This window comes from Campylobacter concisus (assembly GCF_902460595.1).
Lineage (GTDB): Bacteria > Campylobacterota > Campylobacteria > Campylobacterales > Campylobacteraceae > Campylobacter_A > Campylobacter_A concisus_BL.
The window spans coordinates 498332-545201 of the sequence record NZ_CABPVA010000001.1 but is presented as its reverse complement, the minus strand read 5'-3'; the positions used below and the strand labels follow the sequence as shown (position 1 = coordinate 545201).

The 46870-nt window shown below is 39.7% G+C and carries 44 protein-coding genes and 6 tRNA genes; 39 read left to right on the top strand and 11 right to left on the bottom strand.

Annotated elements, in window-relative coordinates; genetic code table 11:
* Nucleotides 1–248: 248 nt before the first annotated feature.
* The 31 genes from F3G86_RS02635 to F3G86_RS02485 all read left to right on the top strand — a co-directional run bounded on the left by F3G86_RS02635 (nucleotide 249) and on the right by F3G86_RS02485 (nucleotide 29291).
* Nucleotides 249–324 (top strand) — tRNA-Thr (locus F3G86_RS02635).
* Between the two features lie 52 nt (nucleotides 325–376).
* Nucleotides 377–461 (top strand) — tRNA-Tyr (locus F3G86_RS02630).
* 7 nt (nucleotides 462–468) lie between these two features.
* A tRNA-Gly gene (locus F3G86_RS02625) sits at nucleotides 469–545 on the top strand.
* A 123-nt stretch (nucleotides 546–668) separates the two neighbouring features.
* A tRNA-Thr gene (locus F3G86_RS02620) sits at nucleotides 669–743 on the top strand.
* A 72-nt stretch (nucleotides 744–815) separates the two neighbouring features.
* A complete protein-coding gene (gene tuf, locus F3G86_RS02615) occupies nucleotides 816–2015 on the top strand; it encodes an elongation factor Tu (protein ID WP_002941132.1) in 1200 nt (399 codons plus the stop codon).
* A gap of 53 nt (nucleotides 2016–2068) precedes the next feature.
* Entirely contained in the window at nucleotides 2069–2227 is a 159-nt protein-coding gene (rpmG, locus tag F3G86_RS02610) for a 50S ribosomal protein L33 (RefSeq protein ID WP_002941157.1), read from the top strand.
* Nucleotides 2228–2246: 19 nt separating this feature from the next.
* A tRNA-Trp gene (locus F3G86_RS02605) sits at nucleotides 2247–2322 on the top strand.
* 17 nt (nucleotides 2323–2339) lie between these two features.
* Nucleotides 2340–2519 carry a preprotein translocase subunit SecE gene (gene secE / locus F3G86_RS02600; protein ID WP_002941070.1) on the top strand — a complete coding sequence of 60 codons (180 nt, stop codon included), beginning with the start codon at nucleotides 2340–2342 and terminating at the stop codon, nucleotides 2517–2519.
* A gap of 12 nt (nucleotides 2520–2531) precedes the next feature.
* Nucleotides 2532–3065, top strand: coding sequence for a transcription termination/antitermination protein NusG (nusG, locus tag F3G86_RS02595; protein WP_188116424.1), 534 nt, complete (start codon nucleotides 2532–2534; stop codon nucleotides 3063–3065).
* Between the two features lie 10 nt (nucleotides 3066–3075).
* A complete protein-coding gene (rplK, locus tag F3G86_RS02590; protein WP_021092996.1) occupies nucleotides 3076–3501 on the top strand; it encodes a 50S ribosomal protein L11 in 426 nt (141 codons plus the stop codon).
* 59 nt (nucleotides 3502–3560) lie between these two features.
* Nucleotides 3561–4262: a 50S ribosomal protein L1 gene (rplA, locus tag F3G86_RS02585; protein ID WP_002941167.1), complete on the top strand. Its 702-nt coding sequence runs from the start codon at nucleotides 3561–3563 to the stop codon at nucleotides 4260–4262.
* A 103-nt stretch (nucleotides 4263–4365) separates the two neighbouring features.
* Nucleotides 4366–4851 carry a 50S ribosomal protein L10 gene (gene rplJ / locus F3G86_RS02580; RefSeq protein WP_009294520.1) on the top strand — a complete coding sequence of 162 codons (486 nt, stop codon included), beginning with the start codon at nucleotides 4366–4368 and terminating at the stop codon, nucleotides 4849–4851.
* A 29-nt stretch (nucleotides 4852–4880) separates the two neighbouring features.
* The gene (gene rplL / locus F3G86_RS02575; RefSeq protein WP_012001504.1) at nucleotides 4881–5258 is read left to right on the top strand and encodes a 50S ribosomal protein L7/L12; all 378 of its coding nucleotides are present in this window, start codon (nucleotides 4881–4883) and stop codon (nucleotides 5256–5258) included.
* 117 nt (nucleotides 5259–5375) lie between these two features.
* A complete protein-coding gene (gene rpoB / locus F3G86_RS02570) occupies nucleotides 5376–9521 on the top strand; it encodes a DNA-directed RNA polymerase subunit beta (protein ID WP_103576216.1) in 4146 nt (1381 codons plus the stop codon).
* The gene (gene rpoC / locus F3G86_RS02565) at nucleotides 9508–14022 is read left to right on the top strand and encodes a DNA-directed RNA polymerase subunit beta' (RefSeq protein WP_149722896.1); all 4515 of its coding nucleotides are present in this window, start codon (nucleotides 9508–9510) and stop codon (nucleotides 14020–14022) included. The genes rpoB and rpoC overlap by 14 nt, the downstream gene beginning before the upstream one ends.
* Before the next feature lie 132 nt (nucleotides 14023–14154).
* Nucleotides 14155–14544, top strand: a complete 390-nt coding sequence (locus F3G86_RS02560) for a DoxX family protein (protein ID WP_103608432.1) — start codon at nucleotides 14155–14157, stop codon at nucleotides 14542–14544.
* 135 nt (nucleotides 14545–14679) lie between these two features.
* The gene (nhaC, locus tag F3G86_RS02555; RefSeq protein ID WP_103599177.1) at nucleotides 14680–16092 is read left to right on the top strand and encodes a Na+/H+ antiporter NhaC; all 1413 of its coding nucleotides are present in this window, start codon (nucleotides 14680–14682) and stop codon (nucleotides 16090–16092) included.
* Nucleotides 16089–17222, top strand: coding sequence for a beta-aspartyl-peptidase (gene iadA / locus F3G86_RS02550; protein ID WP_149722895.1), 1134 nt, complete (start codon nucleotides 16089–16091; stop codon nucleotides 17220–17222). Before nhaC ends, iadA begins: the two co-directional genes overlap by 4 nt.
* Before the next feature lie 80 nt (nucleotides 17223–17302).
* Nucleotides 17303–17698, top strand: a complete 396-nt coding sequence (gene rpsL, locus F3G86_RS02545; RefSeq protein WP_002941121.1) for a 30S ribosomal protein S12 — start codon at nucleotides 17303–17305, stop codon at nucleotides 17696–17698.
* 78 nt (nucleotides 17699–17776) lie between these two features.
* Nucleotides 17777–18247 (top strand): 30S ribosomal protein S7, encoded by a 471-nt coding sequence (gene rpsG, locus F3G86_RS02540; RefSeq protein WP_002941142.1) that lies wholly within the window; start codon nucleotides 17777–17779, stop codon nucleotides 18245–18247.
* 12 nt (nucleotides 18248–18259) lie between these two features.
* Nucleotides 18260–20338, top strand: a complete 2079-nt coding sequence (gene fusA, locus F3G86_RS02535; RefSeq protein ID WP_021090006.1) for an elongation factor G — start codon at nucleotides 18260–18262, stop codon at nucleotides 20336–20338.
* A gap of 77 nt (nucleotides 20339–20415) precedes the next feature.
* Nucleotides 20416–20492: transfer RNA gene (locus tag F3G86_RS02530), tRNA-Arg, on the top strand.
* Between the two features lie 229 nt (nucleotides 20493–20721).
* Nucleotides 20722–21099 carry a rhodanese-like domain-containing protein gene (locus F3G86_RS02525; protein WP_149722894.1) on the top strand — a complete coding sequence of 126 codons (378 nt, stop codon included), beginning with the start codon at nucleotides 20722–20724 and terminating at the stop codon, nucleotides 21097–21099.
* Between the two features lie 152 nt (nucleotides 21100–21251).
* Nucleotides 21252–21686 (top strand): Dps family protein, encoded by a 435-nt coding sequence (locus F3G86_RS02520; protein ID WP_103558376.1) that lies wholly within the window; start codon nucleotides 21252–21254, stop codon nucleotides 21684–21686.
* Nucleotides 21687–21769: 83 nt separating this feature from the next.
* Entirely contained in the window at nucleotides 21770–22357 is a 588-nt protein-coding gene (locus tag F3G86_RS02515) for a hydrogenase-4 component G (RefSeq protein WP_149722893.1), read from the top strand.
* A gap of 122 nt (nucleotides 22358–22479) precedes the next feature.
* Nucleotides 22480–22917 (top strand): hypothetical protein, encoded by a 438-nt coding sequence (locus F3G86_RS02510; protein WP_149722892.1) that lies wholly within the window; start codon nucleotides 22480–22482, stop codon nucleotides 22915–22917.
* 270 nt (nucleotides 22918–23187) lie between these two features.
* Entirely contained in the window at nucleotides 23188–24429 is a 1242-nt protein-coding gene (locus tag F3G86_RS02505) for a major outer membrane protein (protein WP_149722891.1), read from the top strand.
* A 92-nt stretch (nucleotides 24430–24521) separates the two neighbouring features.
* On the top strand, nucleotides 24522–25079 hold the full coding sequence (locus F3G86_RS02500; protein WP_002941036.1) for a c-type cytochrome: 558 nt from the start codon (nucleotides 24522–24524) through the stop codon (nucleotides 25077–25079).
* Nucleotides 25080–25124: 45 nt separating this feature from the next.
* The gene (locus tag F3G86_RS02495; protein ID WP_149722890.1) at nucleotides 25125–28220 is read left to right on the top strand and encodes a cytochrome c biogenesis protein CcsA; all 3096 of its coding nucleotides are present in this window, start codon (nucleotides 25125–25127) and stop codon (nucleotides 28218–28220) included.
* Nucleotides 28221–28655, top strand: a complete 435-nt coding sequence (locus tag F3G86_RS02490; RefSeq protein ID WP_103570836.1) for a fatty-acid--CoA ligase — start codon at nucleotides 28221–28223, stop codon at nucleotides 28653–28655.
* Nucleotides 28656–28736: 81 nt separating this feature from the next.
* Nucleotides 28737–29291 (top strand): hypothetical protein, encoded by a 555-nt coding sequence (locus F3G86_RS02485; RefSeq protein WP_149722889.1) that lies wholly within the window; start codon nucleotides 28737–28739, stop codon nucleotides 29289–29291.
* 68 nt (nucleotides 29292–29359) lie between these two features.
* Here F3G86_RS02485 and F3G86_RS02480 read toward each other — a convergent pair whose 3' ends face one another.
* From F3G86_RS02480 to F3G86_RS02465, 4 genes are read right to left on the bottom strand one after another with little or no spacing between them, the layout of a single operon-like run.
* Nucleotides 29360–29827, bottom strand: a complete 468-nt coding sequence (locus F3G86_RS02480; RefSeq protein ID WP_012001515.1) for a phosphatidylglycerophosphatase A family protein — start codon at nucleotides 29825–29827, stop codon at nucleotides 29360–29362.
* A gap of 8 nt (nucleotides 29828–29835) precedes the next feature.
* Complete coding sequence (locus F3G86_RS02475; RefSeq protein WP_149722888.1) at nucleotides 29836–31017, bottom strand: sulfate adenylyltransferase; 1182 nt, start codon at nucleotides 31015–31017, stop codon at nucleotides 29836–29838.
* Nucleotides 30995–31885 (bottom strand): response regulator, encoded by an 891-nt coding sequence (locus tag F3G86_RS02470; protein WP_107965641.1) that lies wholly within the window; start codon nucleotides 31883–31885, stop codon nucleotides 30995–30997. The genes F3G86_RS02475 and F3G86_RS02470 overlap by 23 nt, the downstream gene beginning before the upstream one ends.
* Nucleotides 31882–33000 (bottom strand): bifunctional 2-C-methyl-D-erythritol 4-phosphate cytidylyltransferase/2-C-methyl-D-erythritol 2,4-cyclodiphosphate synthase, encoded by a 1119-nt coding sequence (locus F3G86_RS02465; protein ID WP_149722887.1) that lies wholly within the window; start codon nucleotides 32998–33000, stop codon nucleotides 31882–31884. The genes F3G86_RS02470 and F3G86_RS02465 overlap by 4 nt, the downstream gene beginning before the upstream one ends.
* A 149-nt stretch (nucleotides 33001–33149) precedes the next feature.
* Between F3G86_RS02465 and thiC the strand changes: the two genes are divergently transcribed.
* The 8 genes from thiC (at nucleotide 33150) to F3G86_RS02425 (ending at nucleotide 40616) form a co-directional block, all read left to right on the top strand.
* Nucleotides 33150–34448, top strand: a complete 1299-nt coding sequence (gene thiC / locus F3G86_RS02460; RefSeq protein WP_149722886.1) for a phosphomethylpyrimidine synthase ThiC — start codon at nucleotides 33150–33152, stop codon at nucleotides 34446–34448.
* On the top strand, nucleotides 34442–35542 hold the full coding sequence (locus tag F3G86_RS02455) for an Mrp/NBP35 family ATP-binding protein (protein ID WP_149722885.1): 1101 nt from the start codon (nucleotides 34442–34444) through the stop codon (nucleotides 35540–35542). Before thiC ends, F3G86_RS02455 begins: the two co-directional genes overlap by 7 nt.
* 135 nt (nucleotides 35543–35677) lie before the next feature.
* Nucleotides 35678–35944, top strand: a complete 267-nt coding sequence (locus F3G86_RS02450) for an ACT domain-containing protein (protein WP_002939508.1) — start codon at nucleotides 35678–35680, stop codon at nucleotides 35942–35944.
* Nucleotides 35945–35953: 9 nt separating this feature from the next.
* Nucleotides 35954–37291 carry a PFL family protein gene (locus tag F3G86_RS02445; protein ID WP_149722884.1) on the top strand — a complete coding sequence of 446 codons (1338 nt, stop codon included), beginning with the start codon at nucleotides 35954–35956 and terminating at the stop codon, nucleotides 37289–37291.
* Nucleotides 37292–37392: 101 nt separating this feature from the next.
* Nucleotides 37393–38082 (top strand): hypothetical protein, encoded by a 690-nt coding sequence (locus F3G86_RS02440; protein ID WP_021084217.1) that lies wholly within the window; start codon nucleotides 37393–37395, stop codon nucleotides 38080–38082.
* A gap of 156 nt (nucleotides 38083–38238) precedes the next feature.
* Nucleotides 38239–38691 (top strand): hypothetical protein, encoded by a 453-nt coding sequence (locus F3G86_RS02435; protein WP_149722883.1) that lies wholly within the window; start codon nucleotides 38239–38241, stop codon nucleotides 38689–38691.
* A gap of 219 nt (nucleotides 38692–38910) precedes the next feature.
* Nucleotides 38911–40110, top strand: a complete 1200-nt coding sequence (locus tag F3G86_RS02430) for a tetrahydrodipicolinate N-succinyltransferase N-terminal domain-containing protein (protein ID WP_103575157.1) — start codon at nucleotides 38911–38913, stop codon at nucleotides 40108–40110.
* Between the two features lie 11 nt (nucleotides 40111–40121).
* Nucleotides 40122–40616, top strand: coding sequence for a type 1 glutamine amidotransferase family protein (locus tag F3G86_RS02425; RefSeq protein ID WP_021085907.1), 495 nt, complete (start codon nucleotides 40122–40124; stop codon nucleotides 40614–40616).
* 78 nt (nucleotides 40617–40694) lie between these two features.
* On the opposite strand, the gene F3G86_RS02420 is transcribed toward F3G86_RS02425, so the two are convergent.
* From F3G86_RS02420 to F3G86_RS02395, 7 genes are all read right to left on the bottom strand, one after another.
* Nucleotides 40695–40961 carry a Fic family protein gene (locus F3G86_RS02420; protein ID WP_149722882.1) on the bottom strand — a complete coding sequence of 89 codons (267 nt, stop codon included), beginning with the start codon at nucleotides 40959–40961 and terminating at the stop codon, nucleotides 40695–40697.
* Nucleotides 40962–40983: 22 nt separating this feature from the next.
* On the bottom strand, nucleotides 40984–41115 hold the full coding sequence (locus F3G86_RS10920; protein ID WP_262974874.1) for a hypothetical protein: 132 nt from the start codon (nucleotides 41113–41115) through the stop codon (nucleotides 40984–40986).
* Complete coding sequence (locus F3G86_RS11145; protein WP_223228548.1) at nucleotides 41079–41372, bottom strand: DUF4172 domain-containing protein; 294 nt, start codon at nucleotides 41370–41372, stop codon at nucleotides 41079–41081. The genes F3G86_RS10920 and F3G86_RS11145 overlap by 37 nt, the downstream gene beginning before the upstream one ends.
* Before the next feature lie 156 nt (nucleotides 41373–41528).
* Nucleotides 41529–41954: a gamma-glutamyl phosphate reductase gene (locus F3G86_RS02410; RefSeq protein ID WP_087583718.1), complete on the bottom strand. Its 426-nt coding sequence runs from the start codon at nucleotides 41952–41954 to the stop codon at nucleotides 41529–41531.
* 1 nt (nucleotide 41955) lies between these two features.
* Nucleotides 41956–42750 carry a CsgG/HfaB family protein gene (locus tag F3G86_RS02405; protein WP_012001529.1) on the bottom strand — a complete coding sequence of 265 codons (795 nt, stop codon included), beginning with the start codon at nucleotides 42748–42750 and terminating at the stop codon, nucleotides 41956–41958.
* Between the two features lie 128 nt (nucleotides 42751–42878).
* Entirely contained in the window at nucleotides 42879–44690 is a 1812-nt protein-coding gene (gene glmS, locus F3G86_RS02400; RefSeq protein ID WP_149722881.1) for a glutamine--fructose-6-phosphate transaminase (isomerizing), read from the bottom strand.
* Between the two features lie 3 nt (nucleotides 44691–44693).
* A partial coding sequence (locus F3G86_RS02395) for an HD domain-containing protein (protein WP_149723153.1) occupies nucleotides 44694–46870 on the bottom strand: 2177 nt, incomplete at its 5' end.

Sequence of the window (46870 nt, the reverse complement as noted above, 5' to 3'; positions counted from 1 at the left end):
TTATAATTTTTTCGTAATTATAGAAATTTTAGCTTTTAAAAAAAATAAAACTATGAAAATATGAAATTTTATATATGTAAAATTTTCTTTGATTTTTGGTAAAAGTGGCTTAGATTAGTGGGCTATTTTTGAAATTTCCTATAAAATTTATAGATTTTTGATTGCAAAAAAATTAGATAAAATATTTTTCAAAATCTCCTTGACTTTTATTTTATTTTGGGCTATAATTGCCACTTCACAAAACAGGTGCTGGTGTAGCTCAGTTGGTAGAGCTACTGCCTTGTAAGCAGTGGGTCGGCGGTTCAAGTCCGTTCACCAGCTCCATTTTGTAACAGTGTTTGACCAGAAAATACCAAAATAACTTATTAATGTTTAAGGTGAGATACTCAAGCGGCCAACGAGGGCAGACTGTAAATCTGCTGACTATGTCTTCCGTGGTTCGAATCCACGTCTCACCACCATTGTTATGCGGGAGTAGCTCAGTTGGCTAGAGCATCAGCCTTCCAAGCTGAGGGTCGCGGGTTCGAGCCCCGTTTCCCGCTCCAAAATTTGGGAAAGTAAACTGGGAGCTGTATCTAGATTTTACTAAACACAGTTATTCCATCTTTATTTTCATGAATTTTAGTTGTTTGTATGTTGATTAAAATCATCTCAGCCAAGCGTTTTTCGCTCATATGGCTCAGAGGTAGAGCACTTCCTTGGTAAGGAAGAGGTCGCGGGTTCAAGTCCCGCTATGAGCTCCACTGGTTTATATGATTTTATATTACTATACGAATTCGAATTAGATAAAGACACATATCATAACGGAGGAAAAGATGGCTAAAGAAAAATTTTCACGCAACAAGCCACACGTAAACATAGGCACTATCGGTCACGTTGACCATGGTAAAACTACTTTAACAGCTGCAATATCTGCTGTTCTTTCACGCAAAGGTCTTGCTGAGCTAAAAGATTATGATAATATTGATAATGCTCCAGAAGAGAAAGAGCGTGGTATTACAATTGCTACTTCGCACATTGAGTATGAGACAGAGAAACGTCACTATGCTCACGTTGACTGCCCAGGTCACGCCGACTATGTAAAAAATATGATTACAGGTGCTGCTCAAATGGACGGCGCTATTCTTGTTGTTTCTGCAGCAGACGGCCCAATGCCACAAACTAGAGAGCACATCTTGCTATCTCGCCAAGTTGGTGTTCCTTACATTGTTGTTTTCATGAACAAAGCAGATATGGTTGATGACGCTGAGTTACTTGAACTAGTTGAAATGGAAATTCGCGAACTACTTAACGAGTATAACTTCCCAGGTGATGATACTCCGATAGTTTCTGGTTCAGCACTTAAAGCTCTTGAAGAGGCAAAAGCTGGACAAGATGGTGAATGGTCAGCAAAAATTATGGAACTAATGGATGCAGTTGATAGCTATATCCCAACTCCAGTTCGTGCTACAGATAAAGATCTTCTTATGCCAATCGAAGACGTTTTCTCAATCTCAGGTCGTGGTACAGTTGTAACAGGTAGAATCGAGAAAGGTGTTGTTAAAGTTGGTGACACTATAGAAATCGTTGGTATCAAACCTACACAAACAACAACAGTTACTGGTGTTGAGATGTTTAGAAAAGAGATGGATCAAGGTGAAGCTGGCGATAACGTTGGTGTTCTTCTTCGTGGTACTAAAAAAGAAGACGTTGAACGTGGTATGGTTCTTTGCAAACCTAAATCAATTACTCCTCATACAAAATTTGAGGGCGAGGTTTATATCCTAACTAAAGAAGAGGGTGGTCGCCATACTCCTTTCTTTAACAACTATAGACCACAATTCTACGTAAGAACAACTGACGTTACTGGTTCTATTACATTACCAGAAGGCACAGAGATGGTTATGCCAGGTGATAACGTAAGAATTTCTGTTGAGCTTATAGCTCCAGTTGCACTTGAAGAAGGTACTCGTTTTGCTATCCGTGAAGGTGGTAGAACTGTTGGTTCAGGTGTTGTTTCAAAAATACTTGGTTAATTTATAAAATTATGCCAAAGGGGAAACCCTTTGGCTTTCTATAAGGAATATATATGAGAATTAAAATCGGTTTAAAATGCTCTGAGTGTGGTGATATTAATTATACTACTACAAAAAACAGTAAAACCACTACAGATAAGGTTGAGCTCAAAAAATATTGCCCAAGATTAAAAAAACATACTGTTCATAAAGAAGTTAAGCTAAAAAGTTAATTAAGAATAAGTAGCTATTAGGGCAATAGCTCCAACGGTAGAGCGCTGGATTCCAAATCCAATGGTTGGGGGTTCGAATCCCTCTTGCCCTGCCACAATTAAGGTTAAGATTATGGAAAAATTTATAAATTATATAAAGCTATCTAAATTGGAAATAATGAAGGTTATCTTTCCTACTAAAGAACAAATTAGAAATGCTTTTATTGCAGTTTTTATCGTGGTCGCTGTTGTTTCACTTTTTTTAGCTCTTGTTGATGTTATTATGTCCTTTGTTCTTTCTAAAGTTATATAGAATGAGGAAAAAATAATGTCACATAAATGGTATGCTATACAAACTTACGCTGGTAGCGAAATGGCAGTAAAAAGAGGAATTGAAAATTTAGTTAGAGATTACGGTATTGAAGATCAACTAAAAGAAGTTATCGTTCCTACAGAAGACGTAATAGAGATAAAAAACGGTAAGCAAAAAATTAATGAAAGAACTCTTTATCCTGGATATGCTTTTGCATGTTTAGATCTTGATACGGCTCTTTGGCATAAGATTCAGTCTTTGCCAAAGGTTGGGCGTTTTATTGGTGAGGCTAAAAAGCCTACGCCACTGACTGAAAAAGATATAAATACTATCTTGGAGAAAGTTCAAAAAAGAGCGGCACCAAAACCTAAAATATTTTTTGAGGATGGTGAAAGCGTTCGCATAACAGAAGGTCCTTTTGCTAACTTTACAGGTATCGTTGAAGAATATGACATGATACACGGCAAGCTTAGACTCAATGTTTCTATTTTTGGTAGAAGTACCCCTGTTGATATTTTGTATTCACAAGTTGAGAAGATAATTTAAGGAGCAAGAAATGGCTAAAAAAGTTATAGGTGAAATAAAATTACAAATTGCCGCAACAAAAGCAAATCCTAGCCCTCCAGTTGGTCCAGCATTAGGACAAAAGGGCGTTAACATTATGGAATTTTGTAAAGCCTTTAATGAAAAAACAAAAGATATGGTTGGATTTAATATCCCAGTTGTTATTACTGTTTATGCTGATAAAAGTTTTACATTTATCACAAAGCAACCACCTGCTACGGACCTTATTAAAAAGGCTGCAGGTATAACAAAGGGAACAGATAATCCTTTAAAAAATAAAGTAGGTAAATTGACAAAAGCTCAAGTTTTAGAAATTGTTGAGAAAAAACTTGTTGATTTAAATACAAATGATAAAGAGCAAGCAGCTAAGATTATCGCTGGTTCAGCTCGTTCAATGGGTGTCGAAGTAATAGACTAAAACCTTTACCGTCAGGTTGATTTTTAAAAGACGGAAGCAATTTATATGCGGAGAAATTTATGGGAAAAACTAGTAAGAGATTTCAAGAATTGCTCAAAAAAGTAGAGCAAGACAAAATTTATAACCTTAGCGAGGCTATCGATACAGTTAAGACTCTAGCTTCTGCTAAATTTAATGAGACAGTTGAGATTGCGTTAAAATTAAATGTTGATCCAAGACATGCTGATCAAATGGTTCGTGGTTCAGTTGTTTTACCAGCTGGCACAGGTAAAGTTGTAAGAGTTGCTGTTATAGCAAAAGATGCTAAAGCTGATGAGGCAAAAGCTGCTGGTGCTGACATAGTTGGTGCTGATGATCTAGTTGAGGATATCCAAAAAGGTATAATGAACTTTGATGTTCTTATAGCTACTCCAAATTTAATGGGTCTTGTAGGTAAAGTTGGTAGAATTTTAGGACCTAAAGGTTTAATGCCAAATCCAAAAACTGGAACAGTTACAATGGATGTTGCACAAGCTGTTAATAATGCAAAAAGTGGTCAAGTAAATTTCCGTGTTGATAAGCAAGGAAATATACATGCAGGTCTTGGCAAGGTCAATTTTACTAAAGAGCAATTAAATGAAAATATTTCAACATTTATTAAAGCTATTAATAAACATAAACCTGCGACTGCAAAAGGTAGATATGTAAAAAATGCTTCATTGTCTTTAACAATGAGTCCTTCTGTAACTCTTGATACTCAAGAAGTTATGGATTTAAAATAATAATTTAGAGAAATTTATATCTTAGATTGGAGATAGCCGAGGCCATTGGGCTTAATTGATTCGACCCGCTCTGCTTGAAATTACCGGTCGGAAAGGAGAAAAAGTGACACGTAACGAAAAAACTGAAGTTGTTGCAAAATTAGAGAGTGAATTTAAAACTGCTGAAGCTATTGTAGTTTGTGACTATCGTGGTCTTTCAGTTAAAAAACTTGAAGTTTTAAGAAATTCTGCAAAGGAACAAAATGTAAAAGTTCAAGTTATTAAAAATACTCTTGCAAATATTGCTCTTAAAAATTCTGATAAAGTCGGAATGGAACTCAAAGATACAAATATCTATCTTTGGAGCGAAGATCAATTGGCAGTAACTAAAGTAGCCGCAAAATTTGAAGAGTCAAATTCTGATCTTTTCAAAATTAAAACAGCTTATATTGATGGCGAAGTTGCAAGCGTTGATAAAGTTAAAGCTCTATCTAAAATGCCTAGCCGTGATGAGCTTATTGCGATGCTTTTGCAAGTTTGGAATGCGCCAATTCAAAATTTCACAATTGGTTTGAATGCGCTTAAAGAGAAAAAAGAACAATCAGCTTAATTAAATTTAAAAAATAATAAGGATAAAAAATGGCAATTACAAAAGAAGACGTATTAGAGTTTATATCTAATCTTTCTGTACTTGAACTTAGCGAACTTGTAAAAGAGTTTGAAGAGAAATTTGGTGTTAGCGCAGCTCCTGTAATGGTAGCTGGTGGTGCAGTTGCTGCTGGTGGTGCAGCTGCTGCTGAGGAAAAAACAGAATTTAACATCGTTCTTGTTGATTCTGGTGATAAGAAAATCAACGTTATTAAGGTTGTTAGAGCACTTACTGGTCTTGGACTTAAAGAGGCTAAAGACGCAGTTGAAGGAACTCCATCTGTTCTTAAAGAAGGCGTTAGCAAAGACGAAGCTGAAGCAGCTAAAAAAGAGCTTGAAGAGGCTGGTGCTAAGGTTGAACTTAAATAATTTTTTATTATTTAGGCTTAATATTTCAAGAGAGGGCAGAGGCTCTCTCTTTTTTAAATTTTAGATGCCTTGTAAAAGGCTATACTTTTCTTTCAAAATTACCACGAGGTAGATGCAATGTTAAATAGCTTATACTCAGGAAATCGTCTTAGGGTTGACTTCTCTAATGTCGTTAAAGAGATAGATGTTCCGAACCTACTACAACTACAAAAAAAGAGCTTTGATAATTTTTTAAATCTAAATAACAATCAGACAGAAAGCGGTATCGAAAAAGTTTTTAAGTCGATTTTCCCTATACATGATCCGCAAAATCGTTTGACTTTAGAATATGTTAGCTCAGAGATTGGAAAACCAAAATATACAATCAGAGAGTGCATAGAAAGAGGTCTTACATACTCTGTAAATTTAAAAATGAAAATACGCCTTATTGTCCATGAAAAAGATGATAAGACTGGTGATAAAGTTGGCGTTAAAGATATAAAAGAGCAAGAAATTTTTATACGTGAAATTCCGTTGATGACAGATAGAATTTCATTTATTATAAATGGCGTTGAGCGTGTTGTTGTAAACCAACTTCATAGAAGCCCTGGCGTTATCTTTAAACAAGAAGAGAGTGCGACTGTTGCAAATAAACTTATCTATACAGCTCAAATAATCCCAGATCGCGGATCTTGGTTGCACTTTGAATATGATACAAAAGATATTTTATATGTTAGGATAAATAAGCGCAGAAAAGTGCCTGTAACTATCTTGTTTAGGGCATTAGGATATAAAAAACAAGACATTATTAAGCTATTTTATCCGATACAAAATTTGGTTATTAAAAATAATAAATTTTTAACTCTTTTCAATCCAGAGGATTATCTAGGAAGAGTTGAGTATGATATAAAAAATGAAGATGGAGAAGTTCTTCACCAGGCTGGCAAGCGCCTAACAAAGAAAAAAGCTGATAAATTAATCGAAGATGGCGTTAAATTTGTCGAGTATCCGATCGAAGCACTTATAGGTAGATATTTGGCAAACCCTGTGATAAACACAGAAAGCGGCGAAATTTTATATGACACACTATCTGCTCTTGATGAGAATAAACTTGCAAAAATTTTAGCTGAGCATGAAAGTATTGACATTATAAACAACTCTGCAGCTGGTGTTGACGACGCTATAATAAATTCATTTATCGCTGACAATGATATGCTTAAAGTTTTAAAACAAACTGAGGGTGTTGATGATGAAAATGACCTTGCTGCGATTAGAATTTACAAGGTTATGAGACCTGGCGAGCCGGTAGTTAAAGAGGCTGCAAAAAGCTTTGTAAATGATATATTGTTTAACCCTGAAAGATATGACTTAACAAAAGTTGGTCGTATGAAGATGAACCACAAGCTCTCGCTTGATGTGCCAGAGTACGTTACTTTGCTAACTAGCGAAGATATCATCAAAACTGCAAAATATCTTATAAAAGTTAAAAACGGACAGGGCCACATTGACGATCGCGACCACCTTGGCAACCGCCGTATAAGATCGATCGGTGAGCTACTTGCTAGTGAGCTTCACCTTGGTTTTGTTAAGATGCAAAAGGCTATCCGTGATAAATTTACAAGCCTGAGCAACAATACTGACGAGATCATGCCTTATGATCTTATCAATCCAAAAATGATCACAGCAACAATCATGGAATTTTTCACAGGCGGTCAGTTAAGCCAGTTTATGGATCAGACAAACCCACTGAGTGAGGTTACACACAAGCGCCGTCTATCTGCACTGGGCGAGGGTGGCTTGGTAAAAGAGCGTGCTGGATTTGAGGTGCGTGACGTTCACCCGACTCACTACGGTAGAATTTGTCCAGTTGAGACACCGGAAGGTCAAAATATCGGTCTTATAAATACTCTTTCAACTTATGCAAAAGTAAATGACCTTGGCTTTGTTGAGGCGCCTTATAAAAAGGTCGTCGATGGCAAAGTGACTGATGAGATAGTCTATCTAACAGCAACACAAGAAGAGGGTAATGTTATCGCTCCAGCATCAACCAAGCTTGATGAAAATGGACATATTGTTGAGGATTTGATCGAGGTTAGAAAAGAGGGCGAGATGATGCTTGCTCGTAGAGAAGATGTTACCTTGATTGACCTTTGCTCTGGTATGATAGCAGGTGTTGCAGCTTCACTTATCCCTTTCCTAGAGCACGACGACGCTAACCGTGCGCTTATGGGTTCAAACATGCAACGTCAAGCTGTGCCACTACTTCGTTCAACTGCTCCTATCGTTGGAACAGGTATGGAGAGTGTTATCGCAAGAGATGCTTGGGAGAGCGTAAAAGCAAAACGTGGAGGCGTGGTTGAAAAGGTTGATAATAAAAACATCTTTATCCTTGGTGAAGATGAAGCTGGTCCATATATCGATCACTACTCTTTAGAGAAAAATTTAAGAACAAACCAAAATACGACATTTTCACAACACCCTATCGTTAAAAAAGGCGACGAGATCGAGGCTAATCAAATCATAGCTGATGGTCCAAGCATGGAAAAAGGCGAGCTAGCTATCGGTAAAAACGCACTAATTGCGTTTATGCCTTGGAATGGCTACAACTACGAGGATGCGATCGTTATTAGTGAAAAAATGATACGTGAAGACGCCTTTACAAGCGTTCATATCTATGAAAAAGAGATTGAGGCTCGTGAGCTAAAAGACGGTGTTGAAGAGATAACAAAAGATATACCAAATGTCAAAGAAGAGGAGCTTATGCACCTTGATGAAAGTGGTATCGTTAAAATCGGTACAGAGATCAAGCCTGGTATGATCCTTGTTGGTAAAGTATCTCCAAAAGGCGAGGTTAAGCCAACCCCAGAAGAAAGACTTTTGCGTGCGATCTTTGGCGAAAAAGCTGGTCACGTTGTAAATAAATCGCTCTATGCTTCAGCTTCGATGGAAGGCGTGGTTGTTGATGTTAAAATTTTCACCAAAAAAGGCTATGAAAAAGATAGCAGAACAAACAAAGCTTATGAAGAAGAGAAGACACTTTTAGAAAAAGAGCACCACGATAGACTGCTTATGCTAGACCGCGAAGAGATGCTAAAAGTTACAGCACTTCTTTCTAAAAACCCACTAGCGAGTGATCAAGAGGTAAATAAAAAAGAGTATAAAAAAGGCTCAAAGATCAATAAAGCTGACTTTGAGAATATCAATAGATTTACTCTAAATGCTATCGTAAAGAGCTTTTCAAAAGATATCCAAAAGAAATATGATGAGCTAAAAAATTACTTCCAAAATGAGAAGAAAAAGCTCAAAGAAGAGCACGACGCTAAGATAGAAATTTTAGAAAAAGATGACATTTTACCAAGCGGCGTTGTAAAACTTGTAAAAGTTTATATAGCTACAAAACGCAAACTAAAAGTTGGCGATAAAATGGCTGGACGTCACGGCAACAAAGGTATCGTTTCAAATATAGTAAGAGAAGTCGATATGCCTTATCTTCCAAGCGGTCAGATCGTTGATATCGTGCTAAACCCACTAGGCGTTCCAAGCCGTATGAACATCGGTCAAATTTTAGAGAGCCACCTTGGTCTTGTTGGTTACCGTTTAGGCGAGCAGATCAATGAAATTTTTGAGACCAAAAAAGGCGAGTGGATAAAAGAGCTAAGAGCTAAGATGATAGAAATTGCAAGCGTTGCTAAGCTAATGGACGCTAAAAAAGCTCTTGGTAAGATGAGCGATGAGAAGCTTCTTGAGTATGCAAAAGATTGGAGCAATGGCGTAAGATTTGCAACTCCTATTTTTGAAGGCGTTAAAGCTGACGAATTTGCAAAACTATTTGAGATGGCAAAGATAGATAGCGACGGTAAAACTGAGCTATATGACGGACGTACAGGCTCAAAGATAAGAGAACGCGTTAATGTTGGTTGTATGTATATGCTAAAACTTCACCACTTGGTTGATGAAAAAGTTCACGCAAGAAGTACTGGACCATACAGTCTTGTTACGCAACAACCTGTTGGCGGTAAGGCGCTATTTGGTGGTCAAAGGTTTGGTGAGATGGAGGTTTGGGCACTTGAGGCTTATGGTGCTGCTCATACACTAAGAGAGATGCTAACTGTAAAATCAGACGATGTTGAGGGAAGACTTTCTGCTTACAAAGCTTTAACAAGAGGTGAAAACGTTCCTGAGACTGGTATCCCTGAGACGTTCTTTGTTCTAACAAACGAGCTAAAATCACTAGCTCTTGATGTGGAAGTATATGATGAGGATGAGACAAATGAAACTAACTAATTTAAAACCAGTTGAGATAAAAGAAGAGCATAGACCTCGTGATTTTGAAGCTTTTCAACTTCGTTTAGCAAGTCCTGAGAAGATAAAATCTTGGAGTTATGGCGAGGTTAAAAAACCAGAAACTATCAACTACCGCACGCTAAAACCTGAGCGTGACGGTTTGTTTTGTGCCAAAATTTTTGGACCGATCCGCGACTACGAGTGCCTTTGTGGTAAATATAAAAAGATGCGCTACAAAGGTATCAAATGCGAAAAGTGCGGCGTTGAAGTAACAACATCTAAAGTTCGTCGCTCTCGCATGGGTCACATCGAGCTTGTAACTCCAGTGGCTCATATTTGGTATGTAAATTTCTTGCCAAGCCGTATAGGTGCGCTTCTTGGTATCAAGATGAAAGACCTTGAACGCGTACTTTACTATGAGGCATACATTGTTGATAATGCTGGCGAGGCTTATTATGACAATGAAAATTCTAAAAAAGTTGAAAAATATGACGTTTTAAACGAGGAGCAATATCAAAGCCTAGCTTCAAGATATGAAGAGAGTGGCTTTAGTGCTAGAATGGGTGGCGAGGTCATCTATGATATGCTAGCTGAGCTTGATCTAACTCAAATTTTAAATCAGCTACAAGAAGAGATGGAGGCTACAAATTCTGAGGCCAAGAAAAAGACTATCGTAAAACGTCTAAAGGTTATCGAGAGCTTTTTAAATTCAGGCAACCGCCCAGAGTGGATGATGATAACAAATTTACCAGTTCTTCCGCCTGATCTTAGACCACTTGTTAATCTTGATGGCGGTAAATTTGCTGTTTCAGACGTAAATGATCTATATCGCCGTGTAATAAATAGAAATAGCCGTCTAAAACGCCTGCTTGAGCTTGACGCACCTGAGATCATTATAAGAAACGAAAAGAGAATGCTTCAAGAGGCTGTTGATGCGCTATTTGACAATGGCCGTAGAGCAAATGCGGTAAAAGGTGCAAATAAACGCCCACTAAAATCACTAAGTGAGATCATCAAAGGTAAGCAAGGCCGTTTCCGTCAGAATTTGCTAGGTAAGCGTGTTGATTTCTCTGGACGTTCTGTTATCGTCGTTGGTCCAAAGCTAAAGATGGATCAGTGTGGTCTTCCAAAGAAGATGGCTTTAGAGTTATTCAAGCCACATTTGCTTGCTCGCCTTGAAGAAAAAGGCTATGCGACAACTGTTAAGCAAGCTAAAAAGATGATAGAAGATAAGACAAATGAGGTTTGGGAGTGCCTAGAAGAGGTCGTTAAAGACTATCCAGTCATGCTAAACCGTGCTCCGACACTTCACAAGCTCTCTATCCAGGCGTTTCACCCAGTTCTTGTTGAGGGCAAGGCTATCCAGCTTCACCCACTAGTTTGTGCGGCGTTCAACGCTGACTTCGACGGCGACCAAATGGCTGTTCACGTACCACTATCTCAAGAGGCTATCGCTGAGTGTAAAATTTTGATGCTTAGCTCAATGAACATCTTGCTTCCTGCAAGTGGTAAGGCCATCACAGTCCCTTCACAAGATATGGTTTTAGGAATTTATTACCTAAGCCTAGAGAGAAACGATGAAAAAGGTGCAAATAAAATTTTCTCAAGCGTTGATGAAGTAATGATCGCTGAAGAGGCTAACACTCTTGGCCTTCACGCTAAAATCAAAACAATGGTTGATAACAAGATCATCTTTACAACAGCTGGTCGCTTGATCTTAAGAGCGATACTTCCTGATTTTGTCCCTGAAAATATGTGGAATAAGATCATGAAGAAAAAAGACATTGCAAATTTGGTTGATTATGTTTATAGAAATGGCGGCCTTGAAGTAACGGCTGACTTCCTTGATAAGCTTAAAAATTTAGGCTTTAGATATGCTACAAAAGCGGGAATTTCTATCTCTATCGCAGACATCATCGTGCCAGATAGCAAGCAAAAATATATCGATGAAGCTAAGAAAAAAGTTCGTGAAATTCAAAAGCAATATGGCGCTGGTCTTTTAACAGATAGTGAGAGATACAACAAGATCATTGATATTTGGACAGATACAAACAACAGCGTTGCAAGCGAGATGATGAAGCTTATACAAAGCGATAAGGGCGGATTTAACTCAATTTATATGATGGCTGACTCAGGTGCGAGAGGTAGTGCAGCGCAAATTCGCCAGCTAGCTGGTATGCGTGGTCTTATGGCAAAACCAGACGGCTCGATCATCGAAACACCGATCATTTCAAACTTCCGTGAAGGTCTAAACATAATGGAGTACTTCAACTCAACCCACGGAGCTAGAAAGGGTCTTGCAGATACCGCGCTAAAAACTGCCAACGCTGGTTATCTAACAAGAAAGCTAATCGACGTTGCTCAAAACGTTAAAGTTACAATGCACGACTGCGGTACGCACGAGGGTGTTGAGATCACAGATATCACAGAGAGCGGCGAGCTTATAGAAAGCCTTGAAGAGAGAGTATTAGGCCGTGTTTTAGCAGACGATGTGATCGATCCTATAACAAATGAAATTTTATTTAGCGAAGGCACATTGCTTGATGAGGAGAAAGCTAAGGCAATAACAGAAGCTGGCATAAAATCAGTAAGCATTAGAACTCCTATCACGTGCAAGGCACCAAAAGGCGTTTGCGCAAAATGTTATGGCTTAAATTTGGGTGAGGGCAAACTTGTAAAACCAGGCGAGGCTGTCGGTATCATCTCAGCTCAATCAATTGGTGAGCCAGGTACTCAGCTAACGCTAAGAACGTTCCACATCGGTGGTACGGCTTCTACTGAGCAGCAAGACCGCCAAGTCATCGCTCAAAAAGAGGGCTTTATTAGATATTACAACCTTAGCACATACGAGAACAACGGCAAGAAGATCGTTGCAAACAGAAGAAGTGCAGCTGTATTACTTGTTGAGCCAAAGATAAAATCAACAATTGATGGTAAAATCGAGATCGAATATGCCCACGAAGATGTAAATATCGTTATCAAGGGCAAAAAAGAAGAGATCAAATATACCATCAGAAGAAACGACCTTGCTAAGCCAAACGAACTAGCTGGCGTTAGCGGTAAGATCGAAGGCAAGATGTATATCCCTTATACAAATGGCGACAAGGTAAAAGAGAATGAGAGTATCGTTGAGATAATAAAAGAGGGCTGGAACGTTCCAAATCGTATCCCATATGCTAGTGAGCTTAAAATTTCAGACGGCGATCCAGTAACTAGAAAGATCACAGCAGATGCAAATGGTGTGGTTAAATTTTTCATACTAAAAGGTGACTTCCTTGATAGGCTAAAAGATATCAAAAAAGGTCACAAAGTAACTGAAAAAGGCTTCTTTGTTGTCGTTTCTGACAAGGATGGACGTGAGGCAGTTCGCCACTATATCCCAAGAAATTCTATCATCCAAGTATCAGATAATGATGCGGTAGAAAGAGCGACAGTGGTTTCACTACCTGAAAAAGATGACAAACTAATAATCGCTGAGTGGGATCCATACTCAACTCCAACTATCGCAGAAGAGGCTGGTGTGGTTAGCTTTGAAGATGTCGAGCCAGGATATAGTGCGACTGAGCAAGCTGATGAGGCAACTGGTCAAAGACGTCTTGTTATCAACGAATATTTGCCAAGTGGCGTAAAACCAGCGATCATTATCACTACAAAGAGCGGACATTTGATCAAGTACCCACTTGATCCAAAAACTGCGATCTTCGTTTCAAGTGGCGATGAAGTGGCCCAAGCTGACATTTTGGCTAAGACTCCAAAAGCTGTTGCTAAGTCAAAAGATATCACTGGTGGTCTTCCAAGAGTTAGTGAGCTATTTGAGGCAAGACGCCCTAAAAATACAGCTATCGTTGCAGAGATCGACGGCGTTGTTAGATTTGACAAGCCACTTCGCTCAAAAGAGCGCATCATCATCCAAGCAGAAGATGGCACGACAGCTGAGTATTTGATCGAGAAGAGCCGCCAGATCCAAGTAAGAGACGGCGAATTTGTCCATGCTGGTGAGAAACTAACAGACGGACTTATCTCAAGCCATGATATTTTAAGAATTCTAGGTGAAAAGGCGCTTCACTACTATTTGATCAGTGAAATTCAGCAAGTTTATCGCCGCCAGGGTGTTGCGATCGCTGATAAGCATATCGAGATCATCGTCTCTCAAATGCTTCGCCAAGTCAAAATCGTCGATAGTGGAAATACAAATTTCATCGTTGGCGACATGGTTTCAAGAAACAAATTTAAAGAAGAGAACGAGCGCATTATGAAAATGGGTGGCGAGCCAGCTATCGCTGAGCCGATCCTTCTTGGTGTTACAAGAGCGGCTATCGGAAGTGATAGTGTGATATCTGCTGCGTCATTCCAAGAGACAACTAAGGTCTTAACAGAAGCCTCAATCGCTGCTAAATTTGACTATCTTGAAGATCTAAAAGAGAACGTCATCCTTGGACGTATGATCCCAGTTGGTACTGGTTTTTACAAAGACAAAAAGATAAAGATCAAAGAAAACTAATATATTAAGCCCCGCTTTTGGGGCTTAAACCTCTCATAAATTTCCCACTTAAATTTACAAAATTTCAAAATTTACAAGCCATTAATCAATATTAAATAAAATCCCTAACTAAAAATATGTAACGGAGATATTATGAAAAATGTCGATCTTGGACTTTTATTTCTACGCTTAGGCCTTGGAATTTGCCTTTTTATGCACGGCTTTGGCAAAATTTTACATGGAGTTGGCGGCGTAAAGAGCATTTTAGTTGATGCTGGACTACCTAGTTTTCTGGCGTATTTTGCCTATCTTAGCGAGGTTTTAGCCCCTATAATGATCGCTGTTGGCTTTTGCTCAAGGCTTGGCGCGCTCCTAGTGTTTGGCTCTAGTCTTGTCATTTTGTATTCGTATTTTGGCTTATCAAATTTACTTGAGCTAACTAATGTAAATGGCTTTAAAGCAGAGCTTATATATCTTTATATCGCTATGTCACTTTGCATCATCTCGACTGGTAGTGGCAAATACGCTATCAAGCAAGACTGATCTAAATTTAGCACATATCAGATGTGCTAAATTTTCACACGTTTTGTTTAAATTTTAATTTTATTTTATTTTTTTATAACAATTTAAGTTTGTAGCCTTTAAATTCAAAAGTATCTCAAATTTAAAGGACACATGATGAACTCTATAAAAAAAGAGCCTTCGTTTCTGCTAGCCCTTACGCCTATCTTGGTTATGATCGTAGGCCTTGCGCTTGGCGTTGGTTATATGAAGCTAAAGGTTGAGCCGATCATTTTGATAGCAGCCCTAGTGGCTGGTGGCATCGCTTGGAGACTAGGATATAGCTGGAGCGAGCTTCAAGAAGGAGTGATAGAGAAAATTTCAAGCTCACTCCCGGCACTTATGATACTTTGGGCAGTTGGTTTGCTTATTGGCTCATGGGTATTTTCAGGCACTATCCCTATGATCATCTACTACGGCGTGGATCTTATAAGTCCGCAGTATCTAGTCTTAACCGCTTTTGTCATCGCAGCTATCATCTCAACTGTAACTGGCACATCTTGGGGTTCTGCTGGCACAGTCGGTGTCGCCATCATGGGCATAGCTCAAGGTCTTGATGTAAATTTAGCGGCAACTGCTGGCGCGGTAGTTGCAGGAGCATACTTTGGCGACAAGCTCTCTCCGCTTTCAGATACGACAAATCTAGCCCCGATAGCAGCTGGCTCAGAGCTTTATGAGCACATCAGACATATGTTTTATACAACTATCCCAGCAACTATCGTTGCGATAGCGGCTTATCTATTTTTTGGAAGCGAGGCCGCAAGTAGTGGTGCAAATGTTTCAGAGTCGGTTTTGGCGCTTCAAGGTCAGCTTGATAAAATTTTTCACTGGAACATCATCTTACTTTTGCCTGTGCTTTTTGTCTTGGCTGGCTCTGTGCTAAAGTGGCCAACCATCCCAGTAATGATCATTGCATCGCTATTTTCAGTGCTTCTTGGTGTGATCGTTCAAGATTTTAGCTTTAAAAATGGCTTTATCTCAGTGATGACTGGCTTTAACGTCACGATGAGCGGCATTAATATGGAGTTTTCAAAAGATATCACCAAGCTTCTAAATAGAGGTGGCGTGAGCTCGGTAAATTCAACCACCATCCTAGTCATCTGCGCTATGGGCTTTGCTGGTATCATCTCAAAAACTGGCATGCTTACAAAGGTGCTTCACACTATCATGGCAAAGGTCAAATCAACAGCAGGCGTCATTATCTCAACTATCGGCTCATGCTTAACTGTCGCATTTGTCACAGGTAGCTCATATCTTTCTATCCTCATCCCTGGTGAGATGTTTAAAGACTTTTATAAAGAGAAAAATTTAGCAGCCAAAAACCTATCAAGAACACTTGAAGACTCTGGCACCGTTATCGTTCCACTCATCCCTTGGTCAGCAGCAGGCGCATACATGACAGCCACACTTGGCGTGCCAACGGTAGAGTATTTACCTTGGGCGATACTAAACTACATGGGCGTTGTCTTTGCTATCATTTTAGCACTTACTGGCATCGGCATAGCTAAGATAAACAAGGATGCCAAATGATACTTATAAAAAACGCCAAAATTTACTCGCCAAAATTTCTCGGCACAAAAGATATATTTATATGTAATGGTAAGATCGTCTGCATAGCCGAAAATTTAGAGCCAAATTTGCCAAATATAAAGGTGATCGACGCTTCAAATTTAGTAGCCATACCAGGTCTTATTGATAAGCACGTGCATATCACTGGAGGCGGCGGAGAGGGCGGCTTTAAGACTAGGGTGCCTGAGATCATGCTTTCAAATTTAATAGAAGCTGGCATAACGACGGCTGTTGGCCTACTTGGAACTGACAGCACCACAAGAAGCGTTGAAAATTTAGTCGCAAAAGCTCACGCACTAAACGACGAGGGCATCACATGCTACGCTCACACCGGTGCATACAGCTCTAAAACGCCAACTATAACTGGAGAGATCGAAAAAGATATCGTCTTTGTTGGTCCCATAATCGGAACCAAGCTAGCTATAAGCGACCACCGCTCATCAAGCGTGAGTAAAGATGAGCTAGCTCACATAGTCTCGGCTGGCAGAGTCGCTGGTATGATCAGCTCAAAGTCAGGACATACCACGCTTCACATGGGTGATGGCAAGAAGGGTTTAAATTTGATCTACGAAGTGCTAAATGAGTACGACATGCCGATCACGCTATTTCAGCCAACGCACGTAAATAGAAACGAGGAGCTTTTTAAACAAAGCTTTAAATTTATAAAAGACGGCGGCTATATCGACTTTACATGCATGCCAGGTCTTACGCCACTTGAGGCTGTAAAGCGCATCAAAAAAGAAAATTTACCGACAAATAAGATAACCATCAGCTCAGACGGCTTTGGTAGCTACTCTAGCTATGATAGCGACGGAAATTTACTAAAAATAGGTATCGCTAGCGTTAAGAGTCTATATGAAGAGTTTATAAATTTTGTAAAAGATGGCTTTAGTATCGAGGAGGCGTTGCCATATTTCACAACAAACGTGGCAAAAAGCGTGGCCTTGCAAAACAAAAAAGGCGAGATAAAGGAAAATTACGATGCAGATATTTTGCTAATCGATGAGAAATTTGAGATTAAATTTGTCGTTGCAAAGGGTGAAATTTTAAAAGATGACAGTGGTTTTATAAAAAAAGGAACTTATGAATAAGTCTAACTTATTAACCGTTATTTAAGCTTTTTTTAAATAAAATTAGGTCTTTTTAATAAATTTAGTTGAAAGGAATTATTGTGCCAACCATAAATCAATTGGTAAGAAATGAACGCAAGAAAGTGACTGTTAAGTCAAAATCTCCAGCGTTAAAAGAGTGCCCTCAAAGAAGAGGAGTTTGCACTAGGGTTTATACTACAACTCCTAAAAAACCAAACTCAGCTTTGAGGAAAGTTGCCAAAGTTAGGCTTACAAGCGGTTTTGAAGTCATCAGCTATATCGGCGGTGAAGGTCACAACCTACAAGAACACAGTATCGTTTTAGTTCGCGGCGGTAGGGTTAAAGACTTGCCAGGTGTTAAATATCACATCGTTCGTGGCGCACTTGATACTGCTGGTGTTGCAAAAAGAACAGTTTCTCGTTCTAAATATGGTGCAAAACGCCCTAAAGCTGGCGCTGCTGCTCCAAAAAAGTAAAAAATTAGGTTCGCAGACGTTGCTTAAATTTGCAAACGTTTGAGTAAAATTTCATAAAAATTTGAAGGAAAAATCAAAATGAGAAGAAGAAAAGCTCCTGTAAGGGAAGTTTTACCTGATCCGATTTACGGAAATAAAATAATCACTAAATTTATTAATTCTCTTATGTATGATGGCAAAAAAAGCGTCGCTACAGAGATAATGTATGGTGCTATTAAAGCTATCGAAAAGAAAAATGCTGAGGTTAAAGGCATCGACGTTTTTAACGACGCTATCGAAAATGTAAAACCTATTTTAGAAGTTAAATCACGCCGTGTTGGTGGTGCTACTTATCAAGTACCAGTTGAGGTTCGTCCAGCTCGCCAACAAGCTCTTGCTATCCGCTGGCTTATAACTTTTGCTAGAAAAAGAAGCGAAAGAACGATGGTTGATAAACTAGCAAATGAGCTTTTAGATGCGGCAAATTCAAAAGGTGCATCTTTCAAGAAGAAGGAAGATACTTACAAGATGGCAGAGGCTAATAAAGCATTTGCTCACTACCGCTGGTAAGAAAGAATTAGTATGGCAGAGAGAAAAACGCCTTTACATAAGGTAAGAAATATCGGTATTGCGGCTCACATTGATGCTGGAAAAACAACTACCAGCGAGAGAATTTTGTTCTTCACTGGTATGAGCCATAAGATAGGTGAGGTTCATGATGGTGCTGCTACTATGGACTGGATGGAGCAAGAAAAAGAGCGTGGTATTACTATTACATCGGCTGCAACTACAGCGTTTTGGAAGGGCTACCAAGTAAACCTAATCGACACTCCGGGACACGTTGACTTTACTATCGAAGTTGAGCGTTCTATGCGTGTTCTTGACGGTGCTGTTGCGGTATTTTGTTCTGTTGGTGGTGTTCAGCCACAGTCTGAAACTGTTTGGAGACAAGCAAATAAATATCACGTACCAAGAATCGTTTTTGTCAATAAAATGGACAGAATTGGTGCAAATTTCTTTAGAGTTGAAGAGCAGATCAGAGAAAGATTAAAAGCAAATCCAGTGCCTATTCAAATTCCAATCGGTGCGGAGGATAACTTTAAAGGCGTGGTTGATCTTGTAAGAATGAAAGCATACGTTTGGAATGACGAGAAAAAGCCAACTGACTATGTTGAAGAAGAAATTCCGGCTGAAGTTAAAGATAAGGCTGAAGAATACCGTGCAAAACTAATCGAAGCTGTTTCTGAAACAGACGATAGTTTGATGGAGAAATTCTTTGCAGGTGAAGAGCTAACTGAAGAAGAGATCAAAAAAGGTATAAAAGCAGGCTGCTTAAGAATGACTATCACGCCTATGCTTTGCGGAACTGCATTTAAGAACAAAGGCATCCAGCCTCTACTTGATGCTGTTGTTGATTATTTACCAGCTCCAGATGAGATTGCAGCGATAAATGGTGTTTATGAAGATGGCACTGAAGTGACTGTTGAAAGTACAGATGATGGCGAATTTGCCGCTCTTGCGTTTAAGATCATGACTGACCCATTTGTTGGACAGTTAACATTTATCCGTGTTTATAGAGGAAGTCTTGAAAGTGGTAGCTATGCTTATAACACAGTTCAAGACTGCAAAGAGAGAATTGGCCGCTTACTAAAAATGCACTCAAATAAACGTGAAGAGATTACAGAACTTTTCGCTGGCGAAATCGGTGCTGTTGTTGGTCTAAAAAATACTCTAACTGGTGATACTCTTGCAAGTGAAAAAGATAAGGTTATTCTTGAGAGAATGGACTTCCCAGAGCCAGTTATTAGTGTTGCGGTTGAACCAAAAACAAAAGCAGATCAAGAAAAAATGGCGATCGCTCTTCAAAAACTTGCTCAAGAAGATCCAAGCTTTAGAGTTAGTACTGATGAAGAGAGCGGACAAACTATTATTAGCGGTATGGGTGAGCTTCACCTAGAGATCATTGTTGATCGTATGCTTCGTGAATTTAAAGTAGACGCTGAGGTTGGTCAACCACAAGTTGCTTACCGCGAGACTATTCGCAAGGCAGTTGAGCAAGAGTATAAGTACGCTAAACAATCAGGTGGTCGTGGTCAATATGGTCACGTATTCTTACGCATCGAGCCGCTTCCAGCTGCTAGTGGATTTGAATTTGTTAACGACATCAAAGGTGGTGTTGTTCCAAAAGAATATATCCCAGCTGTTGAAAAAGGTTGTAAAGAAGCACTTCAAAGCGGTGTTCTTGCTGGATATCCAGTTGAAGATGTTAAAGTTACACTTTTCGATGGTAGCTACCACGAAGTGGATTCATCTGAGATGGCATTTAAACTTGCTGCTTCAATGGGCTTTAAAGAGGGCGCTAGAAAAGCAGGTGCGGTTATACTTGAACCTATGATGAAAGTTGAAGTTGAGACTCCAGAAGAGTATATGGGTGATGTTATCGGTGACCTTAACAAACGCCGTGGCCAAGTAAATTCAATGGATGATAGAAATGGTGTAAAAATCATTGCAGCTTACTGCCCACTAGCACAAATGTTTGGCTACTCAACAGATCTTCGCTCAATGACTCAAGGTCGTGCGACTTACTCAATGGAATTTGATCACTACGAGGAAGTTCCTAAAAACGTAAGTGAAGAGATTATTAAAAAGAGAAATGGTTAATTAGCCAAATAGGGCAGAGTGATCTGCCCTATAAAATTTAATCACTTGGATAAAAATTTAAACTAACTTGCAAATTTGTCCTCATAGCTCAGCTGGATAGAGCGCAGAATTCCTAATTCTGAGGTCGTGAGTTCGAACCTCGCTGGGGACACCACTCCTATTTTTTAAATACTATGTCGCAACAATCTTTGTGAGAGCGTTTTAACCTTTTATATTAAAAATTTATATTTTTTATAAGTAATTAGCTTTGACATAAAAATAAATTTATTTTTCTTCTTAATTAATTATCTGTATGACTTTATTATTAATAAATTTTATCAACAAAAATTTTATATATTTAATAATCCATGCTAACATTTCAAAAATTTATTTAAGGAGAGTAGATGAAAAAAATTTTACTTTTGGGAGCTGTTTGTTGTATGTTGTCAGCTGATGTTAAAACTGTTAATATAAGCCCAGATGAGATCAAAAAATATGATCAGATTGTCGATATTAGAACTCCATCTGAGTGGCAAGAGACTGGCATCATAGCTGGTGCGAAGACTATCACTTTTGATCCAAGCGACAAGAGTGCATTTTTAGATGAGCTTTCAAAGGCGGTTGATATCAAAAAGCCTATCGCTCTTGTTTGTAGAAGCGGCAGAAGGAGCACAGCAGCAGCTGCTGCGATAGATAGCTCGGATATCAAGATTATAAATTTAGATGGTGGTATGAGTAGTTTGATCGAGCAAGGCTACAAAACTACACCTTATAAAAAATAGACAAATTTCTAAATTCTACATTTGACTACAGGATAAATTTATTTTGTAGTCAAAATTTATACTAAATAATAAATTTTATTATTTGATTAACTACTGATTAACTCTAACTACATATAATTTCATCACATTTAAACAATAAAAAAGGAGACAAAATGTCAAAAGTTATTTTACAGTTAAACACAATTCAGGCTGATGCGAATGCACTTTATATTAAATTTCACGATCTTCACTGGAATGTAAAAGGTATTCAATTTTTTAGCGTCCATGAATACACAGAAAAAGCTTATGAGGATATGAGCGAGATTTTTGATGATGCAGCTGAGAGGGCTCTTATGCTTGGTGGCAGACCTATTGTCAAGGCTGAGGAGCTAGCAAAAGTCGCTCACATCAAGCACGAGCCAAAAGAGAACTACACTCCAACTGAAGTTTTGGATATTGTTTTGGCTGATTACAAGCATCTTTTAGGTGAGTTTAAAAAGCTTGATGAGCTTGCGGAGGGCGACACAACTACTCAGATGTACGCACAAGATCAAATAGCTAAATTTGAAAAAGCCATCTGGATGCTAAACGCAACACTTGGCAAATAATTACAGCGGGAGTTCTCCCGCTTTACTCTAAATAAATTCCATCTTTTGGCGATATAGTTTTTATAAACTTATAGGAGCCAAATATGCAAATCAGTCAAATCGTAAGCTCATACAACACTTCAAGCGCAAAAGAAAATGTAAAATCAGAAATTTCGCTTCATAAAGATGAAAAAGAGGTTTCGAAAAAGCAACCCGAGGTTTCAAATTTAAGTGCGAAAGAGATATCAAATAGCTACTTTTTGCAGTATCAAAAAGATATTACTCAAAATGCTAGTTCAAATTTACTAGCTCAAGGTGGTCTAAGCTTTAGTGTGCCTGAAAATTTATCAGACATTTTAGCTGGACTTGATCTAGCAGGCATCGGCTACAACGGCAAAGCTCTAGGAGAGCTAAGCAGCGATGAGGCGACCGAGCTAGTTAGTGAAAATGGCTTTTTTGGCATCGCAAATACAGCTGATAGGATAGCTGGCTTTGTGCTAAATGGCGCAGGTGATGATGTAGAGAAGCTAAAAGCTGGCAGAGAGGGCGTGGCAAAGGGCTTTGAGGATGCAAAGAAAATTTGGGGCGGAGAGCTACCTGAAATTTCACAAAAGACTATCGAAAAGACCCTTGAGACGCTTGATAAAAAGATCGCTGAGCTTGGCGGTAACGTCTTAAACGTATCAGCCTAAATTTCTTGGGAGCTCTCCCAAGAAATTTATATATTAATGTAAGCACAAACTCAAATTTTAAAACTCACAAATTTTATTTAATCTTAAAAGCTATACTTTGCTCTTTATATTAAGGAGAAAAGATGAAAGCTAAAATTTTACTTCCTCTAGCAGTAGCCACTATGTTTTTGGGATGTTCATTTTTTGATGATAATCCACCAGTCCGCAAGCAACCAAGGCAAGTCACTAAAACCACACCTGCAAAAAGCTCCATTAAAGGCTTCATAAAAGATGTCAGCTATAAAGATTCGAAATACTGCTACGAGATAGTAGCCAGCGATGTGAAAAATCACAAATTAAACAAAGCAAATTTTTGTGCAAACAGATATTATTACGATAAGGGCGATCTTGTCTATGCGACTTTTTACGCAGATAAACTCATAGACATGCTTCTTATAAAAGAGAGCGGCTCTAGAGGCGCATATAATGGCATAAGAAAACCGCAAAATGAAGTAGTCGTAAAAAGAAAAAATATAAAAACGAATATCGAAGTACCAAAAGAGGAGAAAATTTCTTTTTAGATTACCGTTGATTTACTGCTAGCATATATAATTTCATCAGCAATCAAAACTAGAACTCCTTTTAAGGGGCAAAGCAACGGCCCCTTTTTCTTTTTACCCCCCTCCCTTAAAAGTTTCATTTGTAAAAGTTAAATTATCAAAATATACCTCTTTTTGGTCAAAATCGGTAAACGATCGGTAACAAAAGTGCAAAATTTTATGATTTTTTAAGCTTCATCTTAAAATTTATTGATTATAATCGTCGACACAAAAACCTTAAAAGGAGAAAAAATGAAACTAACAAAAATTAGTTTAGCCGCTTTGGTTGCTTTAGGCGCATTCTCAAGTATAGCAAGTGCTACTCCACTTGAAGAAGCTATAAAAAATGTTGATCTTTCTGGTATGGCAAGATACAGATATACTCATGTACATGATTATGACAAAACACAAAAAAATGTTAAAAAATCAAATGAGGCTGGCCATAACTTTAAAATGATCACAAATTTTAAAGCTGCTATCGATGATAACTTCTTTGGCGTTGTTGGTTTAAGATACAATGCTACTGATGGCTCAGGTGATAATGCTGGTGCTGGTACAGATAAAACAGATACAACCACAGGATTTGGTGTTCACCAATTCTATCTTGGTTATAAGATCGGTGGTACTACTATAACAGCTGGTAAACAAACTATTGACTCATACTTTACTGATGACGCAATCGGTACTGGCGTAAGAGTAGTAAATGAAGATATTGAAGGTCTTACTCTAACAGCTTTAGCTTTTGATGCTCTTGAAGGCAATGGCGAGAGCGATGGCAAATTATATGATGCAGCTGTAACTAATAAATTAGATAGATATGATGTTGGTAACTTATATGCAGCTGGTATTGCTGGTTCATATGATCCTATTAACTTCCAACTATGGTATGCAAGCTTAACTAATCTAGCTGATGTTCTTGCAGCTGATGTTTCTGCAAATTTTGCTATCACTAGTGATATTTCTGTAGGTGCAAGACTTAACTATGCAAATAGCACAGCCGATAAAGAAGCAAAAGGACATTTAACATCAGAGAGTGGCGCTAAATACAATGACGGTAACTTCTATGCTGGCGAACTTTCAACTTCACTATTTGGTTTTGATCTAGCTGCTGGTTATATCGGCTGGAAAGCACAAGATAAAGGTGTAACATCTTTTAGCTTTGAAGATCAAGGTGGTCTAATAACTGCTGGTGAAGATGTATTTGACTGGACATACGCAGAGGGTAAAGGTAACTTCTTCTATGCAACAAGTGCATATACATTTGATAAATTCACAGTTGGTTTAGATTATGTTAAAGGTACTCAAAAAACATCAAATGGTGTTGGCAACCCAGATAAAAAAGACAAAGTTGAAGAATTTGTTCCAAGATTTGCTTACCAATACAACAAAAAGCTAACATTTAGCTCATTCTACTCTTTCCAAACTCACAAAAAACCTAATGATGTGAAGGAAAAAGAAGACAAATTTAGATTTGAAGCTAAATACTCATTCTAATTCATAGCTCGTTAATCAACTTATGATATAATCCCGGGTCGGAGCAATCTGATCCGGGATTTTTAAATTTAGAGCAAATTTCAAGGAAACTTATGAAAAATATCAAAATTTCTTTTTTGGCGTGTTTTTTGGTGGCAAATGCCTTTGCAGCTTCTCAGGTTTATTATATAGAAGCTCGTGGTGAGTTTGGTAAAGAGCTTGCCGAGATGGCAAAAAAGCAGGCTAATGACAGAAATGAAAAAGTAAATGTCTATGTCGATGAAGATCCAAGACGCTATAAAGACAATAGAATTTTAAAATTTGGCGTTGATAGAAAAGGTAGATATAGCGTCTCTTTAGGAAAAGAGCTTTATGAGAAACAATGTGCTAGCTGTCATGGCGAAAGCGCGGACAAAAGACCATTTGGTTCAACACCACTTAAAAACATGGATGCTAAAGATATAGAAGATAGCATCATCTCTTATAGAAGCGACTCAAGCTTTGGTGGTAGTGGTAAAAACGTAATGCAAAACCAAGCTAAGATCGTCTCAAACAATGATCTAGGTGCAATACTTGCTTATCTAAAAGGTAAAGACGCACTTGCAGATCAAGATACTAACGAAAATAAACCAGTTTCAACCGAAACAAAGCAGGGCAGTTATTTAAGATAAATTTCACTTCGGTAGCTTTGCCACAATATAAATAAAAGGAAGCAGATGTTAAATCCAAAAACATTATTTTTAAGTATGGGCTCAGCTATCGTTTTGATGATAATCTTTGCCGTAGCTAGTGGAGCCGCCACAATAATAGAGAGCAAAACCAGCACTGAAGCAGCTTGGTACTATGTTTATGGTGCTGGCTGGTTTGCGCTCATTCAACTACTGCTTGGTATAAATTTGGCCTTCAACATCTTTAGATACAATCTAATTGATCCTAAAAAACTCCCATCACTCATCTTTCACTTAGGCTTTATCGTCATCTTAATCGGTGCTGGCATCACAAGATACCTCGGCTTTGAAGCTGATATGCATATACGTGAAAACACCGCTTCAAACGTTGTTAGTACAAAGGTTTCGTATATAAATTTAACAGCGCTTAACGACAAAGGCGAAGAGATCAGCTCGGCTATGCCTTTGGGACTTGCTGATGTGAAGAAGGGCTTTGATCTAAAGCTAAAAACAGCAGATGGTGAGGCTAGTTTAAAATTTAAAGAATTTGTGCCAAATGCAAGTTATAAATTTGTAAATGATGATAGCGGAAAGCCTGTTGTTGAATTTGTAGTATCAAACGAGAGCGAAAGCGAAGAGATATTTTTGCTTGAAGAAGAAGAGGCAAGGGTTGGAAATATCAGCTTTATCTTTAATGCCAAACCAGATGAAAATAAAAAATACGTTCTTTTTAGACTAAATGATGGAAATTACACAGTTACTTCAAATGTCGATCTTTCAAAATTTACTATGGCAGATAGCTCTAAAACTGAGCTAAAAGCTGGTAGCGTGAATGAATTTGGCACAGGCAGCTTATATACTATCTCAAATATAAATTTTGCCCCAAGGCTAGTCTCAGCGCACGCTTCAAGAAAGCTAGTTAGCTCAAAGGATAGCGAGTTTAATGCGTTGATAGCTGAGCTAAACTACAAAGGTGAGAGTAAAGAGATGCATGTATTTTACAACCTAATGGAGCCTTCACGTATCGCCGTGGCTGGACAGAAATTTAACGCCACATGGGGGGCTCAGCAGATAAAACTCCCATTTAGCCTCTACCTAAAGGACTTTGAGTTAAAAAGATATCCTGGCTCAAATTCTCCTATGAGCTACTCAAGTGAGGTTGTGGTAAAAGATGGCACGAATGATCCTGGGTTTGATTATAGAATTTATATGAACCACGTGCTTGATTATGATGGATATAGATTTTTCCAAAGCTCATACGATACTGACGAGAAAGGCACGATCCTCTCTGTCAACAAAGACCCAGGCAAGATCCCGACATATATCGGCTACTTTTTGCTAGGTCTTGGCTTCTTGTTAAATGTCATAAACCCTAACAGCCGCTTTAGAAAGCTAGCAAAACTAATAGATAATGAATCAACAAAAGGCGGTAAAAAAGTTGCTGCGCTCATAGCGGTCTTGCTTTTAGGCTTAAATTTTAGCTCGCTAAAGGCGGAGGACTTCTTGCCGCATATCAGCAAAGAGCATGCAGACAAGCTTGCTAGACTCATCGTGCAAAGTCCAGATGGCAGGATGAAGCCATTTGATACGCTTAGCAAAGAGGTTTTAAACAAAATTCATAGAGGTGAGAGCATAGGTAGCCTAAATTCAAACCAAGCTATGCTTTCTATAATGGTAACGCCTGATTTTTGGCGAAATGAGAAGATCATCGCACTTGGTCAAAGCAAGGAGCTTAAAAAAGAGCTAGGCGTCGATGAGAATGCAAGATACGCAAGCTTTGATGAATTTTTTAAAGCGACAAAAGATGGTGGAAGCGAGTATAAACTAACAAAATTTGCTGAGATAGCAAACCGCAAACACCCAGGCTCACGCAATACTTTTGACAAAGATGTGATAAAGATCGACGAGAGACTAAATGTATTTTATATGATATTTATCGGTGAAATTTTCAAAATTTTCCCAAAACAAGATGATCCGTCAAATTCTTGGTATTCGCCAGCTAGTGCGATGATGTACTTCTCGCCAAAAGAGGCTGAGCTAGTAGTTGGCATGATGAGAGAGTACTTCTCAGCTGTTGATGCAGCCTCAAAGGATAATGACTGGAGTAAGGCGGATGCGGCGCTTGAGAAAATTTCAGCCTATCAGCACAAATACGGCTCTGCCGTCATGCCAAGCGAGAAAAAGATAGACATAGAAATTTTATTTAATAAATTTCAAGTATTTGACCGCTTGACGCCGATATATCTTTTGGCTGGACTTGCTCTTTTGCTATTTGTTTTTGTCAAGATGTTAGCGCCAAAAGTGCAGATAAATGGCATAGTTAAAGCTGTATATATTATAAATTTACTAGCTTTTCTTGCGCACACAGTTGGACTTGGTCTTCGATGGTACATCGCTGAGCACGCCCCTTGGAGTAACGCCTACGAGTCGATGGTCTATATCGCTTGGGCGCTTGGTCTATCTGGCATCATCTTTGCAAAACGCAGTCCGATCGCACTTGCGCTTACATCTATATTGGCTGGTATTACGCTATTTGTCGCACACCTTAGCTGGATGGATCCGCAGATCACGACACTTGTGCCTGTGCTTCAGAGCTACTGGCTAACCATCCACGTCTCTATCATAACTGCAAGTTATGGATTTTTGGGTCTTTGCTCGCTGCTTGGTGGCTTTACTTTGCTGCTTATCATCTTGCAAAATAAGAAAAAGCCAAATGCAGAGATCGCGCGTAATATCACTGAAGCAACGCGTATAAATGAGATGGCAATGATACTTGGTCTTAGCTTGCTCACGCTTGGAAACTTTTTAGGTGGCGTTTGGGCGAATGAGAGCTGGGGTAGATACTGGGGCTGGGATAGCAAGGAGACTTGGGCGCTAGTTTCGATCCTTGTCTATGCAGCAGTACTTCACATGAGATTTATACCAAAGCTTAATAATCAATACGCATTTGCTGTTGCCTCATTTTTTGCTTATTGGTCGATCATAATGACCTATTTTGGGGTAAATTTCTATCTAGCTGGCATGCACTCATACGCAGCTGGAGATCCGCTTCCGGTGCCTGATTTCGTCTGGATAAGCATCGTAGTGATGATAGCGATGAGCGTTCTTGCATTTACAAAACGCTCTCTTTGCACAAGGCTATAGATGTTTGTAAAGGGCTTGATAGTCTTTTTTGTCTTTTTGCTTATAGTGGCCATTTGCGCGCTAATCTATCTTTTGCTAAAAAACAAAGACCATCAAGTCTTAACAAGAGGGCTAGAAGCTGAGGGTGAAGAAGAGATCACGATCGAAAAGCTTGAAGAACTTGCTAGCGATAAAACTCTAAGCAAAAACGAGCTTTTCGAGCTTATACAAATTTTTGGAGAGAAATTTATAATACCAGCGAAAAAAAATCAGGTCGCTCCAAAAGAAGCTAGCAACTACATAAATTTTATAATCCTCATCTGCTCTCACCAAAATGCCGATGCAAAGCTTATTAGCTTTTTAGACAAAGAGGCTAAAAAGAAAAATCCAAGCTATGTTGCAGAGATCGAAGATAGCGAGAGGATAGGCATAGAAAACCGTAAAAATCGCAGGTAAATTTAGCTCTATTTTTTAAATTTAAGAGCACAAAATATCGTTAGCAAAACTCAAATTTACAAAATAAAATAGGAGTGTAGTTTGGACATCAATGATCTCTATGCTAGTTTGGTCTTTGCGCCGATAGTTTTAGCTATTTTGTTGATGATCTTTGCTGGCAGGCGAAATATAAAAGTCTATCTGAGCAAATTTGACCTAGTTGGACTGCATCTGATCTTTCCGCTCGTGATATTTCCCATCTTTGTAGCTATCTTTTGTGCAGTATGTGAGTATTTTGACGTTTCAAACGATGATGGGCTAGCTTATATTTTTTACACTATGCTTTTTATAATAGCCATTTACGCCGTTTTTGGTTTTTACGTTTGCATTAAATATAATCACGGCTTTTTAAACTGCTTTTGGGCGCTTCTTTTAAGATTTAACTTCATGACCCCGCTTGTTTATTTGCTATTTTTAGGTGGCAAAGGACGTGATAAAAATGGCAATGAGATAACCCCTGAAAATGCAAAAAATTTAAGCATTTTTGAAGAGCTTAGGTTTTCACTTTATAATATGATCGTCTTTAGAAAAATTCACGACAAAGATAAATTTGCAGGCAGGGATGAGATAAATTCTAACGATAAAGCTCTCATCTAAAAAGAGGTCTAAAATAAAAAGCATAGAGAGTTAAATTTAAAAAGAGCCAGCAAAACGGCTAGCTCAGCTTACGGCAAAACTACGCCAAATTTCATAGCCACGCCATATATCATCGCGCTAATAATACCAGCGAAAAATCCAGCAACCATATCATCGCCCATTACGCCAAGTCCGCCCTTTACATTGCGGTCGATCCTGCCAATGATCGAAGGTTTTTTGATATCAAGCACTCTAAAAAGCACGAGTGATAGAACTAGCTGTGAGATCGTCGCTCCGCTAATGGCGATAGCGAGCCAAACGCCAGCAACTTCGTCGATCACGATAAAGCTCTCGTCGTGCGAATTTACCTTTTTTTCAAAATCATCAATGACGCTGATGCTCACCAAAAATAGCAAAATGCTAGCTAACAAAAGCGTAGTCGCCGAAAAAAAATATAACACAAAATAAGCCACCACAGCCCCAGCCACCGAGCCCCAAGTGCCAGGCGCCTTTGGTAAAAGTCCAAATCCAAAAAATGTCAAAAATAGTTTTTGCATAAATTTCCTTAAGTGAGTGATGATGTCTGGTAGAGCTTCATGAGCTCCTCGTAAAAGTCGCGATCGGTCTTGTTTTCAAGCAGTCCAGAGTTTACAAAGAGATCGTCGCAGAGCTTTTGTATATCTTTAAAGCGATTTACATAGAGCTTGCTTAAGATGAGCGCTGAAATTTCAGGCCTCACGAGTATAGCTGGTGGCATGATGCCGTTAAATAGCAGCTCTTTGATCACGTCTGGGTGGTATTTGATCTGGTGGTGCTGTCCGTGTGGGCAGCTTTTGGTGCTAACTAGCGTCTTGCACTTGTTGCAATAAACTAGCTCTGGCAGGACGATCACATCTAAATTTAGATCGTTTTTGTAGATGTCAAGTATCGTATGAACTTCGTTGTGGTCAAAAAACATGCCAATGCCAGAGTGATTTTGTCCGATGACTAGCTTGTTTGCGCCAAGCCTTGAAGCCGCGATGCACTCAAGCGTTGGGTTGGCGTGCGAGCTAAAAAGGGTCGTGTTTTTTAGCGCAAAGACAAAGACCTTTTTTGTCGGCAGGTAGTTTTGGTTAAAAAAGTCAAGCACTTGCTTTCTGATCTCATAGTCGATGTGTCTCTCTTCGCGCGTTCTTACCAGAAAAACTACCACAAGATCGGCCTTGTCGATAGTCATCCTAACTAGGCGTTCATGAGCGCGGTTAAATGGATCAGCCGTCAAAAAAACAGCCGTTATCTTTTTGGCGCCACTCTCTTTTATAAACTCATTTAGCGCATCTTTGCTTATTTGCAAGCTCTCATCATATAGCTCGAACTCGCCACTTATGCCGTATTTGCCTAAATTTAGTGACATTTCGCTGTTTGATTCATTTGCTAAAAATATATTTTTAGCTCGCATGCTCTCGTCAAATTTAAAGACCTTTGCCACGTCGATGTGCCCAACGATCTTGCCGTCCATATTTAAATTTACTCTTTGTCCAGCATGCAGCTTGCTAGCGACGCTTTGGTTTTGCTCGCCAAATGGGGCAAAGCCAAAAGAGTAGGGCATCGGCTCGCCGTTAAAGTAGCCCTTTTTTGCCACCTCTTTGATCTGCTCGTCGTCCATCAGGGCGCTAAAATTTGAGAGAATTTTGTTTTTGATAAGCTCTAAGGCGCCATAAACTTCGGTGTTTATAGAAATTTCACTATTTTTTCTTGCTGACGTCATATTTCTTTCTCTTTTCCCAAAGTGATTTTCTAGAAATTCCAAGCTTTTTGCTTAGCTCGGTGTCGGGGAATTTATCTTGATAATTAACGATGATATATTTTATATATTCATCGATCGTGACGATCTCGCCGATATCAAAGTTTTTATCTCGGATGGAGAGTTCAAGCACCTCAAATGGCGCACTTTGCGCAAAATCGCTAGTTTGGATAGCCACTTTTTTCTTTTTGCAAAGCTCTAAAATTTTCTCTTTTTCATCCTCTTTTAGCTCTTCAAGATTTGTGATGTATATTAGCTCGTCGCCACTTTGAGCAAGTGCTTTTTCAAGTTCGCTAAAACAGGCTTTGCCTAAAAACAAAAATGGCAAATTCCCAGCCTTTGCGTAGTTAAAGATAAATTTATCGCTGTAGCCATTTTTGCTTGATTTTAAAAGAAGTGGAAATTTGATCTTTTTGGCTTCAAAACAAGGTATCTCGTAGTCTTTTAGAGCGAAATTTATATAGTTTTCGTAGTTTTTTATCTCGTTTTTAAAGCCTCTAAACTCTTCAAAATGTCTTATCTTTCTAACAAGCTCTTCTATCATAAATGGCTTTTGGATGTAATCCACCGCACCCGCTTGTATCGGCTTTAGCACGGTGTCGCTGTTGATGTAGGCGATGAGTAAGATGATGATAGAGCTTTTAAATTTCTCTATGACTGGGTAGAAGTCCTGCCCTGGGAGTGTGGTAGAAAGTAACACTACGTCAAAATTTTCAAATTTCAAAGCCTCTTTGACGCTCTTTGCGATCTCGCAGTCGTAGCCAAAGTCAGCTAGTTTGCTAGCCATCGAGCCAGCTAGGTAAATTTCGTTTTCTACTATTAAAATTTTCATATTTGTGTCCAGTTGTAAAATTTAAGGCTAGCACTTGCCATGACAGCGATCCCTTCGCATCTGCCGACAAAGCCAAGCCCCTCAGTCGTCGTCGCCTTTACATTTATGCGGCTTTGGCTCAAATTTAGAGCCTGAGCGATGTTTGCCTCCATTTTTGATTTTAGCTTTGAAAGTTTTGGCTTTTGAGCCATTATCGTGATATCAGTGTTTGTTAACACAAAGCCCACGCTTTGCACTCTTTTGTAGGCTTCTTGTAGCAGATAAATGGAGCTAATATCTTTAAATTTAGCGTCCGTATCAGGAAAGAGCTCGCCTATGTCGCCAAGCCCAGCAGCTCCCAAGATGGCGTCAGTTAGCGCATGAAGTGCCACATCGCCGTCGCTGTGCGCCTTTAGCCCAAACTCATAGTCGATCTTTTCGCCACAAAGCACAAGCGGACGGCCCTTTTCAAACTCATGCACGTCAAAGCCGTTACCAACAAAAACCTCGTTTTCTGGTGCTTTTAGGGCTGAAATTTTGGCAAGATCCTCTTTAAAAGTGATCTTTCTAGCCATCTCATCGCCCAAAATGTGCCAAACACTTGCACCTATGGCTCTCATAGCCGAGCTATCATCTGTGTAAATTTCGCCGCTACTAAGAGCCTTTTTAAGAAGTGCTGTGCGCGAGAGCTGCGGTGTTTGGATAAGTTTTACCTTTTTTCTGTCTATTGCATTTTCGCCAAGATAGGCAGTGTCAGCGATCTTTAGCGCAGGCACCACGCAGTCAGCTTGAGCGGCCGCCTCGATGATCTTGTGAAAGAGCTCGCTTGATATGCAAGGACGCGCGATGTCGCTAACTAGGACAAATTCGCTACTTACTAGCTCAAGTGCGTTTTTTAGGCTATCTTGCCTTGTCTCGCCGCCATCAACAAATTTATAATTTGGAGCAAATTTAGACATATATTTGCACTCTTTACTAACGACGATGATCTCTTTAAATGTGTAAAAGTTACTCAAATTTTTAGTGGCAAATAGCCAAAGTGGGTCGCTGCCGATGCGAAGCCATTGTTTCTTTACAGGTAGCTCAAAACGACTGGAATTTCCTGCTCCTAGCATTATAAGTGAGATATCAAGCAAGGTAGCTCCTTTGAAGATTGTTACGGAATTATACATTCTAAAACTTGAAAAAATCTTTTTAAAAAAGAGTAGAAATTTAGATTTATTTAGTTAGTTCAAATATAAAAAGGACTAAAATTAGCTTTTTTATAAATTTAAAAAGGCTACTCATGAGAGAAAAGACGCAGATGTACTATGCTAGGCGTGGTGAGCTCACAAAGCAGATGAGCTATGTGGCAAAGGTCGAGGGGATAGGCGAAAATTTGCTTATAGATGAGGTGGCAAATGGCAGGATCATCATCCCAGCAAATGTAAATCACATAAATTTAAAGCCAATGGGCATAGGCAGAAAGCTAAAGACAAAAATCAATGCAAATATCGGCAACTCAAGCCTAAGTAGTGATATTTGCGCGGAGCTTAGAAAGCTTGAAATTTGCCTAGAATTTGGCGCTGATACGGTTATGGACCTAAGCACGGATGGCGATTTAGACGCCATTAGAAGCGCTATTATAGAGCATTCAAGCGTGCCAGTTGGCACAGTGCCTATGTATGAAATTTTAAAAGAGGCAAAAGAGGTTACAAATATCACAAATGAGCTAATTTTAAGCGTGCTAGAGAAGCAAGCAAGGCAAGGAGTTAGTTACTTTACGATACACGCTGGCTTTTTGCGTGAGTTTTTGCCGCTTGTTAAAAAGCGTAAAATGGGCATAGTTAGCCGCGGTGGCAGCCTGAGCGCTAGCTACATGTCAAAGCTAAATAGGCAAAATCCATTTTATGAAATTTTTGATCAAATTTTAGAAATTTGCGCTAGATACGACGTCTCACTCTCGCTTGGCGACGGACTTCGCCCAGGATGTCTTTTTGATGCAACAGACGAGGCGCAGCTTAGTGAGCTAAAGGTGCTTGGAGAGCTTACACTTCGTGCGTGGCAGAAAGATGTGCAAGTTATGATAGAGGGCCCTGGTCATGTGCCATTAAGTCAAATTGAGTATAATATGAAAATCGAACAAGAGCTCTGTCATGACGCCCCATTTTACGTGCTTGGGCCGCTTGTTAGCGATATCGGCGCGGGGTATGATCATATCACATCAGCGATAGGTGGTACGATGGCGGCATATCACGGCGCTAGCATGCTTTGCTACGTGACGCAAAAAGAGCACCTAGGACTACCAAATGAAAATGACGTAAGAGAGGGCATCGTAGCTCACAAGATAGCAGCTCATGCCGCAGACGTCGCACTTGGTAAGGCTGGAGCTATCGAAAAAGACCATGCGATGAGTGATGCGAGATATGCGTTTGACTGGAATAAGCAGTTTGAGCTTAGCTTTGATCCAAAAAAGGCTAAAGAGCTTCACGATGAGAGCTTGCCAGAAGATGTGTTTAAGAGCGCTCATTTTTGTTCGATGTGCGGACCAAAATTTTGTGCATATAAAATTTCAAAAGATCTAGAAAAAGGAGAAAAATGTTAAATAAAGAAGAGGTCTTAAATAGACTAAAAGGTGTCATATATCCGGGATTTGAGAAGGATATAGTTAGTTTTGGCTTTGTAAAAAACGTAGAAATCGGCGAGAAAATTACAATCGAAGTCGAGATCGTTAGCTCAAGCCCAGAGGTGGCAAATGAGCTAAAAGCGGACATCAAACGTGTCATGGGCTCAAACGAGTACGTGCTAAATTTGATCCAGCCAAAGATGCCTGAGGAGAAAAGTAACACTCAAAGTGGCAAAAATATCGCGCCTCAAGTTAAAAATTTCGTAATGGTAAGCTCTGGCAAAGGCGGGGTTGGCAAATCAACCACAACGCTAAATTTAGCCATTTCAATGGCAAAACTAGGCAAAAAAGTGGGAATTTTAGACGCTGACATCTACGGACCAAATATCCCAAGAATGCTTGGCGAAGTAAATACCCAGCCACAAGTCGTTGGCAACAAGCTAAAACCGATACTTAGCCACGGCGTGGAGATGATGAGTATGGGCGTTTTGATGGAAGAGGGCATGAGCCTTATCTGGCGTGGTTCGATGATCATGAAAGCGATCGAGCAGCTACTAAGAGACGTGCTTTGGAGCGAGCTTGATGTCTTGTTTCTCGATATGCCTCCAGGAACGGGCGACGCGCAACTAACTTTAGCTCAAAGCGTGCCAGTAACGGCAGGTGTATGCGTCACAACGCCACAAGTTGTAGCCCTTGACGATAGCAAACGTGCGCTTGATATGTTTGAGAAGCTTCACATCCCAATCGCTGGCGTCATAGAGAACATGAGTGGCTTTATCTGCCCTGATAATGGCAAAGAGTATGATATCTTTGGCAAAGGCACGACTGAAGAGGTGGCAAAGGCTTACAACACTCAAATTTTAGCCGAAATTCCTATCGAGCCAGCGGTTCGTGTGGGCGGCGATAGCGGCAAGCCGGTTAGCTTTTACGAGCCAAACTCAGTCACTGCAAAACGCTACGAGAGCGCAGCTACAAGACTTTGGGAGATAATAGAAAATATAAATAACGGCGGCGGGGCTGATAACTCAGCGATCCAACCAGTAAATGACGGCAAGAGTGCTTGCTCGAAGTAAATTTGCAAAAGATAAATTTTAGAGCAAATTTTAATTAAATTTGGCTACCAAAATTTAGCTTTGCTTGATGCAGGGTTTAAATTTTGGAGCCAAAATGCACTTCAAATCAAAAATTTAAATTTAACAGGAGAAAAGATGAAAGCGATCGTAACCGTAGTGGGAAAAGATAGAGTTGGCATCGTTGCTGGCGTCTCAGCAAAGCTTAGCGAGTTAGGGCTAAATATAGACGACATAAGTCAGACTATTTTAAGCGACTTTTTCACGATGATGGCGGTGGTTTCAAGCGATGAAAATAAGGACTTTACAGCCTTAAGAGCGGAGCTAGATAAGCTTGGAGAGAGCCTAAAAGTAAAGATAAATATCCAAAGCTCAGCCATTTTTGATGCGATGCACAAAATTTAAGGACAAAATATGGATATCAAAAACGTAACCGAAACTATCTCGATGATCGAGGAGCAAAATTTTGACATCAGAACGATCACGATGGGCATTAGTTTGCTTGACTGCATCGACCCTGACATGGGCAAAGCCTGCGACAAAATTTACGCAAAAATCACCACTAAAGCCAAAGACCTAGTTAGAGTGGGTAACGAAATTTCTGCTGAGCTAGGCATACCAATCGTCAATAAAAGAGTGAGCGTGACGCCTATCTCGATAATCGGCGCCGCAACCAACGCGAGTGACTACGTAATGATCGCAAAGACGCTTGATAGGGCGGCTATTGAAGTTGGTATTGATTTTATAGGTGGTTTTTCGGCTCTAGTGCAAAAGGGCTATCAAAAGGGTGATGAAATTTTGATAAATTCTATCCCGCAAGCACTCGCTCAAACCGCAAAAGTGTGCTCAAGCGTCAATGTCGGCTCAACAAAAAGTGGCATAAATATGAGCGCGGTGCGTGACATGGGGCGCATCATAAAAGAGACGGCGGCGGCATCAGAGATGGGCTGTGCGAAGCTTGTAGTTTTTGCAAACGCAGTCGAGGACAATCCTTTTATGGCTGGTGCATTTCACGGCGTGGGCGAGGCTGATGTGGTGATAAATGTCGGCGTTTCAGGCCCAGGCGTCGTCAAAAGAGCCCTTGAAAAGGTGCGTGGCGAGAGCTTTGATGTGGTGGCTGAGACCGTTAAAAAAACGGCATTTAAGATCACTCGTATCGGCCAGCTCGTTGGTCAAATGGCGAGCGAGCGCCTTGGGGTTAAATTTGGTATCGTAGATCTCTCTCTTGCTCCAACGCCTGCCGTGGGCGACTCTGTGGCTCGCGTGCTTGAGGAGATGGGGCTTGAGGCTGTTGGCACGCACGGCACGACTGCGGCACTTGCTTTGTTAAATGACGCGGTTAAAAAAGGTGGCGTCATGGCGTGTAACCAAGTGGGCGGCTTAAGCGGTGCATTTATCCCAGTATCAGAAGATGAGGGCATGATAGCTGCGGTGCGCGCAGGATCACTAAATTTAGAAAAGCTTGAAGCGATGACAGCGATATGCTCAGTTGGGCTTGATATGATCGCCATACCTGCGGACACGCCAAGCGAGAGTATAGCTGCGATGATCGCTGATGAGGCGGCTATCGGTGTGATAAATCAAAAAACAACTGCCGTTCGTATCATACCTCTTGGACGTGAGGGCGATATGATCGAGTTTGGCGGCCTTTTAGGAAGAGCGCCTGTGATGAAGATAAACAAAGCCTCAAGTGCTGACTTCATCGCTCGTGGCGGACAAATTCCAGCACCTATTCATAGTTTTAAAAACTAATTCAAAGTCCGCTTTAAATTTGCGGACTTTTTCTTAAATTTACCCAAACTTTTCAACTGCTTTTAGTTAAAATAATAAAAATTTTAAACCAAGGAGCTAAAATGAAAATTTTATCACTGCTTACGGCGCTACTTTTTGGAGCGGTATGTGGCTTTGCAAACGATGGCAAAGTAAGAAGTATCGACATCTACGTCACACCTTACTACTCAGCAAATGCTGGTAAGGTGGAGTATGTCAAGGTCTATGACAAGATAGATGAGCTTTTAAAAAGTGGCAAAGAAGAGGACTTTAAAAAGGCTGAAAAGATCGTGCAAGATGCCCCGCAAATGGTCTCTCCGATAACTCTTTTTGTCCTTTCAGCTCGCGCTTATGATCTTGGACTTCGCGATGATGCGGTATTTTGGTTTTATGCGGCAAAAAACCGTGCGATCTTGCTAAGAGGCGTTATAGACATGGAGGGCGAGAAATTTACTGACGTGGTGGCTGCGATAGGGGCGTTTATGAAGCTTGTTGGCGACGTGGTCAATCCTTATGCATTTTGCGATATCAAAAAGCAACAAGAGATCGCTGATAAAGCGCTTGAATGGACTAAGAAAAATGCCTATGAAGCGATGTTTTCGCCAGAATTTAGCTCGCCTCACGAAGATAGAAAAGCAGCCCTTGCAAAAGGCATAGAAAAGCTAGAAGCGCGCAATAAAAAAGAGAAAGATTATTTTTTAGACAAAGACAATCTTGCTAACTTTAAAGCTATGCGCAAGCAAAATGGCACTGATGAGAAATTTTGCTTCTAAATAGCGTGAAAAAATGAAAATTTGCTTGTAAATTTAGCTTTTGCTTTATGCTAAAGGGCAAATTTACAAGCTATCTCTATTTTAAATCACGATAATTTTACTTAAATTTGGCTCTTTTTCATAAGAGTAGCAAAACCACAAAAATGAGAATAAAAAATGACTTTGAAATTTGGCGAACTTGAAAAAGTTGCAACAGATGATGGCTTTATCTGGTATGCGGAGACTGGACTAAAAAGTGAAATTTTTGGGCAGGTGCCATTTTGCCTTGTTAACACAGATGGGGCAGACGTGGATGATGAGACTACTTTGCTAGCAGAGCGAATTGCCCAAGATATTGACCGATACATAAAAGAGGCGCTTGGTTTTTTAAAAGATGAGCTTAGGCGAGGGTACTCTTTGAATAAGGACGAGATTAAATTGCTTGACGTGCCAGTTTGCAAACTGCCATTTAGCTCGCCGCAATGCACTTTTTATGCGCACGATAAGCAGTGGCTGATGAGATTTGCAGAGGGCGCGCTTGATATCTGCGAGCCTTATGGTATAGGGGTGATCTTTGAAGGTGAAAAGCCACTTCGTTTAGAAAATTTAGAGCTTAGCGATGAGTACTAAGTGCTTAAATTTGAGGGCAGCTTAAATTTACATAGTAAGAGCTATATAAATTTGAAATTTATAAGCCTTTTGACTGTGAGTTTAGAGGTGCTGGGGGATTTTTTAAGTCTAGCGCCCAAAGTCGCTTGGATTTTAGTTTTTACCAACTTTTAAACGTCCAAAATCATAAAATTTTTAGCCATTTTTGGCTAGACTAAAAAAAAATTTAAAGGAGAATAGATGTCTAAAGAGTTTAAAGACGCAAACGAATTTAAGGAATTTTTTGAAGAATTTAGAAAAAAAGATGGCTACAAAGATCCAGTTGCTTTTGGCATCGCAAGAGTCGATCGCGGACAAAAAAATAGCGACAAAATTTTGCAGGCAAGCTTTGCCGTTGTAAATTATAAAGAGAGCTTTTTAAGCGCAGCTGCTTTTATCTATGCTTTGCAAAAGTGTGATGTTGAGGTTGATTTTGGTGCATCCGAGTTCGTGACTGATCTCACGCCAAAGGTAGTAAAAAAGGCTAGCAAGCTCTTTAGTGTCTTTGAAAAAGATATAAAATCGCATAAAAATGTGGAGAATTTACACGCTGTGAAGATGGCATTTGATGACGATCTTGAGCTAAATGAGAATAAATTTAAGCTTGTATTTTTATTTGATGACGCAAAGCCACTTAGTGTGGAGGCCGTCTATCTCAAGCTCTACTTGATCTCGCTTGGCAAGGTCACACCTAGGACGATCGTGCTTGATGGAGCCTTTGGAGTGTTACCAAATGTCGCATGGACTAGCCAAAACATCCCGATCGAGCTTGAGTGGCTAAGAGAAAATGAAATTTCTCTAAAGATGTTTGGCGAGTATCCAGCGATCGTGAGCGTGGATAAATTCCCAAGATTTCTAAGTCACATCATCCCAGCTGATAACACGAGAATTTTAGACGCTGCCAAGGTTCGCATGGGCGCTGCTGTGCATCCTGGCACAGTCGTCATGCCGGGCGCTGCTTACATCAACTTTAATGCAGGCACGACTGGCGGCGTGATGGTTGAGGGCAGGGTTAGCAGCTCTGTCGTAGTAGGCGAGGGCAGTGACGTTGGCGGCGGAGCTAGCATACTTGGTGTGTTAAGCGGCACAAACGGCAACCCTGTAAGCATAGGCAAACACTGCTTGCTTGGCGCAAACTCAGTTACTGGCGTGCCACTTGGTGATAACTGCATCGTGGATGCTGGCATAGCGGTGCTTGAGGGCACAAAGGTCTATATCTCGGCAAGCGAGCGCGAAAAGCTAGCTAAGCTAAATCCAGAGTTTAAATTTGAAGCTGAAATTTACAAAGCGCTTGAGCTTGGCGGGCTAAACGGGCTTCATTTTAGACAAAATAGCCAAACAGGTCAGATCACTGCAAGCGCGAGCAAAAGGGCGATCAAGCTAAATGAGGCACTTCATTAAAAGGAGCTAACATGAAAGTTGGCATTTTGATGTTTGACAAGATAAATTTGTTAAGCTTTGCCAAAATTTATGATTTTTTACATAAATTTGAAGGTTTTAACATCAAAACCTACGCTCTAAAGCCTGAAATAGTCGATGAATTTGGCGTCAGGCTTCATCCTGAAATTTACGCTGAGAGCCTTTATGGCGTGGATATATTGGTCGTGCCAGATGGCGTCGGAGCGCTTGGGCTAAGATATGATGAGATATTTTTAAGCTGGATAAAAAGCTCGGCGAGCGCGAAATTTAAGATCGGCTTTGACCTTGGCGTGCTCATCCTTGGAGGGGCTGGATTTTTAGAGGATAGAGAGGCTTGCATAAGGGGTGGATACAAAAACGCGCTAAGTGGCTACTGCGAGGTAAATGACGCCAAGATGTGTGAGAGCAGAGGCGTGATAAGTGTTAGTGAATTTGATGATGAGATCAAAGAGCAGCTCGCAAAAATCCTAACTAAAGATAAAATTTAAGGGCTTTGGCTCTTAAATTTGATAGAAATTTTATCTTTTTAATGAGCTTATAGCTTGTTTTATGGTGCTATTTACCGCCTATAAATGCCACTTTATCCATGCTGTAAAGTCAAAGTTTAAATTATTTTCAAGCTTTGTTGTTTGCTCTAAAATTTCATAATAATCTTTTTTATTTGCGTAAATAATGCTCGAGATAGAAAACGGCTTAATGCTTTCACTAGCCAAGCAGTAGTGCGCCAAAGCCCTTGCCATGCGGCCATTGCCGTCGTCATAAGGATGGATGATCACAAACCAAAGGTGCGCTAAGGCACTTTTTATATAGGTGTTTTCGTGATTTTTATCGATAAAATTTAAAAAATTTCATCCTCTACGCGCTCTGCTGGCAAGGCTTTGTAGTGGATTTGCACATTTTTGAAGGAGCTGAGACGACGCTCATCTCATCTTCTCTAAATTTAGCTCTTTTTATCTTGTAAATTTTGCTATGGCTATATCCAAACAAGCATTGTGCCAGCCATGTAGCCGCTCGAAGTTTATGAGAGCTTTGTTTGAATTTGCTTCAAGCATTAGTGAGGCTAGATTATCACTGTGCCTAGTCGCATGAGTATCAGCTAACCAGTCAAAATTTTCATCTAGTCTCTTTTTTATCGATGAGCGAATGCTTGATCTTTTTAGGCTCTCGCCCTCTATGAGAGATGAGCTTATTATTTCATCTTCAAGTGCGCTAATTTGCGCCTTTAAAAGATCGTTTTTGTTGATTTTATTGTTATATCTTTTAAAAATTCGTGATTTTGCTCTAGCCTATTTGCAAGGGTGTCTATTGCACTTTTGTCGAAAGAGAAATTTGGGTAGTTAGGATGCTATCATATCCAAAGGTTTTGCATCAAATTTCTTTAAAGATTGTGGCTTTTGTGCCTATCTATAAGGTCTTCTATACTCTCTTCTAGCGTCATTGTAGCCACGTCTATATCCGCGCTCAAAACCATCATCATAGTCATCGTCGTTGTAGTAGCCTCCACGGTAACCACGCTGAAATCTATCAAATCTTTCGTATTCATTTTGATAGTATGGGCGGTAGTTAGGTGGATATGGTGCATAGTTTGGATCAACAGGATAGTAGCCACTCATGCGGCAACTATCCTCGTCAAAATCTTTCAAACCAAAACGAAATTTATATCCGTCTATCTTTTTACTAAGGGCGTCGTAGTTTCTTGTATCGCCGTAAAATTTAGCCATTTCTCTTTCGTTTATAAGTTTGCAAAGCCCGATCTCTATCTTTTTAGTATAGTTTGCAGCTAGCAACATCGTAAATGTACAAAACAAAATGGCTATAAATTTCATCTTAGTCTCCTATTTTTATATTTCCGCCTTTGCCAAGACCGCCTTTTACATTTTGGACTTTATAGTCTTTTAGTGCGACTATAAGTTGGTTCATTGCGTCCATAAAGGCATTTACGATCATCCTGCCCTCCGGTGTCTTTGTATAGCCACCAAGTCCAGCGCTCACACGTGAAAATGAATTTGACCCCATGCCAAAGAAGTCAAAGTTGCTATCACTGCCGACTGCGCCAGCGATCTGTACGCCTGAGCGGTTGTCTATGAGAAGTAAAGATGTCTGTGTTTCACTCTTTGAAAAGCCTCCGCTTACCTTGCCAGCAACGTTGCCAAAGACAGCGCCCACAAGTCCACTGATACCACCAGTGTCCTCTTTGCTAAATGTGATCTCTGGCTGCATGGTATAATCAGCCGCTACGACTTGACCTTTGTGAAATTTAGAACCTTTTCTTAGCTCGCCACTAGCTTCAAGCGCGCGCTCTTGCATCATATTGTCCATGCTTCTGCCACGCTCGACGATGACGAAGCAGCCAGTTTGCTGAGCTAAGATCCTTAGCACTGGTACGGTTGAGCCAAGCTGATAATCTCTAGTTAGATATGAGTACCATGAGCTACTTTGATCCTCGTAAAAAGACAATGTTCCTAGCGTTTGGCTGCAACGCTCGATTTTTGTGTTGGCATTTTTGGCTGTATCACCTGCTGCAGCGCCAGTTACACCGCTGTTGCTGCTAGCGCATCCAGCAAATAAACAAAGAGCGGCAACGCTACTAAAGACCTTAGATGCTAAAAATCTCTTTTTCATGAAGATCCTTTTTAATGTAATTAGAAGTGCAAATATTATAAGAAAATAATATTTTGTGAAAACTTAAATTTTAAAATAAAAATATAAAAGTAAAATTTAAGCGGCCAGCAAGATGCCAGCCACATAAATTATTCGACAGTTACGCTTTTTGCGAGGTTTCTTGGCATATCGACATTGTTGCCAAGTCTAACGGAAATTTCAAGTGCAAGTAGCTGAAGCACAAGCATCATCTCGAAAAATTCGCTCATATAGTGATCTTGAACGCTAGTTTTTACGTAGTCATCGCTTAGTTCAAACTCAAGTGGGCTTATCGCTAGGATATAAGCATCTCTTGCAGCAAGCTCTTCGACGTTACTTTTTGTCTTTTCATATAGTAAGTTTTGAGGCATTAAAGCGATCGTAAATAGCTTCTCATCTGCAAGTGCGATAGGTCCGTGCTTCATCTCGCCTGATGGATAGCCCTCGGCATGAAGATATGAAATTTCTTTAAGTTTTAACGCACCTTCAAGTGCTAGCGGATAGAAGATGTCTCTACCGATGAAGAAGAAGCCATGACCGTGCAAATAGTGCTTGCTTAGGCGGTGAAGCTTCTCTTGCAAAGAGTTATCTATATTTAAAATTTGTGGGATGTGAAGAAGCGTTTTGATCTCGTGATCAAGCTCTTTTTTGCTGATAGATCCCTTTGCTGATGCCATTTGAAGCACAAGCATCCAAAGCACGATGATTTGCGTTGCAAAGGCCTTTGTGCTTGCCACACCTTTTTCGATGCCAGCGCGAGTTAGAAGCGTATTATCAGCTAGCCTAACGATAGATGAGTTATCGACATTGCAAATAGCAAGTGTCTTTAGCCCAGCCTCTTTTGCGATCCTAAGCGCCTCAAGAGTATCAGCTGTCTCGCCACTTTGCGAGATGACGATGAAGAGCGAGTTTTTGTTTAGATAAGGCTTTCTATATCTAAATTCGCTTGCCACTTCGACCTTTGTTCTAACTTTGGCAAGCCTTTCAAAAAGATAGCTTGCAGTTAGTGCTGCATGATAGCTCGTACCGCACGCACAAAGCACAACATCATCGATGCCTTTTAGGTATTCATCGTCTAAATTTTCAAGGGTGACTTTGTGGTTTTTAACTCTGCCCATGATGGTTTCAGACACAACAGCGCCTTGCTCGTAAATTTCTTTCTCCATAAAAAATGTATAACCCTCTTTTTGGGCATAGCTCTTATCTTTTGGCAGTGCGTTAAAAGTTATGCTAGCCTTTTTGCCGTGTTTGAAAACAGCTATCTCGTCTAAGCTCACATAGCCATAGTTGTTGTCATCAAGATATGCCACTTCTGTTGCGTTGCCGATGAGTGGGGCATCTGATGAGGCAAAATATAACTCTTTTTTGTCGCTTTTGCCTATCGCCATAGGAGCGGCATCTTTTGCGAAAAATATCTTATCAGGTGCAGTTTTGGTGATAAGTAGCGTCGCGTATGCGCCTCTTAGCTTTGCGATAGTCGCCTCATAAGCTTTAAATGGGTCTTTTTTCTCTTTTAAAATTTCTTCAAAAAGATGCACGATCACTTCAGTGTCGGTTTGGCTCATAAATTTCACGCCCTTTGCCTCAAGCTCATCTTTAAGCTCTTTGTAGTTTTCGATGATGCCGTTATGAACGACAAATGAGTGCTCGCCAAGGTGTGGGTGAGCGTTTATCTCGGTTGGTTTACCGTGCGTAGCCCAGCGTGTGTGACCTATCGCCACGCCAAAACCTTCTGATGTAAAGTCCTTTGTCTTTAGGACTAAATTTTCAAGCTTGCCGACCGCTTTGAAAAAGTCGATCTTGCCTTCACTCATCACAGCCATGCCAGCGCTGTCGTATCCACGATACTCAAGCTCTTTTAGCCCGCTTAAAATGACCTCTTTTTTCTCTTTATTTCCAATGTATCCTACGATTCCACACATGTTTTACTCGCTTATTAATAAATTTAATATCTCATCGCCTTTACTCTCAAGTCGCTCGTTTTTCTCGATTAAAAAGAGATTTCTCGTTCTATTTTTAACCGTCTGAATTCTCGCACTCGTGACTTGAAAATGAAGCCTATCAAAAACACTCATCACATAAGCCATTAGCCCGCGCTGATCTTTTGCGTTGATGCTAAGTTTGGCATAATCTTTTGAGTGGTTTAGCTCGAAGTTTATCTCATCTTTGTTAATATTTGGTTTCAAAGGCTCTCTTAAAACCTCGCTATTTAGGGATTTTAGGGCTAAAATTTTAGTGTTTTCAAGCTCGTGATTTTTTACATTTTGGTTAAAGTCAAGCCTGATATAAAATTTCTTCTCAAAAAGCTCAAATATCTCCATATACGCAAGGTCAAATTTGGCAAATTCATAGAGCAGGGCGCTTAAATTTAGGCTCTTGTTTGTATAAATTTGAATGCTTAAATTTTTAATATTGTTTATGAAAATTTCTGTTTCGTTTAAGCTATCAGCCACTTTGCTTAAATTTATGATCTCGCTCGCGCTATATTTTGTAAAGACCAAATTTGATGTGATCTTAAAAATTTTCTCTTGTAGCTTTGGCTCAAGCGCCAAAAACTCGCTATTTCGTTTTATAGATTGCTCTTTTTTTACTCGTCTTGTCGCTTCATCAAGTAAATTTTCATCGCTAAATGCGCTAAGAGAAATTTCATAAAGCTCTCTTAAAAGCTTTGCTGTGTAGGCGTTGTAAAGCCTCTCATTTGTGGCGTTTATCACGCAGTAGCTAAGGATGTAAAGTAGCTTTAAAACCTGCTTGTCGCCAAGCTTTGATATGAAGGCAAAGATGACGCGCTGCGAGTAGATGTCCTCTCTGTTTGAGACGTTGCTCATTAGGGTGTGGTATTTTATTAAAATGACGCCGACGTTGATAGCTTTTTGACTTAAATTTAGCTTGTTCGCATAGGCTCTAAAGATGTTTGCGCCGATGTTTGCGTGATCTTTGCCGCCAAGTCCTTTGCCAACGTCATGCATAAGCGTCACGATCTTTAGCATCGTTTTGCCCTCCAAGCAAAGCTCAGCGTAGAGATTTTTTATAAATTTATCTTTTATATTTTCAAGAAATTTGACGCTTAAAACGCTATGCTCATCAACCGTAAATTCGTGATAGCCGTCATATTCTGCTAGCTGGGAGATATGCTCCATCGGTTTTATCAAAATTTGTATCATCTGTGCATCGAGCAAGGATTTTAAGATAGCGTAGGAATTTTCTCTTAAAAATATCTTCTTAAACTCGCTGATAGCGCGCTCTAAGCCATCTTTCGTGATGATGGCTCGCTTGATATAAAAGATCGCGCTTATATCAAATTTATAATCCACATCTTTTAGCTCTAAAAGCTCATTTATGAGATCCTCGATAAGGGCTGGCTTTTTGTGAAGTGGCACGTAGATGACGCCATTTATCTCATAAAAGCCATTTTTTAGCCTAGCAAATTTTCTTTGCTCGAAGCTTAACTCGCTTTTGAAAAATGGCCTGCAAAGCGAAGCTGCGATAAATCTTGAATAAATGGCTACGTTATTCATCGAGCTTAGCATCTTTTGGCTGATGACGCTCTCGTTGTCTTGCAGCTTTTTGGACTTTGTCTGCATGAAATTTGTCGTGATCTCAACACTTGAAGCGCTAAAAGTATCGGTGTTTTGAGTTAAATTTAAAGCACTTAGCAAGCTTAGTAAAAAATCCACATTTAGATTAAAACTTGCTATCTCTTTTTCATTCATCACTTTAAGGGCTTGCGATCTAACCGAAACATCGCTATCTAGGCAGTTTAGTATGCAGTTTAAGTGGTAAATTTCATCTATCCCACCAAAGCCACTTTTTAAATTTGGCTCTTGCGCCAAGTAGCTTATGCTAGAAAATGGCAAAAATGCCTTTAAATGGTAGTTTAAAAAGGCTTTTTTATCAAATTCTTTTATCTTTATGATCTCGCTTTTTACTAGGCGGTAGAGGCTTTTTGAGCCGCAGATGTAGCGAAGTTGCGAGGTTTCGCTTTTAAATTTAAGGTCATCTTTGAAATTTATAAAAATTTCATCCACTTCGGCAATTTTTATCACAAATTTCATGCCAGAGCTATCTAAAATTTCAGAAAATTCTTTTAAGAAATTTTTTA

Bases quoted from the DNA above. Each gene is read 5' to 3' on its own strand.
- tuf (WP_002941132.1), top strand. From the start codon at position 816: ATGGCTAAAGAAAAATTTTCACGCAACAAGCCACACGTAAACATAGGC.
- rpmG (WP_002941157.1), top strand. From the start codon at position 2,069: ATGAGAATTAAAATCGGTTTAAAATGCTCTGAGTGTGGTGATATTAAT.
- secE (WP_002941070.1), top strand. From the start codon at position 2,340: ATGGAAAAATTTATAAATTATATAAAGCTATCTAAATTGGAAATAATG.
- rplK (WP_021092996.1), top strand. From the start codon at position 3,076: ATGGCTAAAAAAGTTATAGGTGAAATAAAATTACAAATTGCCGCAACA.
- rplA (WP_002941167.1), top strand. From the start codon at position 3,561: ATGGGAAAAACTAGTAAGAGATTTCAAGAATTGCTCAAAAAAGTAGAG.
- rplL (WP_012001504.1), top strand. From the start codon at position 4,881: ATGGCAATTACAAAAGAAGACGTATTAGAGTTTATATCTAATCTTTCT.
- rpoB (WP_103576216.1), top strand. From the start codon at position 5,376: ATGTTAAATAGCTTATACTCAGGAAATCGTCTTAGGGTTGACTTCTCT.
- rpoC (WP_149722896.1), top strand. From the start codon at position 9,508: ATGAAACTAACTAATTTAAAACCAGTTGAGATAAAAGAAGAGCATAGA.
- F3G86_RS02560 (WP_103608432.1), top strand. From the start codon at position 14,155: ATGAAAAATGTCGATCTTGGACTTTTATTTCTACGCTTAGGCCTTGGA.
- nhaC (WP_103599177.1), top strand. From the start codon at position 14,680: ATGAACTCTATAAAAAAAGAGCCTTCGTTTCTGCTAGCCCTTACGCCT.
- iadA (WP_149722895.1), top strand. From the start codon at position 16,089: ATGATACTTATAAAAAACGCCAAAATTTACTCGCCAAAATTTCTCGGC.
- rpsG (WP_002941142.1), top strand. From the start codon at position 17,777: ATGAGAAGAAGAAAAGCTCCTGTAAGGGAAGTTTTACCTGATCCGATT.
- fusA (WP_021090006.1), top strand. From the start codon at position 18,260: ATGGCAGAGAGAAAAACGCCTTTACATAAGGTAAGAAATATCGGTATT.
- F3G86_RS02525 (WP_149722894.1), top strand. From the start codon at position 20,722: ATGAAAAAAATTTTACTTTTGGGAGCTGTTTGTTGTATGTTGTCAGCT.
- F3G86_RS02520 (WP_103558376.1), top strand. From the start codon at position 21,252: ATGTCAAAAGTTATTTTACAGTTAAACACAATTCAGGCTGATGCGAAT.
- F3G86_RS02515 (WP_149722893.1), top strand. From the start codon at position 21,770: ATGCAAATCAGTCAAATCGTAAGCTCATACAACACTTCAAGCGCAAAA.
- F3G86_RS02510 (WP_149722892.1), top strand. From the start codon at position 22,480: ATGAAAGCTAAAATTTTACTTCCTCTAGCAGTAGCCACTATGTTTTTG.
- F3G86_RS02505 (WP_149722891.1), top strand. From the start codon at position 23,188: ATGAAACTAACAAAAATTAGTTTAGCCGCTTTGGTTGCTTTAGGCGCA.
- F3G86_RS02500 (WP_002941036.1), top strand. From the start codon at position 24,522: ATGAAAAATATCAAAATTTCTTTTTTGGCGTGTTTTTTGGTGGCAAAT.
- F3G86_RS02495 (WP_149722890.1), top strand. From the start codon at position 25,125: ATGTTAAATCCAAAAACATTATTTTTAAGTATGGGCTCAGCTATCGTT.
- F3G86_RS02490 (WP_103570836.1), top strand. From the start codon at position 28,221: ATGTTTGTAAAGGGCTTGATAGTCTTTTTTGTCTTTTTGCTTATAGTG.
- F3G86_RS02480 (WP_012001515.1), bottom strand. From the start codon at position 29,827: ATGCAAAAACTATTTTTGACATTTTTTGGATTTGGACTTTTACCAAAG.
- F3G86_RS02475 (WP_149722888.1), bottom strand. From the start codon at position 31,017: ATGACGTCAGCAAGAAAAAATAGTGAAATTTCTATAAACACCGAAGTT.
- F3G86_RS02470 (WP_107965641.1), bottom strand. From the start codon at position 31,885: ATGAAAATTTTAATAGTAGAAAACGAAATTTACCTAGCTGGCTCGATG.
- thiC (WP_149722886.1), top strand. From the start codon at position 33,150: ATGAGAGAAAAGACGCAGATGTACTATGCTAGGCGTGGTGAGCTCACA.
- F3G86_RS02455 (WP_149722885.1), top strand. From the start codon at position 34,442: ATGTTAAATAAAGAAGAGGTCTTAAATAGACTAAAAGGTGTCATATAT.
- F3G86_RS02450 (WP_002939508.1), top strand. From the start codon at position 35,678: ATGAAAGCGATCGTAACCGTAGTGGGAAAAGATAGAGTTGGCATCGTT.
- F3G86_RS02445 (WP_149722884.1), top strand. From the start codon at position 35,954: ATGGATATCAAAAACGTAACCGAAACTATCTCGATGATCGAGGAGCAA.
- F3G86_RS02440 (WP_021084217.1), top strand. From the start codon at position 37,393: ATGAAAATTTTATCACTGCTTACGGCGCTACTTTTTGGAGCGGTATGT.
- F3G86_RS02435 (WP_149722883.1), top strand. From the start codon at position 38,239: ATGACTTTGAAATTTGGCGAACTTGAAAAAGTTGCAACAGATGATGGC.
- F3G86_RS02430 (WP_103575157.1), top strand. From the start codon at position 38,911: ATGTCTAAAGAGTTTAAAGACGCAAACGAATTTAAGGAATTTTTTGAA.
- F3G86_RS02425 (WP_021085907.1), top strand. From the start codon at position 40,122: ATGAAAGTTGGCATTTTGATGTTTGACAAGATAAATTTGTTAAGCTTT.
- F3G86_RS02410 (WP_087583718.1), bottom strand. From the start codon at position 41,954: ATGAAATTTATAGCCATTTTGTTTTGTACATTTACGATGTTGCTAGCT.
- F3G86_RS02405 (WP_012001529.1), bottom strand. From the start codon at position 42,750: ATGAAAAAGAGATTTTTAGCATCTAAGGTCTTTAGTAGCGTTGCCGCT.
- glmS (WP_149722881.1), bottom strand. From the start codon at position 44,690: ATGTGTGGAATCGTAGGATACATTGGAAATAAAGAGAAAAAAGAGGTC.